Genomic DNA, 57,671 nt, shown 5'->3' on the forward strand with positions numbered 1-57,671 from the left:
CTGACTCAGTTTGATATAGAATTACAATAATCCCCTTGCCTCAATTTTTTGGGGCTTTTTTAATACCAAAAACAATGAGTGACGCAATTAAGCATGAGTGTGGTATTTCTGTAATACGGTTATTAAAACCACTAGAGTATTACAAGGAAAAATATGGAACAGCATTTTATGGTGTAAATAAAATGTATCTAATGATGGAAAAACAGCACAATCGCGGTCAAGATGGTGCAGGTTTTGCTAGTATAAAATTAGATGTAGAAGCTGGGGAACGTTACATGAGCCGTGTACGCTCATGTCAACAACAACCTATACAAGATATTTTTGCCCAAATCAACGACCGTATCAATTCTGAGCTTAAAGAGCATCCGGAGTATGAAGATGATGTTGCTTTGCAAAAAAAGCACATACCTTATATAGGAGAATTACTTTTAGGGCATGTACGTTATGGAACTTTTGGTAAAAACAGTATTGAAAGTGTTCACCCATTTTTAAGACAAAACAATTGGATGCACCGTAACCTTATTGTTGCAGGTAACTTCAACATGACCAATGTTCACGAACTGTTCGATAATTTAATTCAGTTAGGGCAACATCCAAAAGAAATGGCCGATACGGTGACCGTAATGGAAAAGATAGGTCATTTTCTAGATGATGCGGTTGCCAAACTATACAAGCAAATTAAAAAAGAAGGATACACTAAACAAGAAGCTTCTCCCCTTATAGCCGAACGTTTAAAGGTGTACAAAATATTAAGAAGGGCTGCCAAAAATTTTGATGGTGGTTACGCAATGGCCGGTTTACTTGGTCATGGTGATGCTTTTGTATTAAGAGATCCAAGCGGCATTAGACCTGCATACTACTATAGAGATGACGAAGTTGTTGTTGTAGCATCAGAAAGACCAGCAATACAAACCGTATTCAATGTACCTTACGACGAGGTGAAAGAATTGGATCCCGGTGCTGCTATCATTATTAAAAAGAATGGTACAAGCGATATTAAACAAATACTAGAACCTAAAGAGCGAAAGGCATGTTCTTTTGAACGTATCTATTTCTCTAGAGGTAGTGATAAAGAAATTTACCAAGAGCGTAAAGCTTTAGGTAAGTTGGTATTCCCTCAAATATTAGAAGCAATTAACGAGGATATAAAGAATACCGTTTTTTCTTATATCCCAAATACAGCCGAAACTTCTTTCTACGGAATGGTAAAAGAAGCTCAAAATTACCTGAACAAGAAAAAGGAAGAGCAAATACTAGCTCTAGGTACAGGTATTACAGGTGAACAATTGCATGAAATACTAGATGTACGCCCTAGAATAGAGAAAGTTGCCATTAAAGATGCGAAGCTTAGAACATTTATTACTCAAGATAGTAGTAGAGATGATCTTGTAGCGCACGTCTATGACATTTCTTATGGATCAGTAAAGAAAGGTGATAACCTAGTTATTATAGATGATAGTATTGTTCGTGGTACTACGCTTAAAAAGAGTATCCTAAGAATATTAGATAGATTATCACCTAAGAAAATTATCGTTGTATCATCTGCACCGCAAATTAGATACCCAGATTGTTATGGTATTGATATGGCCAAGCTAGAAGACTTTATTGCCTTCAAAGCAGCTTTAGCTTTACACGAAGACAATAATTCTATGCATTTTGTAGAAGATATCTACAAAAAGTGCTTAACACAGGTTAATAGTCATGATAACGATGTAATTAACTACGTTAAAGAATTCTATGCTCCGTTTACAGCGAAACAAATTTCTAAGAAAACTGGAGAATTACTTAGCCCTGAGGGAATAAACGCTGAAGTGTCTATTATTTACCAAACCATTGAAAACCTACATGAGGCTTGCCCTAAAAACTTAGGAGATTGGTATTTTACCGGTAACTACCCAACACCAGGAGGAAATAGAGTAGTAAATAAGGCATTTATAAACTTTTATGAAGGCAACAACGAACGCGCATATTAAATAATATATCGATGAAATGCACTCTATTTATGTATTTCATCGATGAATATAGTATTTTAACGACTGAATGGTCGATTTGAATTAACCAGCTTTACATTTAGAGCTACCATAGCATAAGTAGGTTAAGTTCATGGTAAGATTTGGGGCAAAAAAGGTGGAGGTTTCTCCACCTTTTTTATTTGTCATATTTTTCCTCTCTACCAAGTTGTAATCCGTTTCTTCACAAAGCTCTTTTTAACGTTATTACGAGACTTTCAGCCAATACCTTTTACATTCACTACCAAGCCTATTACATTTACAGAACCATAGCATAAGTAGGTTAAGTTCATGGTAAGATTTGGGGAAAAGGACGGAGCAATGCTCCGTCTTTTTATTTTACAGCCATTTCTAACTTCTCAACAACACAAAATCTTCCTAAACTTTCAATTCTAGCATTACAACTTAAGTTTGCGACGTACAACGAATAGCTTTTTGTAATACCCCGTATGCATATACATTTACAGAACCATAGCATAAGTAGGTTAAGTTCATGGTAAGATTTGGGGAAAAGACGGAGCAATGCTCCGTCTTTTTATTTTACAGCCATTTCTAACTTCTCATCCACAAAATCTTCCTGAATTTTTAATTCTAGTAGTACAACCTAAGTTTGTGACGTACAACGAATAGCTTTTTATAAAACCCCGTATGCCTATATATTTACAGAACCATAGCATAAGTAGGTTAAGTTCATGGTAAGATTTGGGGAAAAGACGGAGCAATGCTCCGTCTTTTTATTTTATACCAATTGGCTTATAAAACAACTAGTTAGCCCCAATGACCCACCCCTAGTAAAACATCTTCGTTGAAATAAAAGTTTATATTTTTCTTAAAAATCCTTTTTTTATTTACTCAATACCAGTAATTTAGTCTCGCCATAGCATAAGTAGGTTAAGTTTATGGTAAGATTTGGGACGAAAAGGGTGGAGACTTCTCCGCCCTTTTCTATTTTAAAACCAAAAAAACCACCCATGAATAATTCATAAGTGGTTTCCTACAAGATAGTTAAGAATATTTCTACTCTTTATTATTTGTTACTTGCGTATCTTTTTGAAACTTCATCCCAGTTAATGATATTGAAAAATGCTTCAATATAATCTGGTCTCTTGTTTTGATAATTTAGGTAATAAGCATGTTCCCATACATCTAAACCTAAGATTGGTTGACCTCCACATTCAACTCCTGGCATTAATGGATTGTCTTGATTTGGTGTAGAACATACTTCTACTTTACCCCCTTTATGAACACATAACCATGCCCAACCAGAACCAAATCTTGTACCTGCAGCAGTTGTAAACTTATTTTTGAATTCTTCGAAAGAACCAAAAGCACTATCAATTGCAGTTGCTAATTCGCCACTTGGCTTTCCACCACCGTTTGGTGATAAGATTGTCCAGAATAATGAGTGATTGTAAAATCCACCACCGTTATTTCTAACCGCACCATTGCTCATATCCAAGCCAGTTAAAATAGCCTCTATAGACTTCCCTGCAAGATCGGTACCTTCTATAGCAGCATTTAATTTAGATGTATATCCTTGGTGATGTTTTGTATGATGTATTTCCATTGTCCTTGCATCAATATGAGGCTCAAGAGCATCATAGGCGTAAGGCAATTTTGGTAGTTCAAAAGCCATAATTTATGTATTTTTAGATTAATATTAATTGTATCTCAAAGTTACGTATTTTAACATTTATATTCATGTAATAATTTGTTAAGAACTGTACAGGAATCCTTAATTTGCGGTAAAAATCAGTGTCAAGTAATTCTTTTACCATATACAATGCTTCTGCCGGATCAGGCAAAACCTATGCTCTTGCTAAGGTTTACTTGAAAATTATACTAGCCTCTCCGCAAAATTTCAGAAAAATATTAGCTATTACATTTACTAACAAAGCAGTAAATGAGATGAAACATAGAATATTGAACAGCCTGTTCGAGTTTTCTAAAATCACTTCTACGGAAGATGCCAATCCGTTATTTAATGACATCCTAAACGAAACCAGTTATACTTTTGAAGAACTACCAGCGTTAAGCAAACTTCGCTTAAAGCAAATACTACATAACTACGCCTTTTTTGATATTTCTACCATAGATAAGTTTACCCACAGACTCATTAGAACTTTCGCTAAAGATTTGAAGATCCCTCAGAATTTTGAGGTTGTTCTTGATGTAGATCTACTTTTACAAGAAGCTGTTGAGCGTGTTATTAGTAAAGCTGGTGAGGACCCTGAGTTTACCAAAGTACTTTTAGATTTTGCCATTGAAAAAATTGAGGATGACAGAAGTTGGGATATTGGGTTTGATCTTTTAAAAATCGGTAAACTGATATTTGATGAAAACAACGCCGAACATTTAAAACATTTACAAGAAATAGAATTAGGAGATTTTCTAAAGTTGCAAACGCATCTTAAAAAAGAAACCAAAACTTTAGAGAAAAAAATTGTAGACCTTGCTACTGCTGCTCTTGACGTAATCACTTCATCTGGCTTAGATTTAAAAGATTTCCCTAGAGAAACATTACCAAATCACTTTAAAAAAATAGTGGCTGGCAACTTTACACCTACACAACTCTACAATAACAAACTAGAGGATAATTTAATTGAGGGGAAAATAGTAAAAGCCACCGTTAAAAATGCACCAGCAGAATTAGCACCTCAGCTACTTCATCATTATCAAGCTATAAAACAGCTTATTTATAAAAGGGGATTGTATGCGAACATCAACAGAAACATTATTCCTTTTGCGTTACTAAATGCGATACAAAAAGAACTGAAGATTATTCAAGAAGAAAAAGACCAATTGTCTATTTCTGAATTTAATACCTTAATTGCAAAAGAGGTCAAAGACCAACCTGCACCTTTTATTTATGAGCGACTTGGAGAAAAGTATCGTCATTATTTCATTGACGAATTTCAAGATACTTCGCAAATGCAATGGGAAAACCTTATTCCTTTAATTGGTAGCGCCATGGAGGGTGAAGATGAATTAGGCGGTACAGGATCTTTGTTTTTGGTGGGCGACCCAAAACAAGCAATTTATAGATGGCGTGGTGGTAAAGCTGAACAATTTCTTGAATTGGCAACACACCAAGCACACCCATTCACCATTCAATCAGACCTGGTTACTTTGCCAAAAAACTACAGAAGTTATGCAGAGATCATTAACTTCAATAACAACTTTTTTCAAAGTATTAGTCCGTTTTTAGAGAACGACATTTATCAAGAATTCTTTAAAATTGGCAATACACAAGAAACCAATCAGAAAGAAGGTGGCTACGTAAATATTTCATTATTAGAAGAAGACACCGATGAAGAATATGCAGCGAACACATTGGCAACTATTCAACAATGTTTAAGCCAAGGGTATACCTATAGCGATATCTGTATTATTATAAGAAAGAAAAAGCATGGTCTTCTGCTGGCAGATTTTTTAATGCAGCATAAAATTCCTGTTGTTTCTTCAGATTCCTTATTGCTTAGTGAAAGTGCCAAAGCTATTTTCTTGGTACAATTAATAAGGTATATGGTTCAACCTACAGAACTAGAGATCCAATATGAGATTTTGAATTTTCTGTCGGAAGGAAAAAATGATAAGCATGCCTATATCTATGAGAATTTAGGAAAACTTAATTCGCACCTTTTTGAATCTTATGGTTTTGATGCATCTAAACTAAGACAAGCGTCAGTTTTTGACGGATTGGCTTATGCCATAAAAACCTTTGATCTTATCCCTACTTCAGATGCTCACCTTTCTGCTTTTATGGATCTCGTTTTTGATGTAGAGCAAAAATATGGCTCAGATATGCAGTCCTTTTTAGATTATTGGGACAAGAAAGGCAACTCGGCAAGCATCAGCACACCCGAAAATATTGAATCGGTACAGATTATGACCATTCATAAATCTAAAGGGTTAGAGTTTCCGGTAGTTATTTTCCCTTATGCAAATTCAAACGTGTATGAAGAGATCGATCCAAAATTATGGCTTCCGGTAAACAAAGAAGAATTCCTTGGCTTTTCCGAAGTACTTATCAATAAAAAACAAGAAGTTCAAGAATACGGTGAACTTGAATCATTGCTGTATGAAATAGACCATCAGAAATTGCAGCTAGATGCTTTCAACCTTTTATATGTAGTGCTTACAAGAGCGGTTAATGCCCTGTTTATTATTAGCGCCAACAAACTTGACAGAAAAGGAGAACACAATACCAATAGTTACTCTGGTCTGTTCATACATTTTTTAAAGAGTATAGGCGAATATCAACAAGACAAACTATCATACGACTTTGGTAAATTAATACCACAGACATCTAAAAAACAAACCAGTACAGATCAACTTACTATACCTTATATATATACTAACATAAATAGACCGGATTTTAAGATACTTGCATTAGCTGGTACTTTATGGGATGAAGGCTTAGATGTTGCCATTAATCAAGGCAATGTTATACATTATATATTAGGTGCTATTTTCACAACTACAGATTTAGATAGAGCTGTACAAATGGCGCTACAAAAAGGATTGATAAAAGAGCAAGAAGTAAACGGGATAAAGGAAATTGTAAAAAAGGTCATCTTTCATAAAGATTTGACGCAATTTTACCAGAATGATGTTGAAGTACTAAATGAACGTGATTTATTAATGGCAGATGGTACGGTTCAAAGACCAGATAGGGTGGTGATTAAAAATAACCACGCTACCATTATAGATTATAAGACAGGCGAACAAAACCCAAAATACCATCATCAAATAAATACGTATGCCCAGAGTTTTTCAAATATGGGCTACACCATAGATCATAAGATCATTGTGTATATTAATACTGAAATAGAACTAGATTATATATAAAGGAATATGTACGGAAAAATTAAAGAACATCTGCAGCAAGAAATTGAGAACATTAAAAATGACGGACTCTTTAAAGAGGAAAGAATTATTGTTTCTCCGCAAGATGCTGTTATCAAAATCAATACCGGGCAAGAGGTTATCAATTTTTGTGCTAATAATTATTTAGGGCTTTCATCTCACCCAGATGTTATACAGGCGGCTAAAGATGCTATGGATACGCATGGCTTCGGTATGTCTTCTGTTAGATTTATTTGTGGTACTCAAGATATACATAAGACATTAGAAGCAAAGATCGCTCATTTCTATGGTACAGAAGACACCATATTATATGCCGCTGCTTTTGATGCCAATGGCGGGGTGTTTGAACCTTTGCTAAATGCAGAAGATGCTATTATTTCTGATTCTTTAAACCACGCCTCTATTATTGACGGTGTGCGTTTGTGTAAAGCAAAGCGTTACCGTTATGCGAATAGTGACATGCAAGATTTAGAAGCACAACTTATTAAAGCGAATGAAGACTGCGCACGATTTAAAATTATTGTTACCGACGGTGTGTTCTCTATGGATGGTATTGTAGCTCCACTAGATAAAATTTGTGATCTAGCCGATAAGTACGATGCTTTAGTTATGATAGATGAATGCCATGCTACCGGATTTATAGGTGAAAAAGGAAAAGGCACCTTAGAGGAAAAAGGAGTGATGGGCAGAATTGACATTATTACCGGTACACTTGGTAAAGCATTAGGTGGTGCCATGGGCGGTTACACTACTGGTAAAAAAGAAATAATTACATTACTTAGACAACGATCTAGACCGTATTTGTTCTCTAACTCTTTAGCGCCAGCTATAGTAGGGGCATCTATTAAGGTATTTGATATGTTAGAAAACGACACTTCGTTACGAGATAAATTGCAAGAAAATACTGCATACTTCAAAAAAGGCATTAAAAACGCAGGTTTCGACATTGTTGACGGAGATTCTGCAATAGTACCTGTAATGTTGTACGATGCCAAATTATCACAAGACATGGCAAATAAGTTGTTGGAAAGAGGAATTTATGTGATTGGTTTTTTCTATCCTGTAGTACCAAAAGATAAGGCTCGCATTAGAGTGCAACTATCTGCTGCGCATACAAAAGAACACTTAGATGCAGCCATCAAAGCATTTACAGAAGTCGGAAAAGAATTAAAAATCGTTTAAATGCAATATTTAATCTATTAAATGCATTAAAAAAAATAGGAAATTGATTTTGTTAATAATATTTAACAAGTTACATTTGCAGCTAATAAACACTTAAACTTAAAATTTAATACATGAAACATCTTAGCAAATTATTGGCAGTTGCCCTACTTGTAGTAGGTATCAACAGCATACAAGCGCAAGACGAGAATAACCCTTGGCAAGTGCAATTTGGGGTTAATGCCATTGACGTATATCCAACTTCGGATGTAAGTTCTTTCGGTAACGAATTCTTCAATGTGAACGATCACTGGAACATTTTACCTTCTATCTCTTATGTAGGAGTATCTAAGTCAATTGGAGATGGTTTCTCTGTTGGAGCTAGAGGTTCTCTTAACAAGATTAGCAAATTTGGTGATACTAGCGTTGACGACCTTTCTCACTACGCTATAGATGGTACAATTAAATATGATATCATAAAAAGACAAACTGTTATTGATCCTTTCGTAGAGATCGGTGGTGGTTATACTTGGATCGATGAAATCGGTGCTGGTACTGCAAATGGTGGTATTGGTGTTAATATCTGGTTTACTGAAAACTTAGGTCTTACATTACAATCTTCTTATAAGCATGCTTTCGAAGATTACTTAGCTCCTCACTTCCAACACTTAGCTGGTATTTCAGTTAAATTTGGTGGTACTGATACTGACGGTGATGGTATCTATGATAAAGATGATGCTTGTCCAGAAGTTGCTGGTCTTGAAGCATTCAACGGTTGTCCTGATTCTGACGGCGATGGTATCGAAGACAGCAAAGATGCTTGTCCTAACGAAGCTGGTTCTAAAGAAATGAACGGATGTCCTGATGCTGACGGTGACGGTGTTGCTGATAAAGATGATGCTTGTCCTAACGAAGCTGGTCTTCCTGCTTTAGCTGGTTGTCCTGATGCTGATGGCGATGGTGTTGCTGATAAAGATGACGCTTGTCCTTCTGAAGCTGGTCCTGCTGAAAACAAAGGTTGTCCTTGGGCTGATAAAGACGGTGACGGTGTACTTGACAAAGATGATCAATGTCCAGATGTTGCTGGTACAGTAGCTAACGCTGGTTGTCCTGAAGTAACTGAAGAAGTTCAAAAGCAATTGAATGATTATGCTAGAACTATCTTATTTGATACTGGTAAATCTTCTATCAAAGCTGAGTCTACTTCTGTAATGGTTGACATTATCACAATCCTTAAAGAATACCCTAACGCTAAGTTTACTGTTGAAGGTCATACTGACAGCGTAGGTAGCGAAAAATTAAACCAAAGCCTTTCTGAGTCAAGAGCTCTTTCTGTAAAAGAATTCTTAGTAGACAAAGGAATTGAAGAGTTTAGATTATCTGCTGTAGGTTACGGTGAGTCTAAGCCAATGGCTACAAACAATACAAGAGCTGGTAGAGCTCAAAACAGAAGGGTAGAAATCAACTTAGTAAAATAAGTTTATAAAAACCTAAGTGTTTTAATAACTAAAAGCCCCGCAATATTGCGGGGCTTTTTTATTTTTACACTATATGCAGAGTTTTATACAAGATGTAGTACTAGACGTTTTAAAAAATAACCCAGATACTGGTAAAGTAGTATTTATTCTACCCAGTAAAAGAGCGGGTGTATTTCTGAAAAAAATACTATCAAAATCACTTACACAAACAGTACTTGCCCCTGAAATCTATAGTATTGAAGATTTCATTGAAAAGGTTTCTAACCTTGTCACCGCAAACACTACAACACAATTATTTGAACTCTATAATGCCTATTTAAAAGTGGGTGATTATGAAAAGGAATCTTTCGATTCTTTTTTAAAATGGGGACAAATATTATTACAAGATTTTAATGAAATAGATCGTTACTTAGTTGACGCTTCTACCCTATACCAAAATGTTGCCGCTATACAGGAAGTCAACCATTGGTCGTTGAATCCTGATAAATCTGAAATGATTGAAAACTACCTTCATTTTTGGAGGTATTTAGAAGACATCTACAAACAATTTAATGGGAGATTATTAGAGCAGGGACTTGGTCACCAGGGACTCATCTATAAAACCTCGGTTGCAGAATTACCTAATTACCTTGAAAACACGAATAAGAAACACATTTTTCTTGGCTTTAATGCCTTGAACACTGCAGAGAGTATTCTTATACAGACTATTCTTGAAAAAACAGATGCTAACATTTATTGGGATATTGACCCCTACTTTTTACAAGACAATATTCATGATGCTGGTTTCTTTATAAGAAATTATCAAAGCACATGGAATGTTTTAAAGGGAAAACCTCTTGCAGGACTTACCAATTACTACAATACCGAAAAGCATATTGAAATTATTGGGGTGCCTAAAAACATCTCTCAAGTAAATTATGTGGGCGATTTACTGTACAAAATTCAGAATGATTCGCCAGATGCGTTACGCAATGCAGCCATTGTACTTGGTAATGAAGAATTACTGAATCCGTTATTAAATTCTATTCCAGATAATATACCGGCTACCAATATTACCATGGGTCAAAAGTTAGCATCTACCACCTTGGCCAGCTTTTTCACCAACCTTATTGAGTTTCATGAACAAAAGACAGAAAAAGGATGGTTCTACAAGCACTTACTTAATCTTTTGACACATTCATATGCCGTACTTTTATTTGACGCAAATGAAGTCTCTACAGACAGTTTAATATCAAAAATTAAAACAAATAACTGGTCATACATTACCAATACACAAATACGCGAACTTTTACCAGAAAATGCAGCAATCAACTTACTGTTTGAAGATGTAAAGAATAACCCGAATAGACTTATAGATAATTTTTTAGCTCTTATTGAAGCTATAAGAGTTATTGACGTGGTAAAAGAAAATTCGCTTTTATTAGAACAGCTTTATAAATTCTTTACACTATTCAATCAGCTAAAGGACCTTTGTAACAGCTTTAAGTATATCAATAATCTTAAAAGTTTAAAACATCTGTTTTCACAGCTATTAAGCTCAGAAACTTTAGATTTTCAAGGTAACCCTATTGAAGGCATCCAAATTATGGGAATGCTAGAAAGTCGCTTGTTAGATTTTGAGACTATAATTATTACTTCTGTTAACGAAGGCGTATTACCATCGGGTAAATCTAACAACTCATTTATTCCATACGACCTAAAAATCAAAAACGGATTACCAACCTATAAAGAGAAAGATGCTGTTTATACCTATCACTTCTATCGCTTATTACAACGTGCCAAAAATGTATATATACTGTACAATACGGAGCCAGACGCATTGGAAGGTGGCGAGCGTAGCCGATTGATTACACAGTTATTAACTGACGATAATAGAACAAATATTAAATCATTTATAGCTACACCTACTATACAACCTATTACCAAAGAAATTGAACAGGTTGAAAAATCCATTTCACTGGTTGACCTTATTAAAGACAAAGCCAGAAAAGGTTTTTCACCTAGCTCACTCAGCAATTACATTAGAAACCCTATAGATTTTTACAAACAGAATTTATTAAATATTAATGAGGTATTGCAAGTAGAAGAAACCTTGGCGCCCAATACTTTCGGTACCATTGTTCATGATAGTTTAGAAGAACTGTATACACCTTTAATTGGTAAACCCCTTACAGCAGATTTACTTAATGGAATTCGAAAAGGTATACCTACGATTGTAGCACAGAATTTTGAAAAAACCTTCAAAGATGGAAACATCAGTTCTGGTAAAAACTATATTTCTTTTCATGTTATTCTTAAATACATACAAACGTTTATTGATGTTGAGGTAAAAGAACTTGCGGACCATAGTATTTCCATTGTTGCATTAGAGCAAGCACTATCAGTGCCTTTAGAAGTCGCCGGATTAGATTTCCCTATCATCTTAAAAGGAAAATTAGACCGTGTAGATGAATATGACGGTATTACCCGTATCATCGATTACAAAACAGGGAAAGTAGAACGCCGAAATGTAGAAATTGTAGAATGGGATATTTTGACTGAAGAATATCAGTTCAGTAAAGCGTTTCAGTTGCTTTGCTACGGATTAATGTATTCTAAAACACATCCTACAGAAAATCTATCTATTCAAGCAGGTATTATCTCTTTGAAGAATTTTGCAGAAGGCACGTTGTTATTTGCACAAAAAGAATCTGCCCGATCAACCAGTAAAAATCACATCATTACTAATGAGGTCATTTCTGATTTCGAGCAGATACTTGGTCAGCTAATTACAGAAATCTGTAATGCTGACATTCCGTTCACAGAAAAAGAAGTATAAGCTTATTTCTTATCTGGTCTTGTAGGCCTTACCTCAATTTTACTAGGTAAGGTTCTTTCGTTCATTTGTAAAAGATCCAACACCAATTCGCCAATATCTTCTGGCTGAATTTTCCATGCATCCTTTTCATCTGGTTCATTATGGTTAAAATGTGTTGCCACAGAACCTGGCATAATGGTAGAAACCTTAATACCGTATTGTCTTAAATCTAACATTGCAGCTTGCGTAAAACCAACTACACCAAATTTAGAAGCATTGTACCCTGCACCTTGCGCAAAGAAATTAGTACCTGCCAAACTAGCCAGCGTAATGTAATAGCCTTCTGTTTTCTTTAAACTTTCTACAGATGCCTTTAGCGTATGAAACACTCCACTTAGGTTAATATCTATCATCTGGTGCCACTCCTCTTCGGTCATTTGATCAATTGGCGCAAAATTACCAACACCGGCATTTGCCAAAACAACATCTAACTGACCCCATTTGTCCATAATTTTAGAGACAGCATTTTTCTCATCTGCAATTTTAGCAACATCAGAAACAATTCCTAAAACTGCATCAGTATTAAAATCTTTAAGTGCCTTGTCTACACTTTCCTGAGATCTACCACTAATTGCAACTCTCATACCTTGGTTTAACAATGTTTGTGCAACTGCAAAACCAATACCTTTAGTGCCTCCCGTAATGTAGGCTACTTTATTTTTCAAATCTTTCATCGTTCAATTTTATAATTATCACAAGTTACCAATTCTTTGATTTTCTTGTTAACCCAAAAGGTTACGATTTTGTGGTTTTCATTCATTATATTTAACAACAACTTAACACTCAACAATGAACAGAATTATCGTATGGTCCATTACCGTGGCCCTCGCCGGATTTTTATTTGGATTTGATACCGTAGTTATCAGTGGAGCAAATGAACCTATAAAGCAATTGTGGAACACTTCTCCGCTTTTTCATGGAACTTTTATCATGAGTATGGCCCTTTGGGGTACCGTTGCGGGATCACTTTTTGGTGGTATCCCAACAAAAAATCTTGGTCGTAAAAAGACCTTATTATGGGTGGGAATATTATTTTTCGTTTCTGCATTAGGTTCCGCATTAGCACAAGATCCTTACTCTTTTTCAGTATTTCGTTTTATTGGCGGTGTTGGTGTAGGTATATCCTCTGTTGCAGCACCTATCTACATTTCTGAAATTACATCTAAAGAGAATCGTGGAAAACTAGGCGGATTGTATCAATTCTGGTTAGTGTTCGGTATTTTACTTGCCTTTGTATCTAACTGGTTGCTAAAAGGATTTGATGGTGCAAATGATTGGCGTTGGATGCTAGGTGTTGAAGCCATACCTGCTTTCATATATACCATAATGGTATTTACAGTTCCAGAAAGCCCAAGATGGTTGGCATTGCACAAAAAAGACGATGCTGCCGCGTTAAAAATATTAGAGATCATACACTCTAAAGAAAAAGCCGCTCTGCAATTGACAGAGATAAAGACCGATTTACAACACTCCACCAAAAGTGAGAGTCTTTTTCAAAAGAAATACTCCAAAGTACTTTGGCTTGCTTTCTTTATAGCATTTTTCAATCAATTGTCAGGTATCAACTTTGTACTGTATTACGCGCCAGAAATTTTGGAACAAGCAGGTCTTGGTGGTAAAGAATCACTTTTCAATTCCATTGCCATTGGTATCGTAAACCTCGTATTTACCTTTATAGGTATTCGTTTATTGGATAAATTGGGTAGGCGCCAACTGATCATCATTGGATCTATTGGTTACATTATTAGTTTAATCATGGTTGGTCTCTGTTTTCAAATGAATTTAGGATCTACACTTACCATTATCTTCATTTGTACTTTTGTTGCCTCTCACGCCATTGGCCAAGGTGCCGTAATTTGGGTATTTATCTCAGAGATATTCCCTAACAGCGTACGTGCATACGGGCAATCTTGGGGTGTTAGTGTTCACTGGGTATTTGCTGCGATCATAACTTTGATTACTCCGTTTTTCTTAGATGCTACCCAAGGTGTTCTTAAAGACCATGTTTGGTATATCTATTACTTCTTCTGTGCTATGATGGTGTTGCAACTCATTTGGGCAATTACCAAAATGCCTGAAACAAAAGGGGTTTCTCTTGAGGAATTGAGTAAGGAGTTGGTGAAAGAATAAAGAATTATAACCCATTATTACATTAAAAAAGACAGGCAAACTATTGTTATAGTTTGCCTGTCTTTTTCTTGATACTTTTTCAATAAAAATTATAATAATTATTTGTTTTCAAAAACCGTTTCATAATGGTTTACGGTTGGAAATGGTTCGTAATAGTCGTGTAACAGTTCTTTCCATTTTAGGTAGCCTTTAGATTTTCGAAAGCCTATTTCATGACTTTCAACATCTATCCAATCTACTAATAATATGTATTGCCCATCATTCTCAATACATTTACGCAAGGTATGTGAACAATATCCATCAATTGCCTGAATGTATTCACTAGCGAGTGCAAAGTCTGCTACAAACTTATCTTGTAAATTTGGCTTAACATATAATATGGCGACTTCTAGTATCATATTTCTTCTATTATCGAGTTTCCTTTAGATTGGTCGCCAGAAGTCCATTGCCAAGTTTCATGAAGTCTTATTTTTCCGTTTTCCATAATTTCGGGAACAGAGACACACCTACCTGTCATTAACGCTCCTTTTATATTCACCTGATGATAACGCATGTCAATAGTACCGTCTAAAGATACCACCCCTATTAAATGCCCTTCGAGTATTTCTCCGCCACAATAACTAGCGGTAAGTATATTATCTTTTTGTGTATACTTAAAAAGGGTTTCATGGCTAGTTTCACCATTCTTAGTATTGGCTACCGGTCTAAATGTTTTATTATTATAATTCATGCTGTATCGGATTAGCTTTTTATATACCTATACTTTAATTCACACTAAACTTCTCACGATATGCCGTTGGGCTTATACCTTCTTTCTTTTTAAACAACCTTGAGAAATAGTGCGGATATTCAAAACCCAATTCATATGCTACCTCAGCAATACTTTTACTGGGATGCAACAACATATTCTTGGCCTCATCAATTAACAACAATTGCAAATGCTCAGTGGTTGTTTTTCCGGTTTCTTTCTTTAAGGTATCGCTCAAATAACGCTGGGAAATTCCCATTTTATCTGCAATCTGTTCTATACTCGGTATACCGTTCTTCTGTAGCTGACCAGATTCTACATATTGGGATAATTGCTCATTAAACTGTTCTAACAAACTCGTAGAAAGTTCTTTTCTGTTCAAAAATTGTCGCTCATAAAAGCGATTAGCATATTTAAGCAAGGTGCTTAGTTGAGAAATAATGATGTCTTTACTGAACTCATCTTGGTTGTTTTGGTATTCTATTTCAATATTTGCTACAATAGATGCTATCTGCTTTTCTTCTTTTGGAGATAGGTGCAACGCTTCATTGACGGAATATGAAAAGAATCCGTATTTTTTGATCTGATGCGCCAACTCGGTTCCTTTTAAAAAGTCTTTGTGAAAGTTGATAGAGAAGCCTTTTTGCTCAAATACAGCACTATTATCCCATTGTAAGACCTGCCTAGGTGCTATAAAAAATAGCACACCATTGGTAAAGTCATAGGTTGTTCTACCGTAGTTTAAATCTCCTTTTATGATTTTTTTAAAACTGATGGAATAACAATCATTTGTTATAGGTGGCGAACTTTCTTTATGGCATGGCAAAAAACCTTCTCCTATTGCAGGAAATACACTTAACATAGGGTGTTCCGGACTAGGAAGTTCTAGATATTCCAAATAAGCGGATAATGTTTTAAAGTGCTGCATATTATTTCTTCATTTCTTTAGCTGCCAACTGTAATTCCTTATTATAACTGTCAATTCTTGCTTGGGCCGTACCATCTACCAACAGAATAACAACTAACATAGCTATAGTGGTGATCATGCTTGCCCTCCAAATAGGTGTACTTACAAATAATAAAACCAGAGCACAAACCACTATAATTATCGGTATGGCTTTAAAAACAACAGTATTATATTCCTTTAAAGTAGCTTCTGCACGTGCTAATTCTGATGCCACGAATGCCGGTGCATCTACTTGGTAGGCTTTTTCAAATTGGGGAATTCTTGATTTGTTGGTAAAAAATAATCCCAATCCTATAATTAAAAGTAAGCTACCTGCTACCAAGGTGGGTAAGATGTAAGCTCTAGCCATATCGGTCTTGCCTAATTGCCAAAAACCGAAGCTTGCCACTAAAAATGCCAAACCGAAGAGCATGAAAAACGGTGTTGAAAAAAGTTCGGCCTTTGCCCAGTCTGTTGCTGCTTTCAATATATCCATTACTATAATTTTTGTCGTTTACTAATTTACAAATTCCAAGTTACACCGGTTTCTTTTTCAGAAAGCTCCCAAAGCCTTTTCATTACCGATTTATCTTTCGCGTGCGGTTCTAGTTTACACTCACCTACGGCCCCTGTCCAATAATTTTTTCCTGTTGGCCCGTAAAATCCTTCTTGATCCAAATCTGGTTCGGTGGCACACATCAATTCTGGGTACGCCCCTTTCTCTGCAGATTGTACCATGGGCGTTAATTTCATGATCTGCCAAATAAATCTTGTCAACAAGCTACCGCTGGTCTTGATCAATGATGTTGAAGATGCACCAGGGTGGCATGCGTATGATTTCACACCTGTTTTGCCCGCCGCCTTAAGTCTATCTTGCAATTCATAAACGGTCATGATCTGTGCCAATTTACTTTGACTATATACGCCGTTAGGGCTGTAGTTCTTGTCCCAGTTCATATCATCGAATTGTATGGTCTTAATGCCTAAATTGTAGCCCATACTGCCCACGGTTACTATTCGCCCGTTTGACTCTTCTATACGTGGGTATAGCAATGCTTGCAATAAGAAATTACCGTAATGGTTTACCCCTAACTGACTTTCAAATCCATCTTCGGTAAAGGTTTGTTTGGGTACTTGGGCAATGGCTGCATTGCACATTAAGGCATCTATTTGCGGTACAGTTTTAAGTATTTCATCTGCAGCTTTTTTAACGGATGCTAATGATGCCAAGTCCATCTCTATATTGCTTACCGGTATGGCATTACCTAGCTCTTGCTTTAAGGCTGCTATAGTATCGGCAGATTTTTGTGGGTTACGGTTAAGCATCACCACTTTTGCCCCTTTTTTCAAAAGTATTTTTGCAGCTTCAAAACCAGTGCCACTGGTTGTACCAGTAATAATGAATGTTTTGCCTTCAAGGCTGTTTATTCTATTTGGTGTCCACCCATTGTTACCAAATTGTGTTGTACTCATATCGCCTATTATTTAAGTGTCTAAAAGAATAGGACAAAGGTATATGCGAAGATGCCGAGAGCACTTACACGCATTTTCGAATCTTGTGTACTTTTTGGTGGGAATTAGTTTGATAGTGGGATAGTGGGATAGTGGGATAGTGAGTTTAGGAATTACTGCTCTATACCTTCAATTTTATATAGCTCATCTCCTGGGACTAAGTCTTTTTTATGTTCACAAATCCAAATGATTTTACCATTATAGAAACTTTCACATTCCATGGTAACAGCTTCGTTCCCAATTGCACATAATACATCACCCGATTTTACCCTATCACCAACTTTTACATACCACTTTTCTAAAACCAGAGGCATCTGATTTCCTAAATCTGGAGATGTACACACACTTACTTCTCCTTTTTTGAGCTCTGGAGCGACAAAAGCACTAGATTTTAGGTCTTCTTTGTTCATTTCTTCAGTAGTCCTAAAATGAGGATTAGCTTTAAGATCCTCCATATATTGGGCGCTTTTCTTATTATATTCAAAAAGCTTAGTTAAATATGCTTCTATTATTTTTATCAAATTGTTGATGGTTTACTGTTGATCTTAAATGCACTAATAGTTGCTTACCTTGATCTTTCTTTTTCTTAATTCTTTCACCAGATCTTTATTAAAAAATAAATTATTGGTTCGTTTTAAGCGTGGTAGATATTCAATATCAGCTATGCTTTTCACATCAAAACAGTCATCTTCACCGTCCCAAAAAGGATACAGCTGACTGTAAATTTCACTGCCTCCGTCCGGAGATAATTCTTCAATATCTATTAATAAGCTAGACGGTATTTTTATGTTTTCAAAATACTCTACCGCTTCCGGAAGTATGTCATAGCCCCTTTCCTCAATGTCGATATCATATGTTTTGGCAAAATCATAAATATTAAACTTTGGCAGCAGCACCTCATCTTCATACATTAATTTCTGAATGACCAATAGCTTAAAATTAAGGTCAGATTCAAATAAGAAGTCTCCTTCTGGGTATTCAGAAAGCTTTTGATTTGCCTTGGCATCAAACAACGCCCTGTTTCTCAATTCCAAATCTAAAACGCGTTTTGGAATCTTGCCCATAATTTTTGGCAATGTCTCAAACGGATTCTTCTTCAGCCCCAATACTTTTAATTGGGTCAATTGACCAATACTTTCTGGTAGTGTTCTTAACTGCGTTTGTTCTAAATGAAGCTCTTCAAGCTGGGTAAGTTCACCCAACCAACTCGGTATTTCTTGTAACGGGTTTTTGCTAAGAATCAGCACCTTCAACTGACTCAGTTCTTTTAAGGCTACCGGTAATTCCGTTATGGCATTGTTCGCCAAATTCAACACCGTAACGTGCTTCAGATCCGCTATACCTTCCAAATTAGTAAACTGGTTATTGTATACACTCAAGGTTTTTAAATGTGATAATTTACTTATCTCTGAAAAATCGGTAAGTTGATTGCCATCTAAATTCAGGTATTTTAGATTTTGTAACGCAACTAAATTCTCAGGTAAAGTTTTGAGCTGATATTGGTGATCTAATGCGTTCGATGAATGCCTGCCCAATGTAAGGCTTACCAAATTTGGCAACGTATGTAAATTATTTAAAAAGGCATCTGGAATGCTATGCATATTATACACGCTTACATTACTCAGCTGCTGTAATTTAGAAATTTGCTCGTTTAAAAAATTGCCAAATTCGTTCCAGACCGATAAATCTTGAAGGTTTATGCACTCGTACAATTTCTCTTTTACAGCGCTATCTTCCCTGCCGTAACCCCAATATAATTTTTGAATATAAAAAGGCGGCTTATCACCAATATTGTCTATCTCGGTAAGGTCAGTAAGTGTATCTTCATTAAAAGTACACTCTTGCAATAGCTTTTCGTAAAAAGCGTCACTAGGCAAGGTGTAAAAAGCCTCTATATCATCTAGATTACTTAGGTAGGCATTGGCTATATAAACTTCGTTCGGTTTTTTAGCTAGTTTCTTTTCTAGAGTTTCAAGCAGTCCATCACGCAACATTAGCGCCTCGTGTAATTCTTTTTGTTCTGCCGTTCTAAACAAACCCTTACCGCTTAAAAATTGCTTGTATTGTTTTGCGCTATTGCCCAGTAGGTGTTGCCTAAAGTAAAATGCATACTCCCTGTTTGTATTGTTATTGTTTATATAAATCTGCAATACAGCATAACAATCGCCTTGGGTATTTGTTGTTTTAAAGAGGATATCACCGAAGGAATTTATAGCTAGTATTTCTCTTGGTTTCTGGTCCTGAAATACTGCTTGTAGTAGCTTTTGTTGGCTCATACTTTAAAGAATTTGCTTAGGGATGTGTTAAAATTTAAAGCGGTGCTATTGAAGTTTTATTGCTTTAAAAGACATTTAGAATACGTTTTATTTATGCCAGTTCTTCGGATACTAACTCAACAGCCTCACCGTTGGTATTAGTCGCCCAAATTTGTAATGTGTCATAGCCATTTCGTTTTACACTTTCAAAATCCATTTTGGTACCATCAATAAGTTCTAGCAAACCATTGGTATCAACCTCTTCTCTAAACTCATCTTCATAATCAATACCATAATATGTGCTTATGATTATTTCAAAAACTTCGTTTCCTTTACTATCCTTATATTGGTTTGCTAATGGTCTATTTGTAATTTGTTCAGGTGTAAAAGTATCGCAAAACATAGCATTGTACCCGTGTTTACACCCGTCAAACAAGAGAATTTCTTCACCAGTAACTATATCAACTGCATATACTAAAGCAGGTGCAAAATCTGTCTCAACAATAAGATTGCTATAATCCTCATGAAGCGCTCCGTAAAATTTGATTTTGAATTTTCTGTTCGCTGAGGCAGTCCTTAGTTTTCTGCGCCATTCATGTGAATGCAAGTCTTTGGGATTTTCAAAATGTTCAGTAAAGCCTTTAAGAAATGTTGGTCCTAATATTCCGTTGTCTGTATTTAAGATATCGGACTTATTATCCCCTTTGTTAAACAGGTCGAAAATTCCCATTATTTTATTTTTATTTGTTTTATCACAGATGTAAGAGGTATTGCAAAAACACCGTCATCATTTAATAAGAAAACAATATCCTTTGTCTTGCCAATTAGCTTACCCTTTTTTATTTCGTTATCTACCATAGTAATGGTAATATCTCTTTGATTGGTTATTTTCTTCATCGTGTATTTTCCATAAAACCCAGCAGATAAAAACAAGTATATAACAAAACTTATCGCTATTACTGTAATTCTGTATTGTTTAAACCACTTCTTTTTATCGCGCCCAAAATTCATTTTTGAATATGATTTAGGCCATCTTTTTAACCAAACATAATCAAGGTAAAACAGTATAGAAATAAACAACGTGGATGCCGCTGCAAAAAGAATGATATAAACATCTGCAAATGGAGCTATTAAAAAATCAAAAACGTCTCCGTAATCAAAAATATTTATACCAAACTCAGCATATTTTTTATAATTAAAAATCATACCTATACCAACAGCCAGAAGATAACAAACCGTAATCACGGTTTGAATTTCCTTTATAATTAATTCATAGGTATCTTTTATTAAGCCTTCTTTCATTATTTAAAAATAAGGATTAAGGTTGAGTGAAGTACTTTGTCTTGATACATATAATAAAAAAGCTCAAAGAATCTGATTTTAGAATCTATGAGCCTAGAATAATATTGTCTCAGATTAAAGAAGAATTTGTTTGTTTTTTATCTCAGTTCTTTGTTGGTGTGTCGTTTTTATTTCATTTCTGGTTTTCCGATCGATTTCAGTTTTTCATTCAGTGCAACTTTTCTGGCTTTCATTTTAGCAGGTTGGATATAGAAAAAATCAAATAATGATTCAATTACATCTAAATTCCAATCAGCTTCTCCTGGTTCAACTTCTACTACAGCTCCTGAATTAGTGTCCTTCATTGGATGAGCTGCAAAATTTCCTATATTCCTAATTGCATCTAATGAGTCAGTTATGTGAGATGGTAATTTATTACTATCAATCGCATCCTGTATCTCTTGCGCCAAACTTTTATGACTGAAACCTTGTTCTCTTAAAACACTCTGTAAGCATCTACGACTTAAGGCTGCACTTGCTTTTGGGCTATCACTTAAAACTAAACATGCTTCTTCATAGTCACTTGATAAAATTTCTGGAATTTCAGTTAAATCAAAATTCCGAGTTGTTTGTTTTGGATAGACTAAAATATTCTTTTCTTCATGCCATATAGAGTGATTATTACAATGTGTGCATTTCGAAAAAAGAAATCCTTCAACATCTCCAGTCCATTTCTTATCTCCTCTAATTTGAGCCGAATACATATCGTATCCGTATCCGTAGCTCCATTCTTGTTTTGCAAATGCTCCACATAGCGGACAGTTAAAAGCTTCTTTTCCTAATTCAGGGTTTACATGTTCAGCCATAATTTTATTTATTTTTTATAATGAACGCCAACGGTCTAGCATATGAAACGTAGCGTGTAAATAGACGCTGATTTTTCGGATTATACACAAGCCAAATTTTTATGTTTTGTTTTTATCTTTTTAATCTTAAAAGGTAAATTTAAAAATTTGGCGACTTTGCAAATACACAACAACCTTGCGTAAAGCCTATAATAGCTATGTTTTATATACATTGTTGGCAACTGGCTTTTCTAAAAGTAACTTCTTCCGCAATCAGAAACTACTTTAATAATAAGTTGCATCATTTCTTCGATGTTAATTTTCCCCTTTCTTTCGGCAACATAGTTCTCCATTGTTTTTACATAGTAAGCAGTAGAACTTTGTGGTGGGTAAAATCCTAAAAACTTGCGGTGCAATTCATAAAATGTTTCATTACATTTTGTAATAATTTGATTTAATTGATGCATTGCAATGCGATGAAATAATAATTTCCTTTGCTTATCAGAGTTTATTCCAATTCTCAATTCATTCTCTAGTTGGCTTGAAATAATGCAGGCAACATTATCTTCAATTATTGAAGTTAAGAATTCAGGTATTTCATCGCTGGATATTTTCTTAAAATCAAAAATTATTGATAATCTATTTAACAGAATAAAATACGGATTTACGGAATTATCAATTAAAAGTCCATTATCTGACAAACGTTCTTCATCTTGAATAAAATAGTTAAGAGCAAAATCGAAATCGGTAATCTCATCGGCAAACTCTTTGGTTTTATCATTAATCGAATTTAAATCTCCGATTAAAGTTTTGTCGATAAAACTTCTCAAATATTCCTCTTGTTCATCAGTTAGTTTCCAATTGTCGTAATTTGAAGCAGAAGCTCTCCACACATTAATTATTACAAATTGTAGAGCAATAAGTTTTTTATCTTCAAATACGATATAATTACAAGTATCTTTTTTGAGTTCTTCATTACTCTTTTTGACAATTTTTGAATAAATATCTTGAACGAAAGCTGTCTCTATTGGGTTAAACCTTTTTTCACAGTCTCTACAGACTAACTTTTTGTTTATTATTTCATTTTCGTTTCCTGCAATTTGTTCGTCCGTGACAGGTTTTCCTGTTATTTCCTCAATTTTTTCTGGCTGTATTGCAGAACCAAAGAAGTCTAAACCAACTTTATTCACTGATATTTCAAACATAAGTTCTTTATCAGCTCGTTTCGTAAATCCATCTTCATTTAACGCAGTTCGTATAATACTCTCCGTGAATATATGAGAACCTACGTCTTCTAAATCATTCGTCTTACAAAGTTTGCATTTCGTGTTCATAGGTTTCTTTAGCTCACTGCCAACAACGGTATAAAGCAACAAGTCCCATTATACCCAAATATTAATTTATATAATAACACTCTAAAACGGCAGGGGAAGTTGTGTTTTAGAACCGACCAACAAGGTAGTATTTTTCTTCAATGCAGCATTACGGGAAAGCGTAATTCATAAAAAACAGTTATACTTTATTCTTTTAAACGTGCTACGCCAAAGTTAGTTTCTAACCATTTTGTATTCAACCCTTTTACCAATAACCACAGCGGTAAAATCAATTGAATTAAACCCATTGGTAACAACATATTCATACTAATACCTTCGCCTAAAATAGAAGCCAGTATCTCAATAAACATTAGTAGTACGGCAAGCATACCAAAGCCAGAAAGTACTCTAGGTATCAAATTTGTTCTGTAAAATGTGAAATAGAGAACAAATACAGAAAAGCAAGATGTCAATAAACTCAAATAATGTGTCCACCAATGTTTTTGAAAGTATATGGGAGCCATTGACTCAAGCATATTAGCGTTAGCCTCCACAGTAGTCATGTATTCTTTACTTAACTCTAGCATAGCCAAAACACTGGTATTATCTATACTTATTGCAACAAAATCTAGAATACTAAATGCTAAGTATAGCACGGCTAGTGTAATGCTATATTTTTTAAAAACAGGAAATAGCATTGCCGCAATACCAATAGAGAATAGGCCACTTAAACTTCCAAGCAATACGGAGGTAATTAATTTTGGAGCATTTGGCGTAGCATTAATTAAAAAGTCATCTGAAAATAAAATGGGTCCCTGTAGAAATTGATACACAAGAATACCCATGACAAAAATGAGTAGAAATAGTAATCCTATTATCCTACCTACAGTGTTGGTCGATTTCATGATTGTGATTTTTGATTGATTGACAATAGGACGTTTACGCCATGCAATTGTTACAAAAACAGAGAGGAAATAGTTATAAGTCTTAAATACTGAGTATTGAATATACGCAGTGCTATCTATCTACCGGGAAGCTGCATTGTGAGTTTTCTGGCAACCATAGCAGTTGATCATTGGTGAATTGCCCTCTAAAATCTCCAGTAAAGCCTATTACTTTCCCCTGGCAATCATATAAAATAGAGACATAGTTTACCAAAGGATTACAGTTGATATTATAGAAAACATCATCGCCCAAATAACGCGCACTTCGTATATACTCAAATTCTGAAAGTGTGGCAACCCATTCATTTAACCATGGTAATTCTTCTACAGGGTCTTCAACAGAACAAATTAGGTTACTATCATCATCATTGCTACAAGAATATAAAACCATTACCAAAATCATACAACCAATGACCCTAAATAACATACCGATGTTCATAGTTTTACTATTAGAATATACTAGATAGATACGTTACAGATAATTGGTTGCTTCTGCTGTTTATATCTCTATGTTCAATTCATTGGCTACAACTCCTTTTCCGCCAGCCATGAGTCCGGTTATTGTTTCATTTTCTAAACGTAACTGTACTTCAAGCGCACTTGATGATGGCGGACTCATATATTTACCTTGCTGAATTTTAAAATTGGTTTGCTTTTGCTGCAAGACATCAAACAAATAACTAGCTAAAGGACCTGCGGCCATACCCGTTGCTGCTTCTTCTAAAATACCGTAGCGTGGCGCGAACATTCTTGTTGTCGCATCTATTTCATGTGCTGCAGCATCTGTAGTGAATACGTAATATCCTATTAAATCATATGCTTCACTGATATTTTCTATGGCATCAAAATGTGGGGTAATAGCTTCTAGCGTTTTTACATCTTTCACGGGAATCAATAGAAAAGAATTACCGGTATTGACTACTTGAATTGGTGCGTTTGGCAGCAAATCTGCTTTTGTTAATCCTATTGATTTTAGAATTTCGTTTTCATCTTTAGATGGGTCTACATAACTGGGCGCCAATTGCTCCATAAAAGCCAAATCTCCCTGTATTTCTATTTTTCTATTTCCGTCTATGGTCTCTTTTGATGACGAATTACCCTTTAACAACCCCAATTGTTTCAGGTATGAAAAAGCGGCAATGGTGGCATGTCCGCAATGTGCTATTTGCTTTGTTGGCGTATAGAAATCTAATTTAAAATCTGCCGTTTTGGAACGAGATACAAATGCGGTTTCTGAGAGCCCCACTTTTTGGGCTATGGCTAATTTATTTTCATGAGATAAGGCATCGGCATGTAGAACAACACCTGCAGGATTGCCGCCTTGATCATTCTCGGTAAAGGCATTTAATATTTGTACGGTTACTTTTTTTTGATCATCCATCATAACTTATTTAAGGTTTATAACAGATAGACGTGGTACATTATTAAAAGACGTAGCTATTCTTCATTATTATCAAAATCGAGCAATTTACCTGTTTGGTCAGACGCCACATTTGGGCAACTAAGTAACTGTATTTTTAATATGTCCCTAGCTTTTTGAACTCTAGATTTTGTACCCGAATATGATATGTTCAAGTGCTTTGCCAACTCTTTTTGAGAATATTCTTGAAACGTAGTCAATACAATAGCTTCTTTATGCTGGGCAGATAACTGTTCTATTTTCTGGTTGATGCAATTGGTCAATTTTGAATAGTCAAAATCGCCCGACTGTTCTTCTGGCATATCAAAATCAGTTATGGAAACGGTGTTAGAATTTGGCTTGCGAAAATGGTCGATTATGGTATTTCTTGTAATCTGATATACCCAAGAGGTTAACTTAGAAGTATGTTGCAGCTGATGGATCTTGGTCTGTATTTTCAAGAACACCTCTTGATGAATGTCTTTTGCTACCTGCTCGTCTTTGATCTTCCCTAAAATAAAATGATACAATTCTTCATTGAGATCTAGCCAAATGGTATGTATTTCATTTTTCATAACACCTCTTTTTGTTAGAACTCATTTTCATGAGCAATTAATGCCCGCCAAATAGCTATGAAATCTTGTACACTTTCTTTATCTAATTCTGTGTTGACCAATAACAGTTTTCCGACCTTGGTCTTTTCATTGAAAAACATATGGGTGACTACGCTTGGATCACCTCCTGTATGCCCAATTTGCCCTTTTGTAGACATGCCCATAAAAACCCCCATATTGTATTCGTCATTATATTCACTATCACTCCGGTCTTTATGGTTTTCGTCAGTTAACTGAGGTGTAAATAAGACCTTATAGCTTTCTGCGGATAAAATAACACCATTACCTGCATAGCCTTTTATAATTTCAGATAGGTATTTCGCCAAATCGTGGGAGGAAGTAATCAGTCCGCCATCTGGGTAATTCACCAATTTGTAAAATGCCAGTTCGGTATCTTGATCAACATATAATTTTGAATGCATAGAGAAATCTATGGTATCAAAAGACCATCCAGAACTTGTCATTTCTAAGGGGTCAAAAATATGTTTTTGGGTAAATTCTGGAAATGATTCTCCCGTTGCTTGTTCCAGAACCAGTGCCGCCAACCCTGCCCCAATATTAGAATAGTTAAACATACCACCTGGAGAATATTTCGAAAATGTTTTCTTTTTATACCACTTACCATCTTCACTCAAAATGGCTTCAAGATAATCGCCCAAAGACATCATTTCATCTGGACTACGGAAATTGCCGTTTACTTTGGCGTCTCCGTTTTCCGCCTCTTTAAGAACATAACCCTTGCTCTCATATTCTGCCGGGTCTTTTATACCTGAGGTATGACTTGCCAATTGACGAATGGTAATAGGTGTATTTTTAAATTTAGGATGCACAACTTTAAAAGGTAGGTAGTCGTTTATATCATCATCTAAATTTAGCTTACCCAATTCCTGCGCTTTCAACAATGCAACGCCAATAAAGGTTTTGGAAATGGACCCTATATTTTGAAGCGAATTTTCGGTGTATTTTATGTTTGCTTTTTTATCTGCAAATCCGAATCCGTTTTCATACAAGGTGCCTTCTTCATTAACGATGGCTACCGAAAAACCGACTAAAGAGCCATCTGTAGCAATTTTGTTTAACTCATTGGTGAGTTTTTTAGAAATGGAATCATTGGTTTGTGCGTAGGTTGTACCCACAAATAATGTAAACAGAATTAGTTGACTGATTTTTTTTACTATCATGATTGTAAACGATTTGATTGATTGATTGATGAATAACAAGTCCCAATTTAACCATTATAAATCAGATACTTAGTTTAGGGTATCAAACGATATCTTTCATTTCATATAACACGACCAATAGTTTAGAAATAAAAAAGGCTCCCATCTCTGGAAGCCTTATCTAAAACTTATTATTTTTTTAATTTCCTACATAAACTACGTTATCACCAGAGTAATTAGAAAAATATAATAATCCATCTTGATCTATCTGAACTACTAGACCTTCTGAATTAGTTTGGTATACTGGATAATTATCTGGATTAGGTTCTATAGTAACCAATTCTAAATAACCATTTTCTTGTAATTTAAAATGTAATTGATACGCTATACCTTCATACGTTTCATATGAAGTGGCAGTAAACTCTTTGTTGATGGATAAAAACACTTTATCTGTTCTTTCTTCATTATCATTGTTAATATGCTCATAAGATAGAAAAGACCAATTGCCAACTAACCTTCTATTGTCTTTCATGTACACCGCAGAATAAAACTCATTGGTGTTTGCAGTATAAAACTTTATAATATTAGAAGTGTCAACATCTAAATCTGTTACTTGCCAATTACTTAACACTTTATCTTCTGTATAAATATCTACATAGTAACTCTTTTCCTCTAAATTTTCTGAAATTGAAATTTTACCACTAGCATCTATACTGCCAGAAAACACAGCATTTACTTCACTGAAATAATCTTCTTTAGAACCGTATACCGCTACCCTGAAATCTGTATAGTCATAGGCATCTGAGTATTCCTCTACTTGATCTAAGTCTAATTGAATATTTATAAAGTTTAATTGTTCTTCAGAATCATTTTGTGAGCAACTGAATAAACAAATAATAGATAGATATGTGAAAATAATTTTCTTCATTTTAATGATTTTCTTTTGGGGGTTGTATATATATCATCAATAATCTTGTTCTAATAACATTTTAATAATCATGATATTGTATATCTGAAGAAATTCGTGAAATAGCTTTAGGTGGAAGTTATGTGCAGACTAGTGTTTATAAATGGAGTTTTAATTGCGGCGAAGCCCTATTCTTTTTTATACTATGAAATAAAATATTAGATATATGCTTTGAAATTGTATAAAACAAAAAAGGCTCCCATAACTGGAAACCTTTTTACGTGGAGAATACCGGATTCGAACCGGTGACCTCTTGCCTGCCAGGCAAGCGCTCTAGCCAACTGAGCTAATCCCCCTTTATTTTATCTTTCCTTCAATTTAATTAGGAATGATTTTCCCAAATGCTTTCGGAACGCACAAGAAAACTATGCTAATCCCCCGCTTTTCAAGAAGTTCAAAGAAAATACATTTTAGTATGCTAACAAAGTACTACTTAATCTTTCTTTACACTAAGCACCAATACCGGTACAGGGGCATAAAACTCTGATTTTGAAATGGTACTCTTTTCCCATAATTTCTTGAAAAAACCACGTTTTCTTCTAAAAACACACAATAAATCGGGTTGTTTTGCTTGAAAATGCTCTAAAACGCCATGATACGTTGTTGAGTTTTCTGTAAAGGTCAACTGCGAAGAAATGTCCATCAATGCCGTATTTATCTTTAAATCGTCATCTGAATATCCGGGAGTTTTCACCATCAATAAATTTACATTGGCGTTGTGCTTATTCTTCATCTCAATTAATGGATCAAGAATTCTCTTTCTTTTTAGAATACCAGATTTAAAAGCAACCAATATATTTTTAAACGACTTATACGCTGTTCCTTTTGGTACGATCAATGTTGGTATGTTTGTTCTTTTTATAATGGCTCCTGAAGTTTGCCCTAAATAATTCTCTTCTTTAATATCATTACTTCTAGGCGCCAGTATAATTAAATCTATACCAATACCCTTATCAATTTCTTTTAGTCCGTCTTTTAGCTCACCGTTAAAACTTGCTATTTTTATAGAGACGTCTTTTGTATCTACTGTACCGACTATTTCCTTTAATCTTTCCTTTGAATTATCGGCTACCTTTTGTGTTATATTGGCAAGCGTTCCTGTTTTTCCGCTGACATTAAAAACTTCCATTACATATATTTCTGCACCAAAGTCTTGTGCAAAATCTACTGCATATTGTAATGTTTGATTCGCATTTGAGGAGGTCCCGATCGGAACAAGAATATTCATCATGATAAAAAGTGTTGATTATACCTCTAAATTTACAATTTAATTAAATCGCTTTTATGATAGCACCGGCAAAGATATCGCAAATACCCAAAATTCTTAAAATGACAGATGCTTGTAGAATTGCTATGGAAGCCAATGGTATTTACCAATGGACGACCGATTACCCTTCTAAACTGGCATTTGAAAATGACATAGGTCGCAATGAACTTTATGTGCTTCAAATTGATAACGAAATAGTAGGTTGTATTGTTGTTTCTCTTCTTATGGATGAAGAATACACTTCTGTAAACTGGCTAACAGAAAATGTAAACAACTACTATATTCATCGCCTAGCAGTGCACCCTAAATATCAAAGCAAAGGTTTTGCCCAACGTTTAATGGACTTCGGCGAAAGTTTTGCCAGAGAAAACAATGCCGTATCCGTTAGGTTAGATACCTTTAGCCAGAACAAAAGAAATCAGAAATTTTACGAGCAACGTGGTTATACCAAATTAGGAGATATCTTTTTTCCAAAACAAAGTGAACATCCTTTTCATTGCTACGAACTTGTACTATAGAAACTATATTTTTTGAAAACTTCCGTTAACTTCAAATCTATAAATGCTTTAGCTATTCCCGCTACTATTGCCGGTATTGCCGAACCTTTATTGTCCATTACAGATACAGCCATTGTAGGGAACATTCCTGTTGACGGATTAGAGTCTCTTGCCGCAGCAGGTATTGTAGGTTCTTTTCTTTCTATGCTAATCTGGATTCTTGGGCAAACGCGTAGTGCTATATCTTCCATTATTTCACAGTACTTAGGTGCCGGTAAATTAGAAGCCGTTAAAACCCTGCCCGCGCAGGCTATTTACCTCAACATTGCTTTGAGTATTCTGGTTTTGCTATCTACCATTTTTGTTGTTCAAGAAATCTTTGAACTTTTAAATGCTAAAGGAAAAATATTGCAATACTGTATTAGTTACTACTCCATTCGAGTTTGGGGATTTCCATTAACCTTATTCGTTTTCGCGGTGATGGGTATTTTCCGCGGATTACAGAACACCTATTGGCCCATGGTCATTGCTATTACAGGAGCGGTCTTGAACGTTATTCTTGATTTTGCCTTTGTATATGGTATTGAAGGATTCATCCCTGCCATGTATTTAGAAGGTGCCGCCTATGCCAGTTTGTTGGCACAAGCGATAATGGCAATCATGGCATTCTATTTACTTTTAACGAAGACCGATATTAGCCTAAAACTAAAATTACCTGTTCACCAAGAACTTGGTCGTTTGGTAGTCATGAGCTTAAATTTATTTGTTCGTGCCATTGCCTTGAACACTGCGCTTATTCTTGCCGTTAGAGAAGCTACCGCACTTGGTGATAAATACATAGGGGCGCATACCATTGCCATAAACCTATGGCTTTTCTCCGCATTTTTTATAGATGGCTACGGTGCGGCAGGTAATATTATGGGCGGCAGGTTATTAGGGGAACGCAATTATGACGGACTCTGGTTATTGGCTAAAAAGATTACGAAATACGGTCTCATTGTTAGCCTGGTCATTATGGCTTTGGCTACTATTTTCTACAAACCATTGGGTAGCTTATTTTCTAATGAGCCTTTGGTGCTTTCTGCTTTTTACGGCATCTTCTATATTATTATTCTGGGGCTTCCGTTTAATAGCACTGCCTTTGTTTTAGATGGAGTTTTTAAAGGTCTTGGTGAAATGAAATATTTACGAAATACCTTGCTTGTAGCTACTTTTTTAGGCTTTGTGCCCATGCTATTTTTAGGCAAATATCTTCACTGGGGATTAACAGGCATATGGCTTGCTTTCACCGTTTGGATGTTTATTAGAGGTGGTGCATTAGTATGGAAATTCAGAAACAAATTCAAACCTTTATTGCAAAATCCGTAATTTTGTATCAGCTACTTCAAGACAAATCTCGAAGTATGTAATCTCGATTATCGAGTAAAATAAAATGCTATGGTCACTTCAAGAAAAAATGGAAGTTTATATACACGAATAGATGGTAAAGTTGCTCATGTAGAGTTTGGGCATCCTGCTAGTAATTCATTCGTTTCTGAACTTCTAGAACGCTTAACAGACACTATTAATGAGCTTTCTGAAGATGAGGTCGTATCTGTTATCCTATTAAAATCTGAAGGAGAAAAAGCTTTTTGTGCCGGTGCTTCTTTTGATGAGTTACTTGAAGTTTCTAATCTTGAAGAAGGTAAAGCATTTTTTAGCGGTTTTGCCCATGTCATTAATGCCATGCGTACGTGTAAAAAGGTAATTGTAGGTCGTGTACATGGTAAAACTGTTGGTGGTGGCGTAGGTCTTGCCGCTGCTTGTGATTATGTGTATTCTAATGTAAATGCATCAATTAAACTATCAGAACTTAGTATTGGTATTGCTCCTTTAGTAATTGCCCCTGCTGTAGCTCGTAAAATAGGTACTGCCGCTATGGGCGAAATGTCTTTAGCACCTACCGAATGGAAAAGCGCATATTGGGCTCAAGAAAAAGGCTTGTTCAATAAAGTGTACGACTCTGCACAAGAAATGGACAAGGAACTTGATTTCTTCATTCACAAATTGGCCAGCTATAATGCTGATGCTTTAACTGAATGGAAGAAAGTTTTATGGGAAGGTACCGACCATTGGGATACCTTATTGACAGAACGCGCAGCGATCACCGGAAAATTAGCCCTTTCTGATTTTACTAGAAACGCTCTGTCAAAATTTAAAAAATAAACAATAACTGAAACAGCCTTTCGTTCTGTTTCTAAATAATTAGTATGGATTTCTTTCAATTTTTAAACGGTAACCTAGTATTTCCAGTTCTTGCACTATCTGTTTTGATCATTTATTTCGTAAACAAAATGCGCGCAAAGAAGAAATACAAGAGGTAATTCAACACCCTACGCAACTAATCGGTATTCGAGCATCTTGTAAAAAACCAGTTTTATGTTCGCAAAAATCACATTAGTTTTTCTATCTATATTTCTTGTTGCCTGTAACGACAAAGACGATTCTATTGAACAACAAGATTGTTCTACGGCTATATGCACCCTAAATTTTGTTACCATTACGGTCAGTGTAATAGACGCATCGGGCGAAGCTATTGCATTAGATAGTTATGAGGTCATAGATACTGAAACAGGTAAAAACATAGCTGAAGATTTTAACGGCGAAGAATATCAATACCTTAAAGAGCAAGGTTTCTACCCTATTCTTAGTGATGCCAATCGTATTCAATACCAAAATACTACGGCAACACTTACTTTCAAAGGCTTTATTGCTGCTGAAGAGGTCATCACTGAAGATTATGAAGTTGGTGCAGACTGTTGCCACGTTAGCTTAATCACTGGAAATACCGAGATTGTTTTAGAATGATTTCTCTATATAAATCCTTTTAAAGATTCCCTACCTTTGCCATATAATTATAGGCTATGAGCAATATTCGTATTACCAAACAATTCAATTTTGAAACGGGACATGCACTTTACGGTTATGACGGTAAATGTAGAAATGTGCACGGTCATAGCTATAAATTATCCGTAACCGTTATTGGCAGACCTATTACAGACACCAGCCACGTAAAATTAGGAATGGTGATAGATTTTGGTGATCTAAAGAAAATAGTCAAAGAAGATATCGTTGATATTTTTGATCATTCTACGGTATTCAATAAAAACACACCTCATGTTGAACTTGCCAAAGAATTAACTGATAGAGGACACAGTGTTATTTTGGCAGATTACCAACCTACTAGTGAGAATATGGTAATCGATTTTGCAGCGAAAATTAAATCTCGCCTTCCAGAGAACATTTCATTATTCTCTTTAAAACTGCAAGAAACAGATACTTCTTTTGCAGAATGGTATGCTAGTGATAATTAAGTTCAACAAAACTTAACCTTTTACTTTCTTTACAAGCTTATAAATTGTTTTATTTTTAGGGTAATTCCTTAATATATAACAACATGACCAAGCATCATATTTACTGGTGGAATCTTGAAAACCTGTTCGATGTAGAAAATTCTCCCAGACGAAGTGAATTTTTAAACAACCACTTGGGTAAGGAACTCGACGGATGGAGTGCTGCTATTCTAGACCAAAAAATAGCCAATCTAACAGCTGTTATTTCAAAATTCAATAACGGTGAAGGTCCAGATATATTGGGTGTTTGTGAGGTAGAAAACGAGTATGTTATTGAGCTACTTATAGATGCCATGAGTGCTGCCTTAAATAAGAACTACGGTTTTGTAATTTCTGAAGGTGATGATAAAAGAGGTATTGACACTGCCCTTATTTATGATAAAACCAAATACGGACCAGAACAGCAAACGTTTAGTCTACGTATTATAAAAAAAAATACGACCAGAGATTTGTTTCAAGTTCATATCAATACTGCCAATGGCAATAAGCTGGTATGTGTACTTAACCATTGGCCATCTAGATCTGGTGGTGAACTCGAAAGCGAGCCATTTAGAATTATGGTTGCCGAAAATTTATCATATTGGATAGAGAGAATTTACGAAGAGCAAGGCGATGATGCCAATATTATATTAATGGGCGATTTTAATGATAACCCATATAACAAGAGTATTACAGCATATTTAAAGGCTATTAATAACAAAGCCTTGGTGAAAAGTAATAGAGTGCGCCTAAAGTACTTCTATAATGTAATGCATAGATTTTTAGATGCTCAAATAGGCACATTCGTATTCGGTAATGAATACAACATGCTTGATCAGTTTATGATTTCTAAAAGTATTTTATCAGAGAAATCAGAATTACCTTTTAAATTAAGTACTGCAGAAATCATTGCCTACCCTGAGCTCACTTCTGGATCTTACCAAAAACCGGTAAAGTTTGGTAGACCAAATTCATCTACATTTAACGAAAAAGGATTTAGTGATCACCTACCAATAAAAATGGTATTGAACGAGAAAGATACTGCCGTTTAATTTAGAATAGCATTCTCTTATTTTGATGTGTGTATTCCCTAGGTACGCAAAACAGTTATTATATTTACATCCTGATGACGAATATTGAACTTCCTGCAGGAAAAAAAGTATATTTTGCTAGTGATAACCACCTAGGTGCACCTACTATGGAAGAAAGTAGGTTGAGAGAATTGAAGTTTATTCGCTGGCTAGATACGATCAAGTCTGATGCCGGAGTGATTTTCTTAATGGGCGATTTGTTCGATTTTTGGTTTGAATACACCACCGTTATCCCAAAAGGATTTACTAGAACACTTGGGAAACTTGCAGAACTTTCTGATGCCGGCATTCAAATACAGTACTTTGTAGGTAACCACGATCTTTGGATGAATGGTTACTTTGAAGAAGAATTAAATATACCTGTATACCACAAACCTCAGCAGTATTCTATAAACGGAGCTTCCTTCTTTGTTGGGCATGGTGACGGACTAGGACCGGACGATAAGGGCTTTAAAAGAATGAAGAAGGTATTTACCAACCCTCTAGCCAAATGGTTCTTTAAATGGCTTCACCCAGATATTGGTGTTCGTTTAGCAAAACACCTTTCTGTAAGCAATAAATTAATCAGTGGTGATGATGATGCCAAGTTCTTAGGTGAAGACAAAGAATGGCTGGTGCTATATGCCAAACGAAAGTTAGAAACTCAACATTATGACCATTTCATTTTTGGTCATAGACATCTTCCTTTAGAAATAGAATTGAAAGAAAATTCAAAATATACCAATCTTGGAGATTGGATCAATTACTACACCTATGCAGAGTTTGACGGCAAGCAACTTTCATTGAAAGAATTCAGCTAAATTTCAGCAAAAACATCGACAAAATACACAAATTTAATTGTAATCCTTTTCTTACAACATAAATTAAGCAGTTCACAACAATAGTTTTATAAAACTAGTTCTTCGTTATATCTTTACAGTGTTATTAAGTTTAAGTGTTGAACCCAAATCTTCGCATTACCTACAAGTTTCCCTAGCTTAAAACCCAAATTTTAAGTGTACCTATTTTAAAGAATAGCCCCTATTTTAGGGGCTTTTTCGTTGTTTTAATTTTTTTTCTTAAATGATAATTATTCAAGTTTAAAAAAATCTTATGCATTTTTAAAAAGGGATATGGTATACAATCACACTTCAGAAAAACAAATAATTTACATTTTTTATATGATGTCTTTTTTTTACAAAATCAGACTAATTAAAGTTAAAAATACTATCAAACAACATGTAATCCTTTTCCTACATGTTAAAAATGACACTTCACAACAAAAGTTAGTGTAAACTACCAATTGATGATACCTTTACATTGTTGTTAAGATTAAGTGTTGATTCCCAAATCTACAGTTACCTAAAAGTTCCCCCGCTTAATGACCCAAACATTAAGCATCACCTACAATAAAAAAAGCCCCTAATTAGGGGCTTTTTTTATGATATGAATCTAAGTTCTTTAACTCTCATGGTCTTCTACATCTTTCTGCAAATCTAGCTTTCTAAACTTAGGCGAAACGATGGCAGTAAGTCCGACCGTTAATAAAGTCATGGTACCACCAAAAACAACAGCTGTTACCGTTCCCATTAATTTAGCAGTGAGTCCGCTCTCGAAAGCTCCAAGCTCATTAGATGATCCTACAAACATAGAATTTACAGAGGCTACACGCCCACGCATATTATCAGGTGTCTTTAATTGCAATATCGTTTGTCTTATAATCATGGACACCCCGTCTACTGCACCACTTAAAAATAATGCTATAACCGATAACCAGAAATAGGTAGATAGACCAAATACAATCATACATACTCCAAAGCCAAATACGGCGAATAATAATTTCTTACCTGCATTTTTATGTAACGGAAACCTAGTAGACCCCAACATTGTTATGGCTGCCCCAACAGCAGGTGCCGCTCTTAACACACCAAAACCTTCTGAACCTACGTTTAGAATATCTTGTGCAAAAATAGGTAACAGTGCTACGGCTCCACCAAAGAGTACGGCAATCATATCTAAGGTCAACGCACCTAATACTGCTCTTGTTTTAAACACAAAGTTTAACCCTTCTTTTAAACTCTGAAAGACCGGCTCCCCAATTTTAGGATTTAGTATTGGTTTCTTTGAAATATTAAATAATGCCGTCAATGCAAGCAACGAAAAGCCAAAAATGACGCACATAGACCAATGCACTCCTATAAGACTAATAGAAAACCCTGCTAATGCCGGACCAAGAACTGATGCCATTTGCCACGTAGTACTGCTCCAAGTTGCAGCATTGGGGTATATTTTTTTGGGAACGATCAAAGCGATAAGAGAAAAAATAGTTGGTCCTAAAAATGCTCTTACCAATCCACCAAAAAATACGAGGGTATAGATACCGTATAGAATTACTTTGGTTTCATAAGTCTCTAAAACCGAAGGTAGGCTCAACATAAACAAACCGAAGCTAATTACAGAAAAGCCACAAATACATTTTATTAAAAGGTTCCGTTTTTCTTTTTGATCCACAATGTGTCCGGCAAAAAGTGCCATACTCACTGCGGGTATTACTTCCATTAAACCAATTATACCTAATGATAATGGGTCTTTTGTCATGGAATACACTTGCCACTCTATGACAATGAACTGCATTGACCAAGCAAAAACCATGGCAAAACGAACTAGAAGAAAAATATTGAATTCTTTAAATCTTAAAGCAGCATAGGGATCATTAACGCTCATAGTGTAATCGCTAAATAGATTCCAAATATATTTAATAAAATACAGTGCATATGGCGATTCACTAACTAATTACTTAATAGAATGAATATGTTATTTATTGAATACTAATCAATTCCTAATTCACCAAAAAAGGAATCTAATTCAAGCTTGAATAATGTACCATTTATTAAATCTCTTACCTCAATAGCTTCTTGATAACTTACGGCAAAAGTTACTTGGTGAGCGGGAGTATTCAATAATAATGACCTACAAGTCTCTTTAGTTTTACAATCACCACAGAGATTTCCCTTTCCGTTTTCTATAGTATCTTTTATGCAAGTGGAAAAATAACGTAATTCGCTTTGGGTAAGCAATAGTCCAATATCCCTAAAAATCACTTGTACTTTATTAGATTGGGTGGGTTTCTCTTTTTTCCATTGAAAGGCTATTCCAAAGTCATTCTGGTAAATAGGATGTATATCGTTCATAAGAATCTACATATTTAATATAAATATATGAATCTTATTTAGAATAATTATAAATAGTATTGTTAAATGGTGATTTCTATTTGATTTCCTTCTGGGTCTAGAATGACACTTTCATAGTATCCATCGCCTGTAGTTCTTGGCTCACCGGTTATTTTGTATCCATCTTTTCTTAGCTTTTCAGTTAACATATCTACCTGTTCTTTTGAACCTACTGACATGGCAAAATGTATAAATCCGATATTTACAGCCTTATCAGTAGATGCATGAATAGATGGTTTATGCATGATCTCTAACCTTGCCCCATCAGTAAAACTTAAAAAGTAAGATGTAAACTGTTTAGCCGTATTATGATACTTTTCTCCTGCTAGCGCATTAAAATACGTTTCATAAAATGCACGCATTGCTTCTAAATCAGTCACCCAAATAGCAATATGCTCTATTCTCATTTAATGTCCCTTAATTTTAATTGTAAACTAACATTGCCCTGCCATTCATTTTCATCAATAGAAAAAACAGCGCTAAAAGGTTTTCTGCCAGTTACCAATGAAAGTTTATCACCCATATTAAAACCAATACCGTCAATTCTATGACTGCCTTGCTGTACCACCGAAACTTTTAAATGTGCTTCTTCTTTCCCAACACCTTTTGCATAACCGGCATCTTTTAAATCTTCGGCCATAAATACCGGTGACATATTACCTGGACCAAAAGGAGCAAATTGTTTTAAAATCCGCATTAATTTTGCATTAATATCTTTTAACTCAATTACGGTATCAATACTAATTTCAGGTATCAACATTTGTGGGTCGATACTCTCTTTCACCACTTTCTCAAATTGATGTTTGAAGTTGTTATACTGTTCTTCTAACATCGTTAATCCTGCCGCATATTTGTGTCCGCCAAACTGTTCTATATAGTCTGCACAACCTTCTAAAGCATTGTACACATCAAAACCTCTAACCGATCTTGCCGATGCTGCCAACTTATCGCCGCTTTTGGTAAAAACGAGTGTTGGTCTATAGTAGGTTTCGGTTAATCTAGATGCTACTATACCAATAACCCCTTTATGCCAAGTATCTTTATAAACGACAGAAGTAAACCCTTCTTCTTCTTGATTTTCTTGAATTTGCCCAAGTGCTTCTATCGTAATTTCCTGATCCAAGCCCCTTCTATCTGTATTGAATATTTCAATTTCGGCAGCGTATTTTATGGCTTGGTCAATATTGGTCTCGGTCAATAGATTTACCGCATACTGACCATGTTTCATTCTACCGGCAGCATTAATTCTAGGCGCAATAATGAACACTACATCTGTAATCGTAAGTTCTGTTTTATTGATTTGATTAATAATAGCTTTAAATCCGGCTCTAGGCTGCTGATTAATAACCTGTAAGCCATAAAAAGCCAATATTCGATTCTCTCCTGTTATCGGTACAATATCTGCCCCAATCGCAGTTGCCACTAAATCAAGGTAATAGATAACATCGTCAATAGTTTCTCCTCTTTGAGATCCTAATGCCTGAATTAACTTAAAACCTACACCGCAACCACATAATTCATCATAAGGATATGAACAATCTTCTCTTTTTGGATCTAAAACTGCTACTGCACTTGGTAATATTGTACCAGGTCTATGATGGTCACAGATAATGAAATCAATTCCTTTTTCTTTTGCGTAGGCTACTTTGTCAATTGCCTTCACTCCACAATCCAACGCAACAATTAAGGTGAATCCGTTATCCTCTGCAAAGTCAATTCCTTTATATGATACTCCGTATCCCTCATCATACCGATCCGGAATATACGTTGCCACATTAGGATAGTAACTTAATAGGTACGACGACATTAAAGCAACAGCGGTTGTACCATCTACATCATAATCGCCATATACCAAGATATTCTCTCCGTTGGCAATGGCTTCTTCAATTCTGTTTACTGCAATATCCATGTCCTTCATTAGAAAAGGATCATGTAAATCTTCTAACTGCGGACGAAAGAAATCTTTCGCCTCTTCATACGTAGAAATTCCTCTTTGCAACAATAGCTGCGCCACCAAATCATCGACCTTTAACGCACTCGCTAAAGTATCAATATCTTCTTGTTTCGGTTTTGGTTTAATTGTCCAGCGCATTTTTTCAAATTAAAGTTCAAGTTCAAAAATCAAGTTCAAGTTCAAGTTCAAGTTCAAGTTCAAAAATGCTCAAATAGAATCTTTAAACCTCCTTTAAAATTTGAATTTCGGTTACTTTTTATTTTTAATGATTGTTGCTATAATTCTTATTAATTGTTCTAATTCGTCTAATATTTCAAATCTTTTAGCTGCATTTCCATATTCTACTTTAGTCAAAATCTTAAGATTGACCCTAGACTCCTTCAATTCTTTTAAAGATATAGAAGCTTTATTGATATAATCCTTAACCGTATTTGTTCCTTGCGCTTCACCAAAATTAAGCGCAGAACTCCCTGCTGACCTTAATAGTTGATTACCATAATACTGACCGGTCATATCAGACGGCAAGTCCTTACAAAAAAGTACAATATTGGCAGCAAAATCAACCAATCTATCTTCAAGGTCAAACTTTTTATCTGGCATCATTTTTATTTGAACTTGAACTTGTTACTTGCGATTGAACTTGTAAATTTATTTCTTATGAAAAACAGTCTTAATCTCTAGTTCAGCGAATTGTCTGAACATTTCCATTACTCCACAATATTTTTCAATAGATAAATCTACCGCTCTTTGTAGTTTTTTCTCGTTTAGGTTTTCACCATGAAAATGATATTCTATAACTACTTTATCATAAAACTTAGGATGCTCATCTGTTAGGTTTGCGATTGTTTCAATGTTGAACTCATCTACCTCTAACTTCATCTTCTTAAACATTGCCGCTACATCTAAGCCAGAACAACCTGCCAATGAAGATAACATTAATGCTTTAGGTCTATAACCACTACCATCACCACCGTCTTCTTTGGCGATATCCATTCTCAATGAATGCCCAGATGGGTTATTACTTTCAAAGGACATGTTACCCAGCCACTTTGTGCTAATATGATTTGTTGTACTCATAATTTTATGTTTTTTGTAGGCTACAAAAATACAACAATATAGGCTGGGATGTTGTTTGGTAGATGGATGAAAAGAGCTAATGATTTAGGTGTTGGCTGTTGGCTGTTGGCTGTTGGCTGTTGGCTGTTGGCTGTTGGCTGTTGGCTGTTGGCAAAATAAAAATCTGTCTTTGGAAGTGCAAGACAAACTGTTTATTTCAAAATATCAGCAACCAACTCCTTCAACTCCCCAACAACATCTTCCTCGAACCAAGGGTTCTTACTACGCCAAAAGCGATTTACTGGTGATGGATGCGGTAAAAGAAAATACTTTGGCAAGTATTCTTTATAATGCAATACATTTTCGGTCAGGTTCTTTTTGGACTGCTTCCCTAAATATTGATCTTGAGAATATTTACCGATTAAAAGAATCAATTTTACATTAGAAAACTGTTCCCAAACACGTGAATGCCACAAGGGAGCACATTCCTTTCTTGGTGGCAAATCGCCCGTTTTTCCTTTACCAGGATAACAGAAACCCATGGGCAATACAGCAAAATTATCGGGATTATAGAATACCTCTTCGCTTACACCTAGCCATTCCCTTAATTTTCCTCCGCTTGGGTCGTCCCAAGCTTTATTTTCTACATGTGCCTTTCTACCTGGTGCCTGACTTACTAATATAATTTTAGAATTAATAGTACCTGCAACAATAGGTCTTGGTTCTAAAGGCAAATGTGCCTTACAAACCTCGCATCCTCTTATTTCAGATAATAAACCTTCCATCTTATTTATTTATGGTCATAACAGCCCCAATTATTGTAGACGGAAATAATTCGTACTAATTTGACAAGCCAAGGTTCGCCCCTTAAATCAATTGTAATGCCTCACCATCAAAGCTTAAACCTTCGAAACCAGTTTTTATAAAGTTTCTAATATTTTGGTGAGAGCTACCTTTAAGGTCAAGAAGTACTTCGTCAAAATAATACTGACCAAAACAAGCTAGAGTTTCTTCTTTATTAAGTCCTTCTTTAATAGCAAAAGAAAATAATTTGCACGAACCGGAATTCTGACCAACCTCGTTACTTACATTACCGTTAGTATATGCCGTTGGTGTAAAACTGTACTTAGAATCTATTACCGCCATAGTGTCTGAAAAGGAAATATCCTTTGGACTAGCAGCTAATTTTATCTTGAATTCTTGTATTGTCATAATGTTTATTTATTCCCCCCAACTACAATTACTATTTCTCCTTTTGGTGGTTTTTCTGTGTAATGCTTCAGTACTTCTTCTGCAGTACCTCTAATTGTTTCTTCATAAAGTTTTGTCAACTCCCTTGAAACGGAAACAGGTCTTTCTGCTCCGAAGTATTCTACAAAATGAGCTAAGGTCTTCAATAATTTATGCGGAGATTCATAAAATATAATGGTACGTGGTTCCTCTGCCAATAGTTTTAAACGGGTTTGTCGCCCTTTCTTAACCGGTAAAAATCCCTCAAAAACAAACTTATCATTTGGCAAACCACTATTGACCAAAGCTGGTACAAAAGCCGTTGCACCTGGTAAACATTCTACCTCAATACCTGCTTCAACACAGGCACGTGTCAATAAAAATCCAGGATCAGAAATTGCCGGCGTACCTGCATCTGAAATCAAAGCAATGTTCTCACCCCCCTTTAATTTGCCCACCAAATAGTCTACCATATTATGCTCGTTGTGCATATGATGGCTTTTCATCTGGGTGCCAATCTCAAAATGATGCAATAATTTGCCGCTGGTACGTGTGTCTTCCGCCAGAATTAAATCTACTTCTTTAAGAATACGAATTGCCCTTAAGGTCATATCCTCTAAATTTCCGATCGGTGTAGGTACTAAATAAAGCTTTCCCATGTATTTAAAGTAAAAAACCTCAAGGCATGACCACGAGGCATTGAATTGAAAATTTAAATTAGATTTCGACGCAAACGCAAGAGCATTTAAATCTCTATTATCGAGCAAAAAACCCAACACCGTTGCTGGGTTGCTGATACATAAATGATATTAATTAAGAGAATCTACGAGATACCAATTCAATAAATCGCTCTTCATATGATTCTTTACCTGCCCAATTATTATAGTCTGGTTTTACCATATTTTTTATAAAAGATATCGAACGCTCTTCTGTATCAATAGTATTTAACTGAGATAGCACACGGTTATAATCTTCCATGTTATCATTGAACAAATGTTTTACAAATGCCAAGCGATCATTCAAATCTACTTTTACATTACTTTTTGCCAAACGGTCATTTAATGATTTTGGTGCGGCATCCTTTTGCTTTAAGTCTTCTTTAGATGGTGTAAAAAGCTCCATGTCATTTTTCATTAGATTAGGCTTAGACATAAATTCTGCCAACACATCTTCTAATTGATCATTATCGGGCATTTCAGAAATAAATCCTTTAATGGTTTCCATGCCTGGATGCTTAACAATATCCTCATCATGTGGATTACTCTCTGGCACTCCTGTATTTCCCTTTAATACCGCATTTGCCATTTCTTCAAATTTTGCCGCAATAGCATTTTTAGAAACATCAACTTCCATATCATTGAGTTCTACCTCAATAAACTTAAGCACAGCAAGTTTCTCATATAGGTTTTTAGAAACCTCATACAAATTTGTTACATCATCTAAATTATCAGCAGTCAAAATTTCTGTAGATAACTTTCTCAATTCCAGTTTCAACTTATTTTTCATCTCACAAATTTTACGGTAAAGACTTAAATAGTGGGTTTTTTAAATACCTTTATCATCTTTAAAGAATAAACGAAAAACCCATTATTTTCGTCTAAAATTACAAAATGTTTCTTGAAAACACAGTTAATCATAAAGAACAATTCGGCTGGATAGAAGTCATTGCCGGGTCGATGTTTTCTGGAAAGACAGAAGAATTGATTCGTAGACTTAAAAGAGCGCAGTTTGCCAAATTAAAGGTTGAAATCTTTAAACCTATGGTAGATACCCGTTATGATGATGAAATGGTGGTATCGCACGATGCCAACGAAATTCGTTCTACGCCAGTACCCGCAGCTGCAAATATTCGTATTCTAGCAGATACTTGCGACGTTATTGGTATAGATGAAGCCCAATTTTTTGATGATGAAATAGTCACTGTTTGCAATGACCTAGCAAATAAAGGTGTTAGAGTTATTGTTGCCGGACTAGACATGGACTTTAAAGGTAAACCCTTCGGGCCTATGCCTGCTTTAATGGCTACCGCAGAATATGTTACCAAAGTACATGCCATTTGCACACGTACGGGCAACTTGGCAAATTATAGTTTTAGAAAATCTAACAACGATAAATTGGTCATGTTGGGCGAAGTAAATGAATATGAACCTTTAAGTAGAGGCGCATATTACAAAGCTATGCTTAAAGAAAAGGTGAAAACGATGGATGTAAAATCTGAGGAAATAGATACCATCAAAAAGAATGAAAATGGCTAAGGCAGAGGAAACCGTTTTAGAAATTGACCTAAAAGCACTTGGTCATAACTACACTTTTTTACGCTCTAAAATAAAGCCTGAAACCAAATTTATGGCGGTAGTAAAAGCTTATGCTTATGGCAGTGATTCTGTTGCTATTGCCACATACCTTCAAAATTTAGGTGTTGATTATTTTGCCGTTGCTTATGTAAATGAAGGCATAACGCTTAGAGAAGGTGGTATTACCGCTCCTATTTTAGTGCTTCACCCACAGAAAACTCATTTTAAAACGCTCATTGAAAACAATCTTGAGCCCAGCATATATTCTAAAGCTATTCTATCTGATTTTATAGCAACTGCCGAAGAAACGGGTAAGACAGATTACCCAATTCACTTAAAATTTAATACGGGACTCAATAGATTAGGTTTTTCTACGGAAGACTTACCTGAAATCTCAACGCTTATTGAGCAACAAAAAGCAGTTCAGGTAATTGCGTTGTTGTCACACTTAGCAGCTACTGAAGATGCTAACGAAACCGACTTTACCAACCTTCAATTAGAACGGTTTGATGCTATTTGCCAACAGGCAGATGCACTTTTTAAAACCAAGACTTTAAAGCATGTGCTCAATACCTCGGGTATTATCAATTATGGAGATGCACAATATGATATGGTAAGAAGTGGAATCGGACTTTATGGTTATGGTAACGAACCACATGTAGATGCAGCGTTAAAACCAGTAATGACCTTAAAAACGATTATTTCTCAAAAACATACGATACCTAAAGGTGAATCTGTTGGCTATAATCGTAAATACAAATCTGACCACAAAACCATAACAGCTACATTGCCTTTGGGTCATGCAGATGGTATAGGTAGAGAATATGGCCATGGAAAAACATATGTAAGTATACATGGAAAACTAGCCCCAATTATTGGAAATGTTTGTATGGATATGATAATGGTAGACGTCACCAACATTGAATGTGAAGAAGGGGATGAAGTAGAGATTTTTGGAAAAAACCTGTCCGCAAACGAATTTGCGGAAACTGCCCAAACCATCACTTATGAAATACTTACGGGACTTTCTCAACGCATTAAGCGAATTATTAAAAATTGATTCGTTAACATTTCATTAAGGAATCGATTTTTTTAGTAAATTGCGTTACTTTTTAAAATTAACCATTAATATAAATTAAGTAAACATGTTAAAAGAATTCAAGAATTTTATTTTGACGGGTAACGTCATCGATTTTGCTGTAGCAGTTATTTTAGCTGGAGCAGTAGGGTTAGTAGTAAACGGATTTGTTGCTGATATCATCATGCCAATCGTAGGTCACTTCGCAGGTGGAGTTGATTTTGCAGATTTGAAATTAGTTTTAGATGAAGCTGTTGTTGGTGCAGATGGCGCAATTGCCAAGCCAGAAAATGCTATCCGTTGGGGTGCATGGATCAACACTATTGTTAACTTATTAATCGTTGGATTTGTAATGTTCATAATCGTTAAAGCTTACAACAAAACTAAAACTCCTCCAGCTCCAGCTGCACCAGCAGGACCAACTGCAGAAGAGTTATTAGCAGAAATTAGAGATTCTTTAAAGAAGTAATCCTAAATAATACTCCCTATTATAGGGTACCGTTGCACTGCAACTTACATTAATAAAAACCGTCAACTTTGTTACGCTAACATTGTTGACGGTTCTTTTTTTTTGCACACTTTCCAAAATTACCTCCAAATAAACAATTGTTATAATTTAAACAATTTGTTATATTTTGATTATTCTTTTCTTTTTTACTTGTGCAAGTACTAGTAATACCTATTTTTGCCGCTTAATATAATTGTTTTACAAATGAAAGTAGCTGTAATTGGTGCCACAGGCATGGTTGGCGAAGTAATGTTGAAAGTATTGGCTGAACGTAATTTTCCTTTAACGGAATTATTATTAGTTGCCTCTGAACGTTCTGTAGGTAAAAAGATGACCTTTAAAGGTAAAGAGCATACGGTTATAGGTTTAGCAGATGCTGTAGCCGCAAGACCAAATATTGCCATATTCTCTGCAGGTGGTGACACCTCTCTAGAATGGGCTCCAAAATTTGCTGAAGTAGGTACAACGGTAGTAGATAATTCTTCTGCTTGGAGAATGGATCCGACCAAAAAATTGGTTGTTCCTGAAATCAATGCTCATGAGCTTACGGCCGAAGATAAAATTATAGCAAACCCAAATTGCTCTACTATTCAGTTAGTAATGGCATTATACCCATTACACAAAAAATATAAGATGAAGCGTGTTGTTGTTTCTACCTATCAGTCGGTTTCTGGTACTGGGGTAAAAGCAGTTAAGCAACTAGAAAATGAAATTGCAGGTGTACAAGGCGAAATGGCATATCCTTACCCAATTGGTAGAAATGCATTGCCACATTGCGATGTTTTCATGGAAAACGGATACACTAAAGAAGAAATGAAATTGGCGCGTGAACCTCAAAAAATACTTGATGATCGTACATTTTCAATTAGCGCAACAGCAGTTAGAATTCCTACAGCTGGCGGACATTCAGAATCTGTAAACGTAGAGTTCGAAAATGACTTTGAGCTTAACGAAGTCCGTCGTTTGCTAAATGAAATGCCTGGTGTTACCGTTCAAGATAATCCTGATACAAATACCTACCCAATGCCAATATATGCCCATGATAAAGATGAAGTTTTTGTTGGTCGTATACGTAGAGATGAAACACAAAGAAATACATTGAATATGTGGATCGTTGCAGATAACCTTAGAAAAGGTGCAGCAACAAACGCTGTTCAAATTTCAGAATACCTTGTAGAAAAAGGCTTAGTTTAATTTATACCCTTTACAACGTTAAAACCTTCAAAACTTAGCTGTTTTGAAGGTTTTTTTATGGTATTTTAGTGCAAACTGAACTACTCATGAAAAAAATAATACCTGCGCTACTTGTCCTTGCGCTCATTTCTTCCTGTAAAAACGAACCAAAACCTGAACCCATTATTGTGAAATATCCTGTTACCGCAAAAGTTGATACTGTAGATACTTATTTTGGCACTGAAGTTAAAGACCCTTATCGTTGGTTAGAAGATGATAGAAGCCCCGAAACCGAAGCCTGGGTAAAAGAACAGAACAAAACTACATTCGGTTATTTAGAACATATTCCATTTAGAACCGACTTAAAAAATCGATTAGAAAAATTGTGGAATTATGAAAAACTTGGCTCCCCATTCAAAAAGGGAGATTATACCTATTTCTATAAAAACGATGGGTTACAGAACCAATATGTTGTCTATAGAACTAAAGGTGATGCCGCCGCTGAGGTATTTTTAGACCCAAACACATTTTCTGAAGATGGCACAACTTCTCTAGCAGGTTTAAGCTTTACCAAAGATGGCTCACTAGCAGCCTACCTTATTTCTGAAGGTGGTAGTGATTGGCGAAAGGCTATAATACTGAATGCGGAAACCAAAGAGGTCGTAGAGGATACCTTGATCGATATTAAATTCAGCGGGCTCTCTTGGAAAGGTAAAGAAGGTTTTTACTATTCTAGTTATGACAAACCAAAAGGTAGTGAGCTATCGGCTAAAACCGATCAGCACAAAGTCTACTATCATAAATTGGGTACTTCTCAAAAAGATGATAAACTCATATTTGGTGGTACACCATCTGAAAAGCATAGGTATATTGGTGCTTATGTTACTGAAGATAATAAGTACTTATTAATTAGTGCCTCTGTTTCCACTTCTGGTAATAAACTATTTATAAAAGATTTAGAAGACCCTAACGGTTTACTTATTCCTTTGGTCGAAGATACTGACTCTGACAACTATGTAATTGACAATGTCGGCTCTAAACTTTACATAGAAACGAACAGAAATGCACCGAACAAGAAAATAGTTACAGTCGATGCCAAAAACCCTGAAGCTAAAAATTGGGTTGATTTTATCCCTGAAACGGAAAATGTTCTAAGTGCTGATTTTGGTGGTGGATACTTCTTTGCAGATTATATGGTAGATGCTGTCTCTAAGATTTTTCAGTACGATTATAATGGCAAACTTATACGTGAAGTTAACTTACCTGGTTTAGGTACTGCTAGTGGTTTTGGTGGCGAAAAAGAAGATAAAGAATTTTACTTCTCTTTTACAAATTACAACACACCGGGTTCTACATATAAATACGATGTTGAATTGGGCACTTATGAATTATATTGGAAACCAGAGATAGATTTTAATCCGGCAGACTATACTTCTGAACAAGTATTTTATGCGTCAAAAGATGGTACCAAAATACCTATGATCATCACGTATAAAAAGGGAACGGAATTAAACGGTAAAAACCCAACTATTCTTTACGCCTATGGCGGATTCAATGTAAGTTTAACCCCGTCTTTCAGCATCGGTAATGCCGTTTGGATGGAACAAGGCGGAATATATGCTGTTCCCAATCTGCGTGGTGGTGGTGAATATGGAAAAAAATGGCATGATGCGGGTATAAAAACTAAAAAGCAAAATGTATTCGATGACTTTATTGCTGCTGCAGAATACTTAGTAGAAAATAAATATACTTCAAAAGAATATTTAGCTATTCGCGGAGGTTCTAATGGCGGATTGCTAGTTGGCGCCACAATGACCCAAAGACCAGATTTAATGCAAGTAGCATTGCCTGCAGTTGGGGTTATGGATATGTTGCGCTATCATACATTTACGGCTGGCGCAGGATGGGCTTATGATTACGGTACTGCAGAGGACAATGACGAAATGTTTCAGTATTTAAAAGGATATTCTCCTGTACAGAATGTAAAAACAGGTACAGCTTACCCAGCTACTTTGGTTACAACAGGTGACCATGACGACAGAGTAGTACCCGCCCATAGTTTTAAATTTGCGGCAGAGCTTCAAGAAAAACAAGAAGGTACAAACCCAACTTTAATACGAATTGAAACAAATGCCGGTCATGGCGCAGGTACGCCTGTAAGCAAAACCATAGAGCAATATGCAGATATTTTTGGCTTTACACTTTACAATATGGGCTACACCGAGCTACCTAATAAAAGTGTTTTGAAAGATTTTAAGGAGTAATTACCTTTTGAAATCAATAAATTATTGAAAAATCCGTTTCAAATTGGAACGGATTTTTCAATTTTGCATTCCTAAGAATAAAAACATGTTACGAGTAGAAAATCTATCATTTTCATATGATAAACTTCCAGTATTAGAATCCATTAATTTACGAATTCAACGTGGAGAACATGTGGCTATAATTGGTGAAAGCGGGTGTGGTAAAAGTACTTTGCTGAAACTAATGTATGGTTTGATGGATTTAGAGCAGGGTGAAATTTTCTGGGAAGACGAACAAATTTTAGGTCCAGCATACAACTTAGTTCCTGGTGCTCCCTATATGAAATACCTGTCTCAAGATTTTGATTTGATGCCATTCATTACCGTATCTGAAAACATTAGCCAGTATCTTTCTGTCTTTTATCCTGAAGAACTTAAAGAAAGAACTGAAGAGCTATTAGAGATGATAGAGATGACTGAGTTTGCCGATAAGAAAGTAAAAACATTAAGCGGTGGTCAGCAACAACGTGTTGCTTTAGCAAGAGTATTGGCACAAAAACCACAAGTGCTACTTTTAGATGAGCCTTTTAGTCATATTGACAACTTTCTAAAAAACAGCTTGCGCAGAAATATGTTCAATTACTTAAAAGAGAATCTAATTACAACTATTGTCGCAACTCACGATGTAAACGATGTTTTACCTTTTGCCGATCGCGCCGTTGTTTTACGCGATAAAGGCATTATAGCCAGAGCAAGGCCTATGGAGCTTTATAAAAATCCTAAAAATTTGTATGTCGCCTCTCTTTTCGGTGAGGCAAGTATGATTTCTATAGATGTGCTTAAAACCTATGCGAATACAAAAAGGAAGATAATAGTCTATGCTCACGAGTTTCGAGTTTCACCTTCATCAGGATTTCATGTTATTGTAGAAAAAGCATACCCTATGGGTGCTTATTACTTAACCGAAAGTAAAAGCGATGATGATGAAACCATCTTTTTCAATGCCGATAAATTATACCCGAAGGGGAAAGAATTGTTTTTGAATGTGGCTATTGAAACTATCAATCAGCGTATACAAGAAGCTGCTGCAAATTAATTCTAAAAAACGAATAGGCATACAACTGTTGTTATCCCCTATAAAAACAGGAGCATTACTTTTTGTTTACTTATGTTAAAACCGTGTTGTGAACCAAGAACAAATTCTTACCGAGTTACAGTTTAAAGCCATTAGAAGTAGTGGTCCTGGTGGTCAGCATGCAAATAAAGTTTCTTCTAAAGTAGAGTTGTCTTTCCATATCCAATCTTCAGCCGGACTAACAGAACGCCAGAAAAAGAGGGCGTTTCTAAAATTAGAAAACAAACTGAGTAAAGAGGGGCTTCTAATATTACAGTGCGATGAATCTCGTAGCCAGCACAAAAACAAAGAATTGGTTATTAAACGATTCTTGAAACTTCTAGAAAAATCTTTAGTAGTACCCAAAGCTCGAAAGAAAAGTAGACCCACCAGATCATCTATTGAAAAGAGATTGAAAGGCAAGAAAATTGCTTCACTCAAAAAGTTGAATCGCGGTAAGCCAGACTACTAATAGCTGTATGGTTTTATGCGAAAATAGAATAGAATACAAACACGGTTATTGCACCTGTAAGACCAAGAACACCTGTACCTAAGCCGAAAAGACGATACCCTGTTTTTACATTCATGCCGCTCATTTGTGTTACCACCCAAAAGAAACTATCATTGGCATGAGAGATTACTGCAGAACCAGCCCCTATAACAACAACTACCAGAGCTTTCTGTATTTCGGTATCAAAACCAAGTGACGACATCATAGGCATGATTATAGATGCTGTCGTTACCAATGCCACGGTTGAAGAACCTTGTGCTGTTTTCAACGCTGCAGCTAAAACAAATGGCAAGAAAATACCCATATTATAATCAGTCAGTGTTTGCCCTAAAATATCGGCAATACCTGAGTTTTGTAATATTTTACCAAAAATTCCGCCAGCTCCCGTTATCAATAATATAGAAGCTGCATCTTTAATTGCTTTACCAACCCAACCCGAAGAAGAGAGCATATCATAATTTAATTTTTTAGGCAAGAGTAGACATAAGAAAACCCCTATCAATAGTGATATGACCGGTTCACCCACAAAATTGATAAAATCTAATAGTCCGTTTTCTTGTCCGATATCCATGGAGTTTAAAACAGACTTCAAGACAATTAGAAAAATAGGAACTAGAATAGGTATAGACGCTTTTAAGGCACTAGGCGAATCTTTAATTTCTTGTTCTGCTTCTAGTGCATCTTCAACATCAGGTTCTATCATAGTTTTAGAAGCATACTTTTTAGCGAATATAATTCCTACAATCAAAGCCACTATACTTGTTGGAAATCCGAAAGCGATTACTAAACCTAAATCTGCTCCAAGAATTCCTGCTGCTGCTATTGGACCGGGAGTTGGTGGCACCATCGTATGCGATGCCATTAAGCCCAAACCTAATGCTATTGCAGGACCAGCAATAGAAATTTTGGCTTTCTTGGAAAGACTTTTATTTAAAGGGTGCAGCAACATAAATCCACTATCTGCAAATACAGGTATTGATACAATATAACCGATAATACCCATTGCCGTGGGCACTCGTTTTCTACCTATTAAACCCAATACTTTTTCTGCAATGGCAAATGCACCACCCGTATGCTCAAGAAACGCACCAATGATTACACCAAGTACTATAATCAACCCTATCTTACCAAGTGTACCGCCAAAACCTTCATTGATAGATAAAATGATATCTGCATAGGGCATACCAGCAAATATTCCGTATAAAATTGAAATGATGAACAATGCCAAAAAAGCATGGATCTTAAGCTTTGTCGTCATTATAATTATGGCAATGACTGCGATGAGTAAATAGAATATTTCCATGATCGGTGGTGGTAAAAGTGGTTAAGGGTATTTTTACTGGTTTAAGATAGCCAAATAAATAGCAGGATGTATTTATTGAATGCCAACTATAACCAGCTCCTTACCATTAAAACTAAAAACATCGCCAACCGCTTTACCAAAAACAAGCTTACCAATAGGTGTTGCGGCAGATATACAGTATACTGATTTAGGTTTACTATTAAACTCCCCTGCTGATATAGCAATATAATACACAAATGAATCTGTAACGACCAAACTACCTAAACCTACCGTTGGGGCATTTCTGTCTTTTGGCACTTTTGAAAGTAGTTGTTGGGTTTTTTCTAGTTCTGCAAGTTGTTGACCCAGTTTTTCACGCTCTAACTGAATCATAGCACGACCGGTTTCGTGTTTATCTCCAGCACTACTTTTTGTTTCTGACGTGAGCGCAGTTTCAAGCTCTTTAATTTGATTCTGTATTCTTGTCAACCTATCGTTCACAAAAAGTACACAAAAATCGTAAGCCTCTTTTTTTAAAATATCAAGTGATTCAGTTTCCTTCAATATGGTACAGATCTGCTAGTTTATAGATCAAGTAATTTACAATTTGATTATCACTTTCACCAGCACTTATCATCTTTTGAATCTCTATTTTATTTTCAGCTTTAAAATAATCTAAATCACCAGAACGGTCATCACTAAATATGTTCCAAGATTTAAGTCCGCTTAGCATTGCCTTATGTGCTTCATAACGTTTTGTAATAGACTGTACTCTCTTTTTGTCAACCTTTACGCTAGCTTCTTCATCATGCAATAATTTATAGTCTGCAGTGATTTTGGTATCAGCTTTTTCTGCTTCGGTAATGATTTTGAAATATGCCTTAGACACTAATGATTCATATGTTTTATTGAAACCAGCATCTATAATCTCATCTTCAGCTAGAACAACATCGTTATCTGTACTTGCGTATAAATCGTCGTTGTCATATGAATTATCAGCTATTAAAGATTTTTTCCATGCTTCACTTTTAATATGCTCTTTCCAGACTTTTGCATATTCTCGTTGGTAGTCCGTTTTAGATACACCACAACTGGTAAGGCAAATACTAGCTATTACAACTGTTAGCACAGCTGTAGCAATTCTTCTTAAAAGTGTTCTCATATAGTTTATTATGCTATTACAAACCATCTCAAAAGCCTACTGTTCTAGGTAAACTGATAAGTGCATTATTGGGTAATAGTTAAAATATGGGGATGTACAATTTATAAATAAAATTAAGAGTACCGTTGTCTTTTGGGTAAGATTTAAAAAAATCAGGTTAAAAAGAGCATATATTAGTTCATCAAATTAGCCAACTTCTTACCAATTGTGCTGCCAATGGCAATGCCCATACCGCCCAGTCGTACTCCACATGCTACATTACTAGACACTTGTTTTACAATGGGTTTCTTTTGGTGACCAACACCCATAATCCCACTCCAGCTATAATCGATTTCAAAAGCGGTATTGGGTAAAATGACTGTATTTAATAGTTGCTTTAGTTTGTTTTTCACCAAGGTAGTAGTAGCAAATTCAGTAGTTTCTTCGGTTTTAAAGTCCAAATTACGCCCACCGCCCAACAAAATACGATTATCAATATTTCTGAAATAGTAATAGCCTTCTTCTAAATGAAAAGTGCCTTTAACATGTAAGTTTTTAATAGGTTTTGTGATTAACACCTGCGCACGTGCCGGCTTCACATTCTCAGATAATAATTGAGCAGCAAAACCATTGGTGGCTATCAGTAATTTCTTGGTTATAAATTCTAGGTCATCTGTTTTAACAATTACTTCCGCTCCTGCATCTTCAAAAGAATGTACTTTGGTTGAATTTACAATTGTGATGTTTTTTTGCTGCGCTAATTGCACTAAAGATGTCATCATCTTACCGGTATCAACTTGCCCTTCAAAAACCTGAGATATATAGTTATTATTAATTCCTTTGAAATTGAAGGTATCTGGAGTGGTTTTAAAGGCAACCTCTTTAAAAACCGGATGTAGTAACTCGTTTACCAACTTTAATTCCTTCAGACAAAGCTCATATAATTCTAAATCCTTGTTTAAAAACAATTCGTGTCCGCCATAATTTTGATACCCTATTGTTGCATCACCTAAAAGGTTGCGCAAAGAATGTATTCCATCATATCTTTCTTGTACCAAATCAATTACCTCTTGTTCTGAGTGTGTTTTTAAGTCGGATAAAATTTCAGAAATACTCCCAAAACAGGCAAATCCTGCATTTTTGGTACTCGCACCTTGGGGAAGTTTCCCTTTTTCTAAAATAAGAATACGTGCCTTCGGATATTTTCGCCTTAATTCTAAAGCACAATTTAAGCCTACAATACCACTACCAATAATTGTATAATCGATATTCGAAAACCACGACGTACGTTCCCAGTAGCTTAAATTCATAGTAGCATTTTGATTGTGATATAAGATAGAAAAATCAATCTAAAAAAGGACATAAAAAAACTCCAACATTGCTGTTAGAGTTTTTTGATTAATCTTCTTTAGGTGGATTCATTTTCCAATCATTCATAAAGGCCGTTGTGTAGTTACCAGCCAAATAATCTGGATGATCCATTAACTGCCTGTGAAAAGGAATGGTTGTCTTAATTCCTTCAATTACAAACTCATCTAAAGCTCGCTTCATTTTATTGATTGCCTCTTCCCTAGTTTGGGCAGTAGTAATCAACTTAGCGATCATTGAATCGTAATTTGGAGGAATGCTATACCCACTATATACGTGCGTATCCATTCTTACCCCATGACCACCTGGTGTATGTAAGGTTGTAATCTTACCTGGCGATGGTCTAAAATTATTATATGGGTCTTCCGCATTAATTCTACACTCTATAGAATGTAATTTTGGAAGGTAGTTTTTACCTGAAATCGGCACACCTGCAGCTACAAGAATTTGCTCACGAATTAAATCATAATCAATAACCTGCTCTGTAATTGGGTGCTCTACTTGAATACGGGTATTCATCTCCATAAAATAGAACTTACGGTGCTTATCTACCAAAAATTCTATGGTACCCGCACCTTCATATTTTATGTATTCTGCAGCCTTAACCGCAGCCTCACCCATTGCTTCTCTTAACTTATCTGTCATGAAAGGTGACGGAGTTTCCTCTGTCAACTTTTGGTGACGACGTTGTATAGAACAATCTCTTTCTGATAGGTGACACGCTTTACCGAATTGATCACCAACAATTTGAATTTCAATATGACGTGGCTCTTCGATCAACTTTTCCATGTACATACCACCATTACCAAAAGCAGCGGTTGCTTCGTTTACGGCGCTATCGAAAAGCTCTTCCATTTTGTCTTCAGACATTACGGCGCGCATACCTTTACCTCCACCACCAGCAGTAGCTTTGATCATTACAGGATAGCCCATTTTCTTGGCTATCTTCTTGGCATCTGCAACATCTTTCAATAGACCTTCTGAACCAGGTACACAAGGCACACCAGCTTCTTTCATGGTTTCTTTGGCCGTAGCCTTATCTCCCATTTTGTCTATTTGATCACCAGAGGCTCCAATAAATTTTATATCATGCTCAGCACATATACGTGAGAACTTTGAGTTTTCTGAAAGAAAACCATAACCTGGGTGAATAGCATCTGCATTTGTAATCTCTGCAGCTGCAATTATATTAGGGATCTTTAAATAGGATTCGCTACTAGCAGCAGGACCAATACATACAGCTTCATCTGCAAAACGCACATGTAAACTTTCTTCATCTGCCTTACTATATACAGCTACCGTTTTAATACCCATTTCTTTACAGGTACGAATAACACGCAATGCGATTTCTCCCCTATTGGCAATCAGTATTTTTTTAAACATCTTTTAAATTTTAAGTTCTTGGTTCCATAACATTCTTAAACACCATTTAACAAAGGCATTTAACAATAACTACTCAAAATTTGGTTAAGACGGATCTACCAAAAATAATGGTTGATCAAACTCTACTGGTGAAGAATCATCTACTAATATCTTAACGATTGTACCAGAAACTTCAGATTCGATGTCGTTGAACAATTTCATTGCTTCAATTACACATAGTACATCTCCAACACCAATAGTTTGTCCTACCTCAACAAAAACAGGTTTGTCAGGAGAAGGTTTTCTATAAAAAGTACCAATGATCGGAGACTTTATAGTGATGTATTTATCATCTTCAGCTTTCTGCTTTTCAGCTTCTGTAGCTCCGGCTGCCGCTTGAACTTCTACTGGTGCAGGGGCTGCTGCTGGCATAGCTTGTTGAGCCATAGGCATTGTATGCACATACGTTGGCTCAGAATTAGCTGATAAGCTTCCGGTACGAATGGTGATCTTAATATCATCCGTTTCCAGTTTTACCTCGCTAGCGCCAGACTTGGCAACAAACTTGATAAGGCTTTGAATTTCTTTAATATCCATATTTTCTAAGTTATAATTGGTAGTTGTTGTTAGTTAATAAGCCCATTTCAAATAGATAGAACCCCATGTAAAACCACCGCCAAAGGCAGCAAATACCAGGTTATCTCCTTTTTTAAGCTGTTTTTCGTAATCGAATAATAATAATGGTAAGGTTGCAGAAGTGGTGTTACCGTAGCGTTGAATATTCATCAACACTTTTGATTCGTCTACACCCATTCTTTTAGCGGTGGCATCAATTATACGCTTATTCGCTTGATGCGGCACTAGCCAGTCTACATCCTCTTCTGTAAGATTATTTCTATCCATGATCTTCGCTGCTACATCTGCCATATTAGATACCGCAAATTTGAACACCGTTTTACCTTCTTGAAAAATGTAGTGTTTTTTATTGGTCACACTTTCTATAGTAGCTGGCATTATAGATCCGCCACCTTCCATGCCCAAAAATTGTCTCCCGCTACCATCTGCTCTCAAATACTCATCTTGTAGACCAAGACCTTCTGTATTTGGCTCAAAGAGTACGGCACCGGCACCATCTCCAAAAATGATACATGTGGTACGATCGGTATAATCAATAATAGAAGACATTTTATCTGCCCCTATAAGTAGTACTTTTTTATATCTACCGGTTTCTATATGACCGGCAACTGTTGACATGCCAAAAAGAAAACTGGAACATGCAGCTAATAGATCGTAAGCAAAGGCATTAACTGCTCCAATTTCTGAAGCAACAAAAGCAGCTGTAGAAGCTACCATACTATCGGGTGTTGCCGTAGCAACTATAACAAGGTCTATTTCTGAAGCATCTAGCCCCTTCTTCTCCATTAGGTCTTGTGC

At 35.6% G+C, this 57,671-nt stretch carries 58 protein-coding genes and 1 tRNA gene (2 of these 59 running past the window's edge); 21 read left to right on the top strand and 38 right to left on the bottom strand.

The genetic code is table 11. The annotated features are described in order from the left end of the window. Together BUC31_RS02995 and BUC31_RS03000 are read left to right on the top strand one after the other, a co-directional pair. Window positions 1-30: the 3' end of a PfkB family carbohydrate kinase gene (locus BUC31_RS02995; RefSeq protein WP_073241126.1), read on the top strand. The gene continues 897 nt to the left of window position 1, outside the view; 30 of the gene's 927 nt are visible here — the last part of the coding sequence; its start codon lies off the left edge, out of view; it ends in the stop codon at window positions 28-30. A 44-nt stretch (window positions 31-74) separates the two neighbouring features. Further along, the gene (locus BUC31_RS03000) at window positions 75-1,973 is read left to right on the top strand and encodes an amidophosphoribosyltransferase (RefSeq protein WP_073241128.1); all 1,899 of its coding nucleotides are present in this window, start codon (window positions 75-77) and stop codon (window positions 1,971-1,973) included. Between the two features lie 1,063 nt (window positions 1,974-3,036). On the opposite strand, the gene BUC31_RS03005 is transcribed toward BUC31_RS03000, so the two are convergent. Continuing rightward, window positions 3,037-3,645 carry a superoxide dismutase gene (locus BUC31_RS03005; protein ID WP_073241130.1) on the bottom strand — a complete coding sequence of 203 codons (609 nt, stop codon included), beginning with the start codon at window positions 3,643-3,645 and terminating at the stop codon, window positions 3,037-3,039. Between the two features lie 119 nt (window positions 3,646-3,764). On the opposite strand from BUC31_RS03005, the gene BUC31_RS03010 reads away from it, so the two are divergent. The 4 genes from BUC31_RS03010 (at window position 3,765) to BUC31_RS03025 (ending at window position 12,335) form a co-directional block, all read left to right on the top strand. Further along, window positions 3,765-6,860: a UvrD-helicase domain-containing protein gene (locus BUC31_RS03010; RefSeq protein WP_073241132.1), complete on the top strand. Its 3,096-nt coding sequence runs from the start codon at window positions 3,765-3,767 to the stop codon at window positions 6,858-6,860. A 6-nt stretch (window positions 6,861-6,866) separates the two neighbouring features. Continuing rightward, window positions 6,867-8,060, top strand: a complete 1,194-nt coding sequence (kbl, locus tag BUC31_RS03015; RefSeq protein WP_073241133.1) for a glycine C-acetyltransferase — start codon at window positions 6,867-6,869, stop codon at window positions 8,058-8,060. A gap of 113 nt (window positions 8,061-8,173) precedes the next feature. Further along, window positions 8,174-9,517 (top strand): OmpA family protein, encoded by a 1,344-nt coding sequence (locus tag BUC31_RS03020; protein WP_073241135.1) that lies wholly within the window; start codon window positions 8,174-8,176, stop codon window positions 9,515-9,517. A gap of 73 nt (window positions 9,518-9,590) precedes the next feature. Beyond that, window positions 9,591-12,335 (top strand): PD-(D/E)XK nuclease family protein, encoded by a 2,745-nt coding sequence (locus BUC31_RS03025; RefSeq protein ID WP_073241137.1) that lies wholly within the window; start codon window positions 9,591-9,593, stop codon window positions 12,333-12,335. Between the two features lie 2 nt (window positions 12,336-12,337). Here the strand turns inward: BUC31_RS03025 and BUC31_RS03030 are convergent, their stop codons facing one another. Next, complete coding sequence (locus BUC31_RS03030; protein WP_073241139.1) at window positions 12,338-13,048, bottom strand: SDR family oxidoreductase; 711 nt, start codon at window positions 13,046-13,048, stop codon at window positions 12,338-12,340. Window positions 13,049-13,163: 115 nt separating this feature from the next. On the opposite strand from BUC31_RS03030, the gene BUC31_RS03035 reads away from it, so the two are divergent. Continuing rightward, the gene (locus BUC31_RS03035) at window positions 13,164-14,504 is read left to right on the top strand and encodes a sugar porter family MFS transporter (protein WP_073241141.1); all 1,341 of its coding nucleotides are present in this window, start codon (window positions 13,164-13,166) and stop codon (window positions 14,502-14,504) included. Between the two features lie 98 nt (window positions 14,505-14,602). Here BUC31_RS03035 and BUC31_RS03040 read toward each other — a convergent pair whose 3' ends face one another. The 19 genes from BUC31_RS03040 to BUC31_RS03130 all read right to left on the bottom strand — a co-directional run bounded on the left by BUC31_RS03040 (window position 14,603) and on the right by BUC31_RS03130 (window position 29,719). Next, complete coding sequence (locus BUC31_RS03040) at window positions 14,603-14,902, bottom strand: antibiotic biosynthesis monooxygenase family protein (RefSeq protein ID WP_073241143.1); 300 nt, start codon at window positions 14,900-14,902, stop codon at window positions 14,603-14,605. After that, window positions 14,899-15,234 carry an avidin-fold protein gene (locus BUC31_RS03045; protein ID WP_073241145.1) on the bottom strand — a complete coding sequence of 112 codons (336 nt, stop codon included), beginning with the start codon at window positions 15,232-15,234 and terminating at the stop codon, window positions 14,899-14,901. Before BUC31_RS03045 ends, BUC31_RS03040 begins: the two co-directional genes overlap by 4 nt. Before the next feature lie 34 nt (window positions 15,235-15,268). After that, window positions 15,269-16,180, bottom strand: coding sequence for a helix-turn-helix domain-containing protein (locus BUC31_RS03050; protein ID WP_073241147.1), 912 nt, complete (start codon window positions 16,178-16,180; stop codon window positions 15,269-15,271). Window position 16,181: 1 nt separating this feature from the next. Further along, window positions 16,182-16,694, bottom strand: a complete 513-nt coding sequence (locus BUC31_RS03055) for a hypothetical protein (RefSeq protein WP_073241149.1) — start codon at window positions 16,692-16,694, stop codon at window positions 16,182-16,184. Window positions 16,695-16,720: 26 nt separating this feature from the next. Then, entirely contained in the window at window positions 16,721-17,671 is a 951-nt protein-coding gene (locus BUC31_RS03060; protein WP_073241152.1) for an SDR family oxidoreductase, read from the bottom strand. Between the two features lie 152 nt (window positions 17,672-17,823). Beyond that, on the bottom strand, window positions 17,824-18,231 hold the full coding sequence (locus BUC31_RS03065; RefSeq protein ID WP_139251881.1) for a biotin/lipoyl-containing protein: 408 nt from the start codon (window positions 18,229-18,231) through the stop codon (window positions 17,824-17,826). Between the two features lie 33 nt (window positions 18,232-18,264). Next, window positions 18,265-19,986 (bottom strand): leucine-rich repeat domain-containing protein, encoded by a 1,722-nt coding sequence (locus BUC31_RS03070; protein WP_073241157.1) that lies wholly within the window; start codon window positions 19,984-19,986, stop codon window positions 18,265-18,267. 91 nt (window positions 19,987-20,077) lie between these two features. Beyond that, a complete protein-coding gene (locus BUC31_RS03075) occupies window positions 20,078-20,695 on the bottom strand; it encodes a hypothetical protein (protein ID WP_073241159.1) in 618 nt (205 codons plus the stop codon). Beyond that, window positions 20,695-21,267, bottom strand: coding sequence for a hypothetical protein (locus tag BUC31_RS20420; protein WP_073241161.1), 573 nt, complete (start codon window positions 21,265-21,267; stop codon window positions 20,695-20,697). The genes BUC31_RS03075 and BUC31_RS20420 overlap by 1 nt, the downstream gene beginning before the upstream one ends. A gap of 167 nt (window positions 21,268-21,434) precedes the next feature. Further along, the gene (locus tag BUC31_RS03085; RefSeq protein ID WP_211573844.1) at window positions 21,435-22,112 is read right to left on the bottom strand and encodes a DUF4145 domain-containing protein; all 678 of its coding nucleotides are present in this window, start codon (window positions 22,110-22,112) and stop codon (window positions 21,435-21,437) included. 230 nt (window positions 22,113-22,342) lie between these two features. Then, window positions 22,343-23,425: a polysaccharide deacetylase family protein gene (locus tag BUC31_RS03090; RefSeq protein WP_139251882.1), complete on the bottom strand. Its 1,083-nt coding sequence runs from the start codon at window positions 23,423-23,425 to the stop codon at window positions 22,343-22,345. A gap of 185 nt (window positions 23,426-23,610) precedes the next feature. Next, window positions 23,611-24,309, bottom strand: a complete 699-nt coding sequence (locus tag BUC31_RS03095; RefSeq protein WP_073241171.1) for a DUF4386 domain-containing protein — start codon at window positions 24,307-24,309, stop codon at window positions 23,611-23,613. Between the two features lie 112 nt (window positions 24,310-24,421). Beyond that, window positions 24,422-24,787, bottom strand: a complete 366-nt coding sequence (locus BUC31_RS03100) for a hypothetical protein (RefSeq protein ID WP_139251883.1) — start codon at window positions 24,785-24,787, stop codon at window positions 24,422-24,424. 60 nt (window positions 24,788-24,847) lie between these two features. Continuing rightward, window positions 24,848-25,732 (bottom strand): PhzF family phenazine biosynthesis protein, encoded by an 885-nt coding sequence (locus BUC31_RS03105; protein ID WP_244533995.1) that lies wholly within the window; start codon window positions 25,730-25,732, stop codon window positions 24,848-24,850. Window positions 25,733-25,785: 53 nt separating this feature from the next. Next, the gene (locus BUC31_RS03110) at window positions 25,786-26,322 is read right to left on the bottom strand and encodes a sigma-70 family RNA polymerase sigma factor (RefSeq protein WP_073241178.1); all 537 of its coding nucleotides are present in this window, start codon (window positions 26,320-26,322) and stop codon (window positions 25,786-25,788) included. A 14-nt stretch (window positions 26,323-26,336) separates the two neighbouring features. Beyond that, the gene (locus BUC31_RS03115) at window positions 26,337-27,542 is read right to left on the bottom strand and encodes a serine hydrolase domain-containing protein (RefSeq protein ID WP_073241180.1); all 1,206 of its coding nucleotides are present in this window, start codon (window positions 27,540-27,542) and stop codon (window positions 26,337-26,339) included. A gap of 178 nt (window positions 27,543-27,720) precedes the next feature. Next, window positions 27,721-28,449: a hypothetical protein gene (locus BUC31_RS03120; protein WP_073241182.1), complete on the bottom strand. Its 729-nt coding sequence runs from the start codon at window positions 28,447-28,449 to the stop codon at window positions 27,721-27,723. Window positions 28,450-28,710: 261 nt separating this feature from the next. Beyond that, window positions 28,711-28,784: transfer RNA gene (locus BUC31_RS03125), tRNA-Ala, on the bottom strand. A 137-nt stretch (window positions 28,785-28,921) separates the two neighbouring features. Further along, a complete protein-coding gene (locus BUC31_RS03130; protein WP_073241184.1) occupies window positions 28,922-29,719 on the bottom strand; it encodes a universal stress protein in 798 nt (265 codons plus the stop codon). Between the two features lie 53 nt (window positions 29,720-29,772). Between BUC31_RS03130 and BUC31_RS03135 the strand changes: the two genes are divergently transcribed. The 7 genes from BUC31_RS03135 (at window position 29,773) to BUC31_RS03165 (ending at window position 35,514) form a co-directional block, all read left to right on the top strand. Continuing rightward, the gene (locus BUC31_RS03135) at window positions 29,773-30,273 is read left to right on the top strand and encodes a GNAT family N-acetyltransferase (RefSeq protein ID WP_073241185.1); all 501 of its coding nucleotides are present in this window, start codon (window positions 29,773-29,775) and stop codon (window positions 30,271-30,273) included. A 12-nt stretch (window positions 30,274-30,285) separates the two neighbouring features. Continuing rightward, window positions 30,286-31,620 (top strand): MATE family efflux transporter, encoded by a 1,335-nt coding sequence (locus BUC31_RS03140; RefSeq protein WP_073241187.1) that lies wholly within the window; start codon window positions 30,286-30,288, stop codon window positions 31,618-31,620. A 69-nt stretch (window positions 31,621-31,689) separates the two neighbouring features. Next, window positions 31,690-32,457 carry an enoyl-CoA hydratase/isomerase family protein gene (locus BUC31_RS03145; RefSeq protein ID WP_073241189.1) on the top strand — a complete coding sequence of 256 codons (768 nt, stop codon included), beginning with the start codon at window positions 31,690-31,692 and terminating at the stop codon, window positions 32,455-32,457. A gap of 213 nt (window positions 32,458-32,670) precedes the next feature. After that, window positions 32,671-33,099: a hypothetical protein gene (locus BUC31_RS03150; protein ID WP_073241191.1), complete on the top strand. Its 429-nt coding sequence runs from the start codon at window positions 32,671-32,673 to the stop codon at window positions 33,097-33,099. Window positions 33,100-33,155: 56 nt separating this feature from the next. Further along, window positions 33,156-33,605: a 6-pyruvoyl trahydropterin synthase family protein gene (locus BUC31_RS03155; protein ID WP_073241193.1), complete on the top strand. Its 450-nt coding sequence runs from the start codon at window positions 33,156-33,158 to the stop codon at window positions 33,603-33,605. Window positions 33,606-33,688: 83 nt separating this feature from the next. Continuing rightward, window positions 33,689-34,675, top strand: a complete 987-nt coding sequence (locus BUC31_RS03160) for an endonuclease/exonuclease/phosphatase family protein (protein WP_073241195.1) — start codon at window positions 33,689-33,691, stop codon at window positions 34,673-34,675. Window positions 34,676-34,749: 74 nt separating this feature from the next. Further along, complete coding sequence (locus tag BUC31_RS03165) at window positions 34,750-35,514, top strand: UDP-2,3-diacylglucosamine diphosphatase (protein ID WP_073241197.1); 765 nt, start codon at window positions 34,750-34,752, stop codon at window positions 35,512-35,514. A 640-nt stretch (window positions 35,515-36,154) separates the two neighbouring features. Here the strand turns inward: BUC31_RS03165 and BUC31_RS03170 are convergent. The 10 genes from BUC31_RS03170 to BUC31_RS03215 form a co-directional block, all read right to left on the bottom strand. Further along, window positions 36,155-37,417: an MFS transporter gene (locus BUC31_RS03170; protein ID WP_073241199.1), complete on the bottom strand. Its 1,263-nt coding sequence runs from the start codon at window positions 37,415-37,417 to the stop codon at window positions 36,155-36,157. Window positions 37,418-37,521: 104 nt separating this feature from the next. Next, window positions 37,522-37,884, bottom strand: coding sequence for a hypothetical protein (locus BUC31_RS03175; protein WP_073241201.1), 363 nt, complete (start codon window positions 37,882-37,884; stop codon window positions 37,522-37,524). Between the two features lie 62 nt (window positions 37,885-37,946). Next, window positions 37,947-38,330, bottom strand: coding sequence for a VOC family protein (locus BUC31_RS03180; protein WP_073241203.1), 384 nt, complete (start codon window positions 38,328-38,330; stop codon window positions 37,947-37,949). Continuing rightward, window positions 38,327-40,015, bottom strand: coding sequence for a single-stranded-DNA-specific exonuclease RecJ (gene recJ / locus BUC31_RS03185; protein ID WP_073241205.1), 1,689 nt, complete (start codon window positions 40,013-40,015; stop codon window positions 38,327-38,329). Before recJ ends, BUC31_RS03180 begins: the two co-directional genes overlap by 4 nt. A 111-nt stretch (window positions 40,016-40,126) precedes the next feature. Next, window positions 40,127-40,477 (bottom strand): four helix bundle protein, encoded by a 351-nt coding sequence (locus BUC31_RS03190; protein WP_073243718.1) that lies wholly within the window; start codon window positions 40,475-40,477, stop codon window positions 40,127-40,129. Window positions 40,478-40,525: 48 nt separating this feature from the next. Then, the gene (locus tag BUC31_RS03195) at window positions 40,526-40,954 is read right to left on the bottom strand and encodes an OsmC family protein (RefSeq protein WP_073241207.1); all 429 of its coding nucleotides are present in this window, start codon (window positions 40,952-40,954) and stop codon (window positions 40,526-40,528) included. Window positions 40,955-41,145: 191 nt separating this feature from the next. Next, window positions 41,146-41,718, bottom strand: a complete 573-nt coding sequence (locus BUC31_RS03200) for a uracil-DNA glycosylase family protein (RefSeq protein WP_073241209.1) — start codon at window positions 41,716-41,718, stop codon at window positions 41,146-41,148. An 82-nt stretch (window positions 41,719-41,800) separates the two neighbouring features. Next, complete coding sequence (locus tag BUC31_RS03205; protein ID WP_073241211.1) at window positions 41,801-42,145, bottom strand: HopJ type III effector protein; 345 nt, start codon at window positions 42,143-42,145, stop codon at window positions 41,801-41,803. A gap of 5 nt (window positions 42,146-42,150) precedes the next feature. After that, on the bottom strand, window positions 42,151-42,822 hold the full coding sequence (gene rsmI, locus BUC31_RS03210) for a 16S rRNA (cytidine(1402)-2'-O)-methyltransferase (RefSeq protein WP_073241213.1): 672 nt from the start codon (window positions 42,820-42,822) through the stop codon (window positions 42,151-42,153). Window positions 42,823-42,976: 154 nt separating this feature from the next. Beyond that, window positions 42,977-43,669 (bottom strand): hypothetical protein, encoded by a 693-nt coding sequence (locus BUC31_RS03215; protein WP_073241215.1) that lies wholly within the window; start codon window positions 43,667-43,669, stop codon window positions 42,977-42,979. Between the two features lie 104 nt (window positions 43,670-43,773). On the opposite strand from BUC31_RS03215, the gene BUC31_RS03220 reads away from it, so the two are divergent. From BUC31_RS03220 to arfB, 7 genes are all read left to right on the top strand, one after another. Beyond that, window positions 43,774-44,418: a thymidine kinase gene (locus tag BUC31_RS03220; protein ID WP_073241217.1), complete on the top strand. Its 645-nt coding sequence runs from the start codon at window positions 43,774-43,776 to the stop codon at window positions 44,416-44,418. Continuing rightward, complete coding sequence (alr, locus tag BUC31_RS03225; RefSeq protein WP_073243720.1) at window positions 44,411-45,517, top strand: alanine racemase; 1,107 nt, start codon at window positions 44,411-44,413, stop codon at window positions 45,515-45,517. Before BUC31_RS03220 ends, alr begins: the two co-directional genes overlap by 8 nt. 85 nt (window positions 45,518-45,602) lie before the next feature. Beyond that, a complete protein-coding gene (mscL, locus tag BUC31_RS03230; RefSeq protein WP_073241218.1) occupies window positions 45,603-46,004 on the top strand; it encodes a large conductance mechanosensitive channel protein MscL in 402 nt (133 codons plus the stop codon). A 243-nt stretch (window positions 46,005-46,247) separates the two neighbouring features. Then, entirely contained in the window at window positions 46,248-47,237 is a 990-nt protein-coding gene (locus BUC31_RS03235) for an aspartate-semialdehyde dehydrogenase (protein WP_073241219.1), read from the top strand. Window positions 47,238-47,323: 86 nt separating this feature from the next. Further along, window positions 47,324-49,480 carry a prolyl oligopeptidase family serine peptidase gene (locus tag BUC31_RS03240; protein ID WP_073241220.1) on the top strand — a complete coding sequence of 719 codons (2,157 nt, stop codon included), beginning with the start codon at window positions 47,324-47,326 and terminating at the stop codon, window positions 49,478-49,480. 85 nt (window positions 49,481-49,565) lie between these two features. Further along, window positions 49,566-50,555 (top strand): ABC transporter ATP-binding protein, encoded by a 990-nt coding sequence (locus BUC31_RS03245; RefSeq protein ID WP_073241221.1) that lies wholly within the window; start codon window positions 49,566-49,568, stop codon window positions 50,553-50,555. A gap of 88 nt (window positions 50,556-50,643) precedes the next feature. Beyond that, window positions 50,644-51,045 carry an alternative ribosome rescue aminoacyl-tRNA hydrolase ArfB gene (gene arfB / locus BUC31_RS03250; protein WP_073241222.1) on the top strand — a complete coding sequence of 134 codons (402 nt, stop codon included), beginning with the start codon at window positions 50,644-50,646 and terminating at the stop codon, window positions 51,043-51,045. A gap of 13 nt (window positions 51,046-51,058) precedes the next feature. Here arfB and BUC31_RS03255 read toward each other — a convergent pair whose 3' ends face one another. The 7 genes from BUC31_RS03255 to BUC31_RS03285 form a co-directional block, all read right to left on the bottom strand. Next, window positions 51,059-52,387 carry a GntP family permease gene (locus tag BUC31_RS03255; protein WP_073241223.1) on the bottom strand — a complete coding sequence of 443 codons (1,329 nt, stop codon included), beginning with the start codon at window positions 52,385-52,387 and terminating at the stop codon, window positions 51,059-51,061. A gap of 72 nt (window positions 52,388-52,459) precedes the next feature. After that, a complete protein-coding gene (locus tag BUC31_RS03260; RefSeq protein ID WP_139251885.1) occupies window positions 52,460-52,930 on the bottom strand; it encodes a 3-oxoacyl-ACP synthase in 471 nt (156 codons plus the stop codon). Beyond that, the gene (locus tag BUC31_RS03265) at window positions 52,917-53,528 is read right to left on the bottom strand and encodes a cytochrome c-type biogenesis protein (protein ID WP_073241224.1); all 612 of its coding nucleotides are present in this window, start codon (window positions 53,526-53,528) and stop codon (window positions 52,917-52,919) included. Before BUC31_RS03265 ends, BUC31_RS03260 begins: the two co-directional genes overlap by 14 nt. Window positions 53,529-53,701: 173 nt before the next feature. Beyond that, window positions 53,702-54,817 carry an NAD(P)/FAD-dependent oxidoreductase gene (locus tag BUC31_RS03270; protein ID WP_073241225.1) on the bottom strand — a complete coding sequence of 372 codons (1,116 nt, stop codon included), beginning with the start codon at window positions 54,815-54,817 and terminating at the stop codon, window positions 53,702-53,704. Between the two features lie 88 nt (window positions 54,818-54,905). Next, window positions 54,906-56,258 carry an acetyl-CoA carboxylase biotin carboxylase subunit gene (accC, locus tag BUC31_RS03275; protein WP_073241226.1) on the bottom strand — a complete coding sequence of 451 codons (1,353 nt, stop codon included), beginning with the start codon at window positions 56,256-56,258 and terminating at the stop codon, window positions 54,906-54,908. Window positions 56,259-56,342: 84 nt separating this feature from the next. Continuing rightward, entirely contained in the window at window positions 56,343-56,834 is a 492-nt protein-coding gene (gene accB, locus BUC31_RS03280) for an acetyl-CoA carboxylase biotin carboxyl carrier protein (RefSeq protein ID WP_073241227.1), read from the bottom strand. A 33-nt stretch (window positions 56,835-56,867) separates the two neighbouring features. Beyond that, window positions 56,868-57,671: the 3' portion of a beta-ketoacyl-ACP synthase III gene (locus tag BUC31_RS03285; RefSeq protein ID WP_073241228.1), read on the bottom strand. Its footprint extends 189 nt past the window's final position; only the last 804 of its 993 coding nucleotides appear in the window; its start codon lies beyond the right edge, outside the window; its stop codon occupies window positions 56,868-56,870.

The sequence above is a fragment of the Maribacter aquivivus genome (genome assembly GCF_900142175.1).
In the GTDB taxonomy this organism is placed as follows: domain Bacteria; phylum Bacteroidota; class Bacteroidia; order Flavobacteriales; family Flavobacteriaceae; genus Maribacter; species Maribacter aquivivus.

Excerpts from the sequence above, each read along its gene's own strand:
- BUC31_RS03000 (WP_073241128.1), top strand. The coding sequence starts at position 75 with ATGAGTGACGCAATTAAGCATGAGTGTGGTATTTCTGTAATACGGTTA.
- BUC31_RS03005 (WP_073241130.1), bottom strand. The coding sequence starts at position 3,645 with ATGGCTTTTGAACTACCAAAATTGCCTTACGCCTATGATGCTCTTGAG.
- kbl (WP_073241133.1), top strand. The coding sequence starts at position 6,867 with ATGTACGGAAAAATTAAAGAACATCTGCAGCAAGAAATTGAGAACATT.
- BUC31_RS03020 (WP_073241135.1), top strand. The coding sequence starts at position 8,174 with ATGAAACATCTTAGCAAATTATTGGCAGTTGCCCTACTTGTAGTAGGT.
- BUC31_RS03025 (WP_073241137.1), top strand. The coding sequence starts at position 9,591 with ATGCAGAGTTTTATACAAGATGTAGTACTAGACGTTTTAAAAAATAAC.
- BUC31_RS03030 (WP_073241139.1), bottom strand. The coding sequence starts at position 13,048 with ATGAAAGATTTGAAAAATAAAGTAGCCTACATTACGGGAGGCACTAAA.
- BUC31_RS03035 (WP_073241141.1), top strand. The coding sequence starts at position 13,164 with ATGAACAGAATTATCGTATGGTCCATTACCGTGGCCCTCGCCGGATTT.
- BUC31_RS03040 (WP_073241143.1), bottom strand. The coding sequence starts at position 14,902 with ATGATACTAGAAGTCGCCATATTATATGTTAAGCCAAATTTACAAGAT.
- BUC31_RS03045 (WP_073241145.1), bottom strand. The coding sequence starts at position 15,234 with ATGAATTATAATAATAAAACATTTAGACCGGTAGCCAATACTAAGAAT.
- BUC31_RS03050 (WP_073241147.1), bottom strand. The coding sequence starts at position 16,180 with ATGCAGCACTTTAAAACATTATCCGCTTATTTGGAATATCTAGAACTT.
- BUC31_RS03055 (WP_073241149.1), bottom strand. The coding sequence starts at position 16,694 with ATGGATATATTGAAAGCAGCAACAGACTGGGCAAAGGCCGAACTTTTT.
- BUC31_RS03060 (WP_073241152.1), bottom strand. The coding sequence starts at position 17,671 with ATGAGTACAACACAATTTGGTAACAATGGGTGGACACCAAATAGAATA.
- BUC31_RS03070 (WP_073241157.1), bottom strand. The coding sequence starts at position 19,986 with ATGAGCCAACAAAAGCTACTACAAGCAGTATTTCAGGACCAGAAACCA.
- BUC31_RS03075 (WP_073241159.1), bottom strand. The coding sequence starts at position 20,695 with ATGGGAATTTTCGACCTGTTTAACAAAGGGGATAATAAGTCCGATATC.
- BUC31_RS20420 (WP_073241161.1), bottom strand. The coding sequence starts at position 21,267 with ATGAAAGAAGGCTTAATAAAAGATACCTATGAATTAATTATAAAGGAA.
- BUC31_RS03085 (WP_211573844.1), bottom strand. The coding sequence starts at position 22,112 with ATGGCTGAACATGTAAACCCTGAATTAGGAAAAGAAGCTTTTAACTGT.
- BUC31_RS03090 (WP_139251882.1), bottom strand. The coding sequence starts at position 23,425 with ATGAACACGAAATGCAAACTTTGTAAGACGAATGATTTAGAAGACGTA.
- BUC31_RS03095 (WP_073241171.1), bottom strand. The coding sequence starts at position 24,309 with ATGAAATCGACCAACACTGTAGGTAGGATAATAGGATTACTATTTCTA.
- BUC31_RS03100 (WP_139251883.1), bottom strand. The coding sequence starts at position 24,787 with ATGAACATCGGTATGTTATTTAGGGTCATTGGTTGTATGATTTTGGTA.
- BUC31_RS03105 (WP_244533995.1), bottom strand. The coding sequence starts at position 25,732 with ATGATGGATGATCAAAAAAAAGTAACCGTACAAATATTAAATGCCTTT.
- BUC31_RS03110 (WP_073241178.1), bottom strand. The coding sequence starts at position 26,322 with ATGAAAAATGAAATACATACCATTTGGCTAGATCTCAATGAAGAATTG.
- BUC31_RS03115 (WP_073241180.1), bottom strand. The coding sequence starts at position 27,542 with ATGATAGTAAAAAAAATCAGTCAACTAATTCTGTTTACATTATTTGTG.
- BUC31_RS03120 (WP_073241182.1), bottom strand. The coding sequence starts at position 28,449 with ATGAAGAAAATTATTTTCACATATCTATCTATTATTTGTTTATTCAGT.
- BUC31_RS03130 (WP_073241184.1), bottom strand. The coding sequence starts at position 29,719 with ATGATGAATATTCTTGTTCCGATCGGGACCTCCTCAAATGCGAATCAA.
- BUC31_RS03135 (WP_073241185.1), top strand. The coding sequence starts at position 29,773 with ATGATAGCACCGGCAAAGATATCGCAAATACCCAAAATTCTTAAAATG.
- BUC31_RS03145 (WP_073241189.1), top strand. The coding sequence starts at position 31,690 with ATGGTCACTTCAAGAAAAAATGGAAGTTTATATACACGAATAGATGGT.
- BUC31_RS03150 (WP_073241191.1), top strand. The coding sequence starts at position 32,671 with ATGTTCGCAAAAATCACATTAGTTTTTCTATCTATATTTCTTGTTGCC.
- BUC31_RS03155 (WP_073241193.1), top strand. The coding sequence starts at position 33,156 with ATGAGCAATATTCGTATTACCAAACAATTCAATTTTGAAACGGGACAT.
- BUC31_RS03160 (WP_073241195.1), top strand. The coding sequence starts at position 33,689 with ATGACCAAGCATCATATTTACTGGTGGAATCTTGAAAACCTGTTCGAT.
- BUC31_RS03165 (WP_073241197.1), top strand. The coding sequence starts at position 34,750 with ATGACGAATATTGAACTTCCTGCAGGAAAAAAAGTATATTTTGCTAGT.
- BUC31_RS03170 (WP_073241199.1), bottom strand. The coding sequence starts at position 37,417 with ATGAGCGTTAATGATCCCTATGCTGCTTTAAGATTTAAAGAATTCAAT.
- BUC31_RS03175 (WP_073241201.1), bottom strand. The coding sequence starts at position 37,884 with ATGAACGATATACATCCTATTTACCAGAATGACTTTGGAATAGCCTTT.
- BUC31_RS03180 (WP_073241203.1), bottom strand. The coding sequence starts at position 38,330 with ATGAGAATAGAGCATATTGCTATTTGGGTGACTGATTTAGAAGCAATG.
- recJ (WP_073241205.1), bottom strand. The coding sequence starts at position 40,015 with ATGCGCTGGACAATTAAACCAAAACCGAAACAAGAAGATATTGATACT.
- BUC31_RS03190 (WP_073243718.1), bottom strand. The coding sequence starts at position 40,477 with ATGCCAGATAAAAAGTTTGACCTTGAAGATAGATTGGTTGATTTTGCT.
- BUC31_RS03195 (WP_073241207.1), bottom strand. The coding sequence starts at position 40,954 with ATGAGTACAACAAATCATATTAGCACAAAGTGGCTGGGTAACATGTCC.
- BUC31_RS03200 (WP_073241209.1), bottom strand. The coding sequence starts at position 41,718 with ATGGAAGGTTTATTATCTGAAATAAGAGGATGCGAGGTTTGTAAGGCA.
- BUC31_RS03205 (WP_073241211.1), bottom strand. The coding sequence starts at position 42,145 with ATGACAATACAAGAATTCAAGATAAAATTAGCTGCTAGTCCAAAGGAT.
- rsmI (WP_073241213.1), bottom strand. The coding sequence starts at position 42,822 with ATGGGAAAGCTTTATTTAGTACCTACACCGATCGGAAATTTAGAGGAT.
- BUC31_RS03215 (WP_073241215.1), bottom strand. The coding sequence starts at position 43,669 with ATGAAAAATAAGTTGAAACTGGAATTGAGAAAGTTATCTACAGAAATT.
- BUC31_RS03220 (WP_073241217.1), top strand. The coding sequence starts at position 43,774 with ATGTTTCTTGAAAACACAGTTAATCATAAAGAACAATTCGGCTGGATA.
- alr (WP_073243720.1), top strand. The coding sequence starts at position 44,411 with ATGGCTAAGGCAGAGGAAACCGTTTTAGAAATTGACCTAAAAGCACTT.
- mscL (WP_073241218.1), top strand. The coding sequence starts at position 45,603 with ATGTTAAAAGAATTCAAGAATTTTATTTTGACGGGTAACGTCATCGAT.
- BUC31_RS03235 (WP_073241219.1), top strand. The coding sequence starts at position 46,248 with ATGAAAGTAGCTGTAATTGGTGCCACAGGCATGGTTGGCGAAGTAATG.
- BUC31_RS03240 (WP_073241220.1), top strand. The coding sequence starts at position 47,324 with ATGAAAAAAATAATACCTGCGCTACTTGTCCTTGCGCTCATTTCTTCC.
- BUC31_RS03245 (WP_073241221.1), top strand. The coding sequence starts at position 49,566 with ATGTTACGAGTAGAAAATCTATCATTTTCATATGATAAACTTCCAGTA.
- BUC31_RS03255 (WP_073241223.1), bottom strand. The coding sequence starts at position 52,387 with ATGGAAATATTCTATTTACTCATCGCAGTCATTGCCATAATTATAATG.
- BUC31_RS03265 (WP_073241224.1), bottom strand. The coding sequence starts at position 53,528 with ATGAGAACACTTTTAAGAAGAATTGCTACAGCTGTGCTAACAGTTGTA.
- BUC31_RS03270 (WP_073241225.1), bottom strand. The coding sequence starts at position 54,817 with ATGAATTTAAGCTACTGGGAACGTACGTCGTGGTTTTCGAATATCGAT.
- accC (WP_073241226.1), bottom strand. The coding sequence starts at position 56,258 with ATGTTTAAAAAAATACTGATTGCCAATAGGGGAGAAATCGCATTGCGT.
- accB (WP_073241227.1), bottom strand. The coding sequence starts at position 56,834 with ATGGATATTAAAGAAATTCAAAGCCTTATCAAGTTTGTTGCCAAGTCT.